General features: G+C 49.1%; 40 protein-coding genes and 1 pseudogene (1 of these 41 running past the window's edge). 7 read left to right on the top strand and 34 right to left on the bottom strand.

Translation table 11 applies throughout. The features are described from left to right. Nucleotides 1-61: 61 nt before the first annotated feature. A complete protein-coding gene (locus tag ACXAFR_RS24500; RefSeq protein ID WP_475182081.1) occupies nucleotides 62-523 on the bottom strand; it encodes a hypothetical protein in 462 nt (153 codons plus the stop codon). Between the two features lie 331 nt (nucleotides 524-854). Next, nucleotides 855-1,871, bottom strand: coding sequence for a transposase (locus ACXAFR_RS24505; protein ID WP_475182186.1), 1,017 nt, complete (start codon nucleotides 1,869-1,871; stop codon nucleotides 855-857). A 110-nt stretch (nucleotides 1,872-1,981) separates the two neighbouring features. On the opposite strand from ACXAFR_RS24505, the pseudogene ACXAFR_RS24510 reads away from it, so the two are divergent. Next, nucleotides 1,982-2,401 (top strand): annotated as a pseudogene (locus ACXAFR_RS24510) (IS30 family transposase); the annotation flags it as partial. Nucleotides 2,402-2,545: 144 nt separating this feature from the next. Here the strand turns inward: ACXAFR_RS24510 and ACXAFR_RS24515 are convergent. From ACXAFR_RS24515 to ACXAFR_RS24615, 21 genes are all read right to left on the bottom strand, one after another. Further along, entirely contained in the window at nucleotides 2,546-3,445 is a 900-nt protein-coding gene (locus ACXAFR_RS24515; protein WP_475182083.1) for an ankyrin repeat domain-containing protein, read from the bottom strand. A 4-nt stretch (nucleotides 3,446-3,449) separates the two neighbouring features. Then, nucleotides 3,450-6,803: an eCIS core domain-containing protein gene (locus tag ACXAFR_RS24520; RefSeq protein WP_475182086.1), complete on the bottom strand. Its 3,354-nt coding sequence runs from the start codon at nucleotides 6,801-6,803 to the stop codon at nucleotides 3,450-3,452. A gap of 364 nt (nucleotides 6,804-7,167) precedes the next feature. Further along, a complete protein-coding gene (locus ACXAFR_RS24525) occupies nucleotides 7,168-8,589 on the bottom strand; it encodes a vanadium-dependent haloperoxidase (protein WP_475182089.1) in 1,422 nt (473 codons plus the stop codon). A gap of 120 nt (nucleotides 8,590-8,709) precedes the next feature. Beyond that, the gene (locus ACXAFR_RS24530) at nucleotides 8,710-9,336 is read right to left on the bottom strand and encodes a hypothetical protein (protein WP_475182092.1); all 627 of its coding nucleotides are present in this window, start codon (nucleotides 9,334-9,336) and stop codon (nucleotides 8,710-8,712) included. A gap of 22 nt (nucleotides 9,337-9,358) precedes the next feature. Next, nucleotides 9,359-11,176 carry a contractile injection system tape measure protein gene (locus ACXAFR_RS24535; RefSeq protein WP_475182096.1) on the bottom strand — a complete coding sequence of 606 codons (1,818 nt, stop codon included), beginning with the start codon at nucleotides 11,174-11,176 and terminating at the stop codon, nucleotides 9,359-9,361. Continuing rightward, nucleotides 11,173-17,640, bottom strand: a complete 6,468-nt coding sequence (locus ACXAFR_RS24540; protein ID WP_475182099.1) for a hypothetical protein — start codon at nucleotides 17,638-17,640, stop codon at nucleotides 11,173-11,175. The genes ACXAFR_RS24535 and ACXAFR_RS24540 overlap by 4 nt, the downstream gene beginning before the upstream one ends. Next, nucleotides 17,640-22,130, bottom strand: a complete 4,491-nt coding sequence (locus ACXAFR_RS24545; RefSeq protein WP_475182101.1) for a hypothetical protein — start codon at nucleotides 22,128-22,130, stop codon at nucleotides 17,640-17,642. Before ACXAFR_RS24545 ends, ACXAFR_RS24540 begins: the two co-directional genes overlap by 1 nt. Before the next feature lie 28 nt (nucleotides 22,131-22,158). Further along, entirely contained in the window at nucleotides 22,159-22,581 is a 423-nt protein-coding gene (locus ACXAFR_RS24550; RefSeq protein ID WP_475182103.1) for a GPW/gp25 family protein, read from the bottom strand. Nucleotides 22,582-22,731: 150 nt separating this feature from the next. Next, the gene (locus tag ACXAFR_RS24555) at nucleotides 22,732-23,022 is read right to left on the bottom strand and encodes a PAAR domain-containing protein (RefSeq protein WP_475182106.1); all 291 of its coding nucleotides are present in this window, start codon (nucleotides 23,020-23,022) and stop codon (nucleotides 22,732-22,734) included. Nucleotides 23,023-23,039: 17 nt separating this feature from the next. Further along, nucleotides 23,040-24,812, bottom strand: a complete 1,773-nt coding sequence (vgrG, locus tag ACXAFR_RS24560) for a type VI secretion system tip protein VgrG (RefSeq protein WP_475182109.1) — start codon at nucleotides 24,810-24,812, stop codon at nucleotides 23,040-23,042. A gap of 12 nt (nucleotides 24,813-24,824) precedes the next feature. Further along, complete coding sequence (locus ACXAFR_RS24565) at nucleotides 24,825-25,520, bottom strand: CIS tube protein (protein ID WP_475182112.1); 696 nt, start codon at nucleotides 25,518-25,520, stop codon at nucleotides 24,825-24,827. A gap of 1 nt (nucleotide 25,521) precedes the next feature. Further along, nucleotides 25,522-25,689, bottom strand: coding sequence for a DUF5908 family protein (locus tag ACXAFR_RS24570; protein ID WP_475182115.1), 168 nt, complete (start codon nucleotides 25,687-25,689; stop codon nucleotides 25,522-25,524). Nucleotides 25,690-25,692: 3 nt separating this feature from the next. Next, nucleotides 25,693-26,184: a phage tail protein gene (locus ACXAFR_RS24575; protein WP_475182118.1), complete on the bottom strand. Its 492-nt coding sequence runs from the start codon at nucleotides 26,182-26,184 to the stop codon at nucleotides 25,693-25,695. A 12-nt stretch (nucleotides 26,185-26,196) separates the two neighbouring features. Then, nucleotides 26,197-26,664, bottom strand: coding sequence for a phage tail protein (locus ACXAFR_RS24580; RefSeq protein WP_475182120.1), 468 nt, complete (start codon nucleotides 26,662-26,664; stop codon nucleotides 26,197-26,199). A gap of 51 nt (nucleotides 26,665-26,715) precedes the next feature. Then, entirely contained in the window at nucleotides 26,716-27,759 is a 1,044-nt protein-coding gene (locus ACXAFR_RS24585; RefSeq protein WP_475182122.1) for a hypothetical protein, read from the bottom strand. 20 nt (nucleotides 27,760-27,779) lie between these two features. Beyond that, complete coding sequence (locus ACXAFR_RS24590; protein WP_475182124.1) at nucleotides 27,780-28,649, bottom strand: hypothetical protein; 870 nt, start codon at nucleotides 28,647-28,649, stop codon at nucleotides 27,780-27,782. 42 nt (nucleotides 28,650-28,691) lie between these two features. Beyond that, nucleotides 28,692-30,131: a phage tail sheath family protein gene (locus ACXAFR_RS24595; protein WP_475182127.1), complete on the bottom strand. Its 1,440-nt coding sequence runs from the start codon at nucleotides 30,129-30,131 to the stop codon at nucleotides 28,692-28,694. A gap of 45 nt (nucleotides 30,132-30,176) precedes the next feature. Then, entirely contained in the window at nucleotides 30,177-31,112 is a 936-nt protein-coding gene (locus ACXAFR_RS24600) for a hypothetical protein (protein ID WP_475182129.1), read from the bottom strand. A gap of 217 nt (nucleotides 31,113-31,329) precedes the next feature. Continuing rightward, complete coding sequence (locus ACXAFR_RS24605; RefSeq protein WP_475182133.1) at nucleotides 31,330-31,959, bottom strand: Pvc16 family protein; 630 nt, start codon at nucleotides 31,957-31,959, stop codon at nucleotides 31,330-31,332. Nucleotides 31,960-32,504: 545 nt separating this feature from the next. Further along, the gene (locus tag ACXAFR_RS24610; protein ID WP_475182135.1) at nucleotides 32,505-33,995 is read right to left on the bottom strand and encodes an aldehyde dehydrogenase; all 1,491 of its coding nucleotides are present in this window, start codon (nucleotides 33,993-33,995) and stop codon (nucleotides 32,505-32,507) included. Between the two features lie 135 nt (nucleotides 33,996-34,130). After that, entirely contained in the window at nucleotides 34,131-35,099 is a 969-nt protein-coding gene (locus ACXAFR_RS24615) for a LysR substrate-binding domain-containing protein (RefSeq protein WP_475182138.1), read from the bottom strand. Between the two features lie 183 nt (nucleotides 35,100-35,282). Here ACXAFR_RS24615 and ACXAFR_RS24620 point away from each other — a divergent pair, with 183 nt between their 5' ends. After that, nucleotides 35,283-36,197 (top strand): dimethylarginine dimethylaminohydrolase family protein, encoded by a 915-nt coding sequence (locus tag ACXAFR_RS24620; RefSeq protein ID WP_475182140.1) that lies wholly within the window; start codon nucleotides 35,283-35,285, stop codon nucleotides 36,195-36,197. Nucleotides 36,198-36,200: 3 nt separating this feature from the next. Then, nucleotides 36,201-37,433: a Zn-dependent hydrolase gene (locus tag ACXAFR_RS24625; RefSeq protein ID WP_475182141.1), complete on the top strand. Its 1,233-nt coding sequence runs from the start codon at nucleotides 36,201-36,203 to the stop codon at nucleotides 37,431-37,433. Here ACXAFR_RS24625 and ACXAFR_RS24630 read toward each other — a convergent pair. The 8 genes from ACXAFR_RS24630 to ACXAFR_RS24665 all read right to left on the bottom strand — a co-directional run bounded on the left by ACXAFR_RS24630 (nucleotide 37,422) and on the right by ACXAFR_RS24665 (nucleotide 49,021). Beyond that, nucleotides 37,422-38,573, bottom strand: coding sequence for an alpha-hydroxy acid oxidase (locus ACXAFR_RS24630; RefSeq protein WP_475182144.1), 1,152 nt, complete (start codon nucleotides 38,571-38,573; stop codon nucleotides 37,422-37,424). The genes ACXAFR_RS24625 and ACXAFR_RS24630 overlap by 12 nt on opposite strands. Before the next feature lie 87 nt (nucleotides 38,574-38,660). Continuing rightward, nucleotides 38,661-39,788 carry an aromatic ring-hydroxylating oxygenase subunit alpha gene (locus tag ACXAFR_RS24635; protein ID WP_475182146.1) on the bottom strand — a complete coding sequence of 376 codons (1,128 nt, stop codon included), beginning with the start codon at nucleotides 39,786-39,788 and terminating at the stop codon, nucleotides 38,661-38,663. A 166-nt stretch (nucleotides 39,789-39,954) separates the two neighbouring features. Next, complete coding sequence (locus ACXAFR_RS24640; RefSeq protein ID WP_475182149.1) at nucleotides 39,955-41,334, bottom strand: YjiH family protein; 1,380 nt, start codon at nucleotides 41,332-41,334, stop codon at nucleotides 39,955-39,957. 10 nt (nucleotides 41,335-41,344) lie between these two features. Further along, nucleotides 41,345-42,307, bottom strand: a complete 963-nt coding sequence (locus ACXAFR_RS24645; protein ID WP_475182151.1) for a 2-hydroxyacid dehydrogenase — start codon at nucleotides 42,305-42,307, stop codon at nucleotides 41,345-41,347. Next, on the bottom strand, nucleotides 42,304-43,968 hold the full coding sequence (locus ACXAFR_RS24650) for a 5-guanidino-2-oxopentanoate decarboxylase (RefSeq protein WP_475182153.1): 1,665 nt from the start codon (nucleotides 43,966-43,968) through the stop codon (nucleotides 42,304-42,306). Before ACXAFR_RS24650 ends, ACXAFR_RS24645 begins: the two co-directional genes overlap by 4 nt. Before the next feature lie 50 nt (nucleotides 43,969-44,018). Further along, the gene (locus ACXAFR_RS24655; RefSeq protein WP_475182154.1) at nucleotides 44,019-44,897 is read right to left on the bottom strand and encodes a sugar phosphate isomerase/epimerase family protein; all 879 of its coding nucleotides are present in this window, start codon (nucleotides 44,895-44,897) and stop codon (nucleotides 44,019-44,021) included. Between the two features lie 28 nt (nucleotides 44,898-44,925). Then, a complete protein-coding gene (locus tag ACXAFR_RS24660) occupies nucleotides 44,926-46,581 on the bottom strand; it encodes a sulfotransferase family protein (protein ID WP_475182157.1) in 1,656 nt (551 codons plus the stop codon). Between the two features lie 70 nt (nucleotides 46,582-46,651). Continuing rightward, nucleotides 46,652-49,021: a TonB-dependent receptor gene (locus ACXAFR_RS24665; RefSeq protein WP_475182159.1), complete on the bottom strand. Its 2,370-nt coding sequence runs from the start codon at nucleotides 49,019-49,021 to the stop codon at nucleotides 46,652-46,654. Between the two features lie 327 nt (nucleotides 49,022-49,348). On the opposite strand from ACXAFR_RS24665, the gene ACXAFR_RS24670 reads away from it, so the two are divergent. Continuing rightward, entirely contained in the window at nucleotides 49,349-50,293 is a 945-nt protein-coding gene (locus ACXAFR_RS24670) for a LysR substrate-binding domain-containing protein (RefSeq protein ID WP_475182164.1), read from the top strand. A gap of 122 nt (nucleotides 50,294-50,415) precedes the next feature. Here ACXAFR_RS24670 and gcvP read toward each other — a convergent pair whose 3' ends face one another. From gcvP to ACXAFR_RS24685, 3 genes are all read right to left on the bottom strand, one after another. Continuing rightward, nucleotides 50,416-53,238: an aminomethyl-transferring glycine dehydrogenase gene (gene gcvP / locus ACXAFR_RS24675; protein WP_475182165.1), complete on the bottom strand. Its 2,823-nt coding sequence runs from the start codon at nucleotides 53,236-53,238 to the stop codon at nucleotides 50,416-50,418. Between the two features lie 88 nt (nucleotides 53,239-53,326). After that, entirely contained in the window at nucleotides 53,327-54,448 is a 1,122-nt protein-coding gene (gcvT, locus tag ACXAFR_RS24680) for a glycine cleavage system aminomethyltransferase GcvT (RefSeq protein ID WP_475182167.1), read from the bottom strand. 153 nt (nucleotides 54,449-54,601) lie between these two features. Further along, nucleotides 54,602-55,171: an LON peptidase substrate-binding domain-containing protein gene (locus ACXAFR_RS24685; protein WP_475182169.1), complete on the bottom strand. Its 570-nt coding sequence runs from the start codon at nucleotides 55,169-55,171 to the stop codon at nucleotides 54,602-54,604. A 141-nt stretch (nucleotides 55,172-55,312) separates the two neighbouring features. On the opposite strand from ACXAFR_RS24685, the gene ACXAFR_RS24690 reads away from it, so the two are divergent. The 3 genes from ACXAFR_RS24690 to ACXAFR_RS24700 form a co-directional block, all read left to right on the top strand. After that, complete coding sequence (locus ACXAFR_RS24690; RefSeq protein WP_475182171.1) at nucleotides 55,313-55,630, top strand: PepSY domain-containing protein; 318 nt, start codon at nucleotides 55,313-55,315, stop codon at nucleotides 55,628-55,630. An 86-nt stretch (nucleotides 55,631-55,716) separates the two neighbouring features. Next, nucleotides 55,717-56,385, top strand: coding sequence for a response regulator transcription factor (locus ACXAFR_RS24695; RefSeq protein ID WP_475182173.1), 669 nt, complete (start codon nucleotides 55,717-55,719; stop codon nucleotides 56,383-56,385). Next, a protein-coding gene (locus tag ACXAFR_RS24700; protein WP_475182174.1) for an ATP-binding protein crosses the window boundary here: on the top strand, nucleotides 56,369-57,671 show its 5' portion. It continues 89 nt past the right edge of the window; 1,303 of the gene's 1,392 nt are visible here — the first part of the coding sequence; it begins with the start codon at nucleotides 56,369-56,371; its stop codon lies off the right edge, out of view. The genes ACXAFR_RS24695 and ACXAFR_RS24700 overlap by 17 nt, the downstream gene beginning before the upstream one ends.

A 57,671-nucleotide genomic window follows, 5' to 3' on the forward strand; every position in this document is an offset into this window, starting at 1 on the left:
AAACAATGTATTTTTGCATTTTCAAAGTATTCACTAGTTAATATGGTGAACATACTTACCGTTAATACGAATTATCCAGAGCTATCGATACGATGCTAGAAGAGCTATATAATGAAGCTTTTCCAGAATTATCATTCTGCGCCTTCGCCTGAACCTCTCCTTCCTCTTTGGCCTGCACTTCCTCTTCGTCTTGTTTTTCTTGTACTTCCGCCTCTTCTTCCGGAGATGTCATCTTCTGAATCTTTTCCTGGATAAGTTTATCCTTCTCCATTCGAGAATTAGTAGAATCTAGTTTTTTATCTTCAGAGGATGAAACTAGCGAAGCACGCTGGATGGATGAGTCAGCTTTTTGAGCCACTACTTTGGCAGCAACCTGATCCGCTTGTTTTTCGGAAGGGGCGTTGGCCTTATCGATGGTTAATTTAGCCTGAACCGCGGGTCCTGTAGGAGCGCGGCTATTAAAAAAACTGTCGCTCTTGGTTGCTAGATTTCGCGAAGAATGACTCTTTCTGCTTTTTTTCATGCTGGTGCGCATTGCGGAGCCGTCGGGAATAGGAAAATTTCACGATGCTCATCCTCCTGTCTATAGAGTTCCGTACAACGCAGGTAAATCGTTTATAAAACTGACAATCGAGCCACAGAGTTTAAGCCAAACCTAACAATTTTGCACAAATGAACTTCTACGAAATATCGTGACAATACAGTCTGCCTCAACCCCGTGTTTAAAGGAACTACAGTGCAATGTATTTGCATCAAAAAAACAAAAGAGGTGTTTTGACTGTACGCCAAAACTATACGAAGCGAAAGTGACTCATTCGCAGCATTCGTCGCTAGAAAAAAATATGACAGCTGAGTTATCCCGCTTTTTGATAAGCCTCGGCGGAAACCCGGACACCCTTACTCCATCGCCGTCGAAAATTACTGGCATAGCTGCGCATGGCATCGCCAGATCCGGCACATTCACTGTAATTCTTTCCAAATCCACGTACATGCTCCAGCCATCGATCTGGATCTATGCCTAAGCGGTGTATAAGACGACAGGAACGTGCGGAGATGGTACCCCGCTTATCTTCCCGAACACTACGACCGGTGGAATCCACTAAATCAAAATAGTCTTCTCGGGTAAATGGTAAGGCTCGATGAATGGAATGATGACTACTACCACCAAACGCCATTAACGGCGCCTCTGGCAAATCATCTAACTTCAATTGTGTTTTAATCATCTGCTGCTGATGGGATTTTTGCAACAGCTTGTTGTCGGTAGAATTTCGGCTGCGCTTGCGCTTAGCATAATCCTGCAAGCGCGATTGAATAGACGTAAAATCACTTTCCACCAGGTCTTCCACCATGGCGGCACGCACCAGATTCAGATCGACATACGCCATACAGGTTAACAACGCACCTTCATCCAATAGCGCCTGGGATTTAAACCGCCCTTCCCAGAAACGCCCTTTACAGCCATCCTCTTCATTCGCCATACGGGCAATGGTTTCGTTGACGCCACGCATAAACCAACTGATGGAACACAAACGCTCCCGCCACTCACCAATCACCAGTTCGGCTCGCTTAAGCTCTGCAGGGCTTAGCAACGCCCGCTCACTCCACCAGCGCTGCATCAGCAGATCACCTTTGTACAGCTGCATCCAGCGCTCAACCACCTCTTCATCCGACCACCCCTGAGCCCTCTCCTCGTCCACATGCAGCACCACATGATAATGGTTGCTCATTACGGCATAGGCACAGATATCAATCGCATATACATAGGAAAGAAAACGTAGCCGCGAGACCAGCCACTGCTTTCTGTGATCGAAATTATCACCCGTCTCCTTATCCACACCGCATAAATACGCACGTCGCACACAGCGCACCATGCAGTGATAGAAGGAAGTATCGGCGAGAGAGACTTGTTCGTTACGGGCTTTTGTCATGACATGGGAATTTACACGAACCGCGAAAGGAAGTCAAATATATGGGTGTCCTATTAATTATCCTGACCGAGCGCCGTACTCGTTTCACCCTCATTCAGAGGGTAGAGCGAAAAACGGCCTAGTGCGTCACGCAAGCTATCATCAACTTGCTTTCGCCATACAGTGACTCTGTTATCACAATGACGTCTGACAATGGCAAAGAATTCGCCGATCACCAAACAATAGCCAGCCAACTTGATGCTGACTTTTACTTTGCTCACCCCTACGCTTCCTGGGAGCGTGGGCTGAACGAAAATACCAACGGCCTGATACGGCAATACATACCGAAAGGCACCGATCTGAAAACAGTCACTCAACAGGAGATCAATCAGATCATGTACAAACTCAATAATCGACCAAGAAAATGTCTTGGTATGAAAACACCTAATCAGGTATTTTTAGGAATCAATCCATCGGTTGCACTAGTGAGTTGAATCCAAGTCTTATTTTGCTCAATCCAATTCAAAATATAAAGTAACAGGCAGGAAATCAAACATATTTACACCAGGTTTTCATTTCATTGAACAGCTATTATCCAATCGGACTTTTTCCCTCATTTAAAACCCTGAAATATTTTATTATGCGTCATTTTTTAATAATTTTTTCACCTCTTCTTTTTCGGCTAAATCTATCAGATTATTTCCAAATTTATCTTTTACCAGTGTATTGGCTCCATGCCCAATAAGCAGTTTAACCAAATTAACGTAGCCATTTAAAACAGCGATAAAAAGTGGTGTCCAACCATCGGTTTTGCTTTCTATATTTGGGTCAGCGCCTTTAGACAGTAGCACCTTCACAAGATCCTCTAAATTTCGACTTACAGCTGCATGAAGAGGCGTTTCCTGCTCTGCTGAATTGTAATTTACCACCGCTCCAGCTTCTATCAGCAGAAGCGCTATTTCAGGAGAGTACTGATGAATACTGAGTGCAAGTGGTGAAGTATGATTTGGAAAAGTTTGGTTAATATCAACACCCGCATCAATAAGCAGTTGAATTCGCTGCTTCATTGATAATTCGCTATATTCGGAAGTAACAGCAGATAGAGCGTGATGTAGACTATTTAAACCGGAATTGTCCGTTAAATTTACGTCTGCCCCCCCCTGGATAAGTTGGCTTGTAATATCAGGTGAAGTCGGAAGATGAATTGGAGCATAGCCTTTTTTATTCTCGCAGCCATTCACATCAGCACCATGTTCGAGAAGAAGTGTCACGATCTGCAACAATTGGCGATTTACTGCCATATGTAACGAAGAAAAAGCAGCCTTACTCCGCTTTGCATTGACATCAGCCCCACGTTCAATGAGAAGCCTGGCAATAGGAAAAATATCTTTTATATTTCCTGATACAAGTAATTCGTGCAATGGAACCGCACCATTTTTATCACGGATATTTGGGTCGCCACCAGAGTCCAGGTAGGTTTCAACCGCCTTAAATTCACCTTTTACTACGGAATCTAATATTGTTAATCTTTTGCTCATTAAATTAACCCACAGTCGTAATAATAAAGTACCGTCTCGGAGTATGTAGTAGCGAGGGAGTACTCTCTCTTACATTGCCGCTGTCATCACAGTACTTAACTTTTTGATTATACGTTTCATTACCTGCCAGGTTATTGTCTGCCGACAATGGCCAAAGGTTATTTAATACGTCGGGACCACTGAAACCTATATCGAGCACGTGATCTGCTTGAATTCCTGAAAAATTGTATTGATAGTTACGCAACAACGCTCTGAAACGCCCTTGCATTCTTCGGCGCACCGTTCGAGCGAGTTTACGTCTAACTATTTTTCCTGGTGAAGGCAGAAATGCTGGATTTACACCAATACTCACGTACCACACGACCCTACCATTACGCACACCTCGACGTGCAGTTGGGAATGATGACGGTCTCTGAGTAGGAGGTATTTCGATCCGACTATACCTTCCAGACATGGGCGCGCTAATATTTCCTGGAGGTGGCGTATGGCCTCGCCTGAGCCATCGATCCGGTCGCGGGTTCAGCAATATCACAATGGGATGCCCCTTCTTGTACCATCTAATAGGTATTGGATCACTGCGCGTTTTACCCGTTGGCACACCTTCACAATTATTTGTCTTACACGCGTCTGGATCAATTCCATCAAAGGGATCTTTTTGAATATCGGGGCTAGAGCCATTTGACGAAATACCCTGGAATCTTGTTTTTTTCCGCAGGTTACTTCCGTTTGCTTCGCTTGAGATGTTATTTCCGTTCTTGCCACTCTCAAACTTCGCCGCAATCGGTAGCTGCCCAGGCACCGGGGCTGGAGCAGGTCGAGGCCCAGGGAAAGGAATTACCGGCGCTGGGGCAGGTGCCGGGGCCGGAGCTGGTGCCGGAGCTGGTGCCGGGGCTGGTGCCGGAGCTGGTGCCGGAGCTGGTGCCGGAGCTGGTGCCGGGGCTGGTGCCGGAGCTGGTGCCGGGGCTGGTGCCGGGGCTGGTGCCGGGGCTGGTGCCGGAGCTGGTGCCGGGGCTGGTGCCGGAGCTGGTCTTCCCGGTGCGGGCGCTGGAGCTGGCCGAGGTACAGGCTGGGGTTGAGGGGCTGGCCGCCCCGGGGCGGGAGCAGGCACAGTTCGACCAGCCCCCTTGACCAGCTGGACAATCGCAGAAGCCAAACGCGCCAAAAGGGCCATGAGTAAAGCCATTGCGACAACAACACCCATTCCAATCACGTTTGCAGTCATTGTTTTGATGTCTCGTTGTCTCTCCCTACATTCTTGTCTTGCGGAGTAAAGCTGATCGGCCCTCAACTGCGCATCCAGCCCCCATGCAGCAAGAAAGGAAAGTGCTACCCCTTCTCCGAGCGCGGCAGCAGCGCCAACACCCGCTCCTGCGCCTACGACAATACCGGCAGGAATCGCCACACCAAAAAGTGTAGCGCCTCCAAGGCCGCCAATAATTGCCCCTGCGATTATCAAAATGATGGTGATATACCCCATCAACAATCCAACAACATTGTTCAGGGTTCGCCACAGAGCCGTTGGAAACTCAAATAAAAACGAGAAATTAGACCATATATCGTGGAGCGAGCCGATGGGGTCCGCAAAGAAATTCCTCGGCATGTAAAAGCTGTTAACTGTACCAGTCCACTCATTATTCCAGAGATTTATAAATTCCTGGCCAATAGCCCGGAGGGTAGCCGGTGGCCAAAACATGTTGACCACGGTATCCCTTAGCATTTTTAGAATATCCAGATTTTTCCAGGCTTGGCTAATGTAGTACCAAACTCCCTGCAAAACCTCGGTCAACGATGCTGTGTCCCTTTCTACTCCACCCCCGTAGCGCTGTATTCTTTCGCTTACCGAGCTCGAACCAGGATAATTCTCTCGTGATATTTTGTTTCCGAATTCTCTGGCCTTTGGTGGCGCCTCAGAGTTGATTTTGCTGGCTATCCGCACCAACAAAGGCTCGATAAAGCCAAGGGGGTCAGCAGCAATCTTCGCTACAAAGTCATAAATTTCTTTTATCTTTCTGATGGTTGCAATCACCGGAGAAATGGCATAACTCACCACCCTCATCACGAAAGAGCGTACAGAAGCCAAAATATCGCTGACAGTGCTGGTCAATTGCTGCAGCAGGTTTGTCCAGAATGTCGACACCCGGCTCCACAGAGATTTCAATCCATTAAATATCGATCTAGCTCGCTGTTTCATCCAATTAGGCAAAAGATTGAACGCCGTGCGATTAAATAATCCCTCGATAGACGTAATGGTTCTGCCTATGAATCCTGAAACGGTAGTCCATAAGCGGCTGCCGGCTTGCAAAACTCCGGTGATAACCGAATTAATTCCAGCCCAAAGACCACTGGCACCCGCCTTGATCAAGCTCCAGATCGCTCCCACACTCTCCGCATTCAAACTTGAAAATGCGGAAACCAATCGGGAAAAAGGTTCAGTAACAAAATTGACTAGGCTGCTAAATCCTTTATTTATGCTTTCAAAGCAAGTACGCCCGAAGGTTTTGATACTTTCCCACTTCTCGTTAAGCCAATTCTTGCCCGAATTGATCAAGCTTCCGATGCGATCAAAAACCCATTGGCCAGCAGCGCTAATTTGCTCGCCGACCCATTGGGCACCCGCAGAAACCTGGTTTCCTACCCAGCGAGCGCCACTTGCTACCTGCCCACCAACCCATCGCGCTCCATCTGCGACACCCGACGCCGCGCTTGATGCGGTATCGCTCACCCAACTCGCTGCACTGTTTACCCATGCTGGCAGACGTTGAATTTTGGTTTGAGTTGTTGGCACACTCCCAGCAGCGCCCTGCTGCACCGTATGTGTCAATTCATGTGCTAATAAGTGCTTTCCCGATTGCGAGCCCGTGTCATATTTTCCGGCATTAAAATAAATATCCGAACCATGGGTGAACGCCTGTGACCCCAAACCCCTATTCATTTGCACCGCATCACTGCCGGTATGCACCCGCACATTACTAAAATCAGCGCCTATGGTCTGTTCCATATTGCTCCTGGTATCAGCAGGCAAAGGACTGCCACTACCTTTTGAGCCCGTAAGCTGGTTTTCTAAGCTCGTAGTATTGCTTGTTGTATCGGGTTTTGCTTGAATCTTTTCTTCTTTAGCGCACTCCTCGCAGGCACGTTGTAAATTTGGTTCGCCCTCTGGAGCTGCAGCACTTTCAAAGATGGGCTTTTTCTGTAACAGCTCATCGGATTCAACTTTCTGTTCTTGCTCTTGTGAAATGTCTTCAGGCTTCTGCTGCAATGAAGGAAGTGCACTCACCTGAGGTGTTGAGATACATTGTTTCTTTTGAAGGGCTGGTGCACTGGGCTCACTCAGCCTTTGCACCACCCGGTCAGCCATCTGATCCGCTTCCTGCTCGTACCTATCCCCAGGCTGGCCAACTGTCAGCTTGGTTTGTACGATTGAATTACCAGTAAAAAAAGGCTTCTCTGCAGATTCACCGATATGGTTTTGATAGCCAGATGTCTTCTGAAAGAAAGGCTGAGCCTGACTTTTCGTCTGGAGTTGGGAGGCTGTCGCCGTCGTTTTAGCTTTGGCGACTTTCACAGAGAGATACTCTGTTGTTTTTACAGGTTAAACAAAGTCGCTTAATCAACGGCTGTTTTTTCCACTTGTTTTCCGAAAAAGCAAGGGAACACCGTAGATTTATACAGTTTGCGCCCCTTCTAACAGCGCTCGAATTACCATCCATTGGCCTCTCCCGCTAATTATCAGTACAACCTTTAAAAAAGCTGATCGCCCGGCACCAAACCTGGTCAGCAACTTTCTCCCCCAGCTTACACCCCTGTCGTTCGCTCTCCGGGAAATTTACCCCTGCAAATCGCCGCGAACTTCCTGCGCTCTCTGCTGTTGCAATAATAGAGTTCCAACTTAATTCTATCGCTTCAGCGGGAGTGCAATCGGACTCAATCTTTGAGCTTCTGGCTTCGAATTCGATACACGTCTGATAGTCATTTTGGTTGCAAAAACTTTGGATAATTTCTGCAAGCGCCTGGTAAAAAGCGCTATGGGCAGAAGGATATTCCGCATAGGCAGGCGTGCGCAGTAGATAGGGACGCCACCCCTCCCCCTGCATGGTTACCGTGCCGCGACAGGCACCACCCCAGGCGTTGAATTCCTCATCGTCTTTAAGGTGGTGAATTACCGATTCCGGGCGGGCATGATCGTAGAATACCTTGGCATCCCATACCGCAATGGAGGTATCCAGTAGCGCATTACTGAGTGCAAAATACAGCTTGATGACATTGGAGTTGCGAAAATTATTGCTGGCTGCCAATTGCCTACCGATACGGCAACACTGGACAGGAGCCACGGCCCAATAGTTGCTGTTTTGTCCCCCACAGGACTTAAACCAATCATCAAATCGATCTTCGTACATTCCCGCCCAATACTCAGCGGTCAGTTTTTGTTGGTCGGTGAGTTTTGCACTGATGTCGATAATTTTTTCAATATCGTCGTTTAATCCACAGGCATCGTTTCCTGCTGGCGGAGGCGGCCGAAACTGACCGACACAGGTCAGGGCAAAAGGCCGTACCAGCCACCAATCCGGATGGAGAAAGACTTGGGTTCTTTCACCATCGTAGGATTGTGCCTGCCAACGAGCGACATCTTTTGCCCGCTCAGGCTCCGCCGGATTGACCGGCTGGTAACTACCGGTATCGTTGTAGCCATCTCCACTGTAGGGGTCGCTTAAACGGTTGTTGATCACCAACTGAGCACTGAGCTGTCCGACGCCCTGTGGCTGAGTTAGGTCCAGAGAGTGATCACTTGCTCTGCATTCTTTAATCGATGCCAGAATTGCTTTTGGCAGAATGTCGAGTTTTTCGCTAAACGCTTCTGTCGCTAGAACGTCGCCGAATAAAGCTTCCAGGATCGCCCAGGCGGCGCGGCTAAACGCCAGCTCACGATTTTGGGTAGTGAGATCTTCCGGTCGCTGCTGGAGACGATCTCCGGTGGTGGTGCTGATACAGGGTCCATCAATATAGTTGGACCAGGCGTCGTACATGGCAGTGTGTACCATAGCCAGCGCGCGCGCGGCCAGTGTGGGTGGAAGCTGGGCCTGGTGGATGGCGGCGCACGTCAGCCGGTTCCAATGCCAGGCCAGGGGTGGATCATACTCCTCCATGATATCCTCCTCATGTTCCATAATTTAACGGCTTAGAATATTCTGTTAACTTAAAGCCAGCAGACTGCCCTTCTATCAGGGAATATCCGTTATTACTTAATTCCAGGCGCGACTCTCCATCTATTCCAGAACAACAAAATTGGTTTTATGTAACAGTAGAACCAGATAGAGCATCACCGGGTACCAGAAATTATTCAGGGGTCGCTCATTCCCTGCCAGTCGCTCGACCATAGCAGCTACCGGTTTAAATGGGTCTCTGGTATCACCCGAGTTATTACTTGCCGGACTGCAAGGATCGATGCCTTGGTAGTAAATATCTCTGAATTCTTCGAGAGATTTACCACATAATATTTGTAGTCTGCATTGCGGCCCAAAGGTCTGAAAAAAATGCCAACCCGGTGCGTGCAGCCAAGGTTTTTTGAGATCACAGTCGAGCAGAGGGCTTAAATCCGCTTTGCAGTTTGCAGCAGCTCGTGCAAAACCCTCCGGCAAACCCGCCTCTTGCAATGGCTGGAAGAGCTGAGGACCAAATCGCTCCCAGTAGTAGCGGTTGTGTCCCAGCATATCCAGGTACGCCATCCGGAAACCCTCCGCGGTTGAACCCTCTATACCGCTGGTTGCCAGGTAGGTGGCGGTGTCCTTAGTCAGAATTGTCAGTCCTGCTAATAAACTTTCCAGATCAACAGTACTGACCTGCTCGTACATTCGCTTTAAGGGGTTGTCTACCCGTACTAATGCATTTCTCATCGTTAATCCACCCCATTTGCCTCTACCAATCTATGTGCAGAAACTCATTCATCCACGGTAGCTTTACCATGCCAAGCCCCCAGCCATAGGGTAATTTGTTGAGCAGCAGATCCTGTGCTTTGCGTTCCACCAGGAGATGCCAGCCAGTTTCACGTTTTTCCAATTTTCCATCACGCAGCAAAAACATGTCTCGCAACCACTGGGCTGAGCATTGGCCCAAAGCGCCCCAGTGGCTGATCGCTGTCTCAATTAACGTTTCGGTTTCGGATCGCTCCGCTGCATTGACCTCTAAGCGGTGATCCAGCGGCCTATTAAGCGGCATGCCGCACAGGAACTTGGCGAGCACAAGCGAGTATTCGGGGGTACGTACCTCGCCAGTAGCCAGGTGATGCAGGAGATAAACCGCGCGCTGATGGCTGAGGTTATCGACAAACTCACCATCTTGGTAAAGGCCCAGATTCGTAAAAAATCTGAGTAAAAATGGATGAAACAGGATGATCCCTGCCGTCTTTACATAGAAACAGTCGCTGTCCTGCTGCGGTTCATTGTCAGGACTTGTATTAACACCTGTTGCGGGATCGGGCTTGCCCATTGTTTCCCAATAGCTCAGCGCCTCTGTTGCTGGTTCCGGTAAATTCGACTGCAACCTGTCAATGGCTTGCGTCAATTGCGGCCAATCAACGGTGTTAGACGCTGCTGACTCATCCAGGATGGGGCTGCTACCTAGCAGTGATTGCCAGGGACGCAGAACCGGCGAATGTATGGCCGCAGCCATCACATCAGTAAGATCGCCTTTTCCCTGCCAGTTGAGGATCTGCAGAAATAATGCTTCTACCACCAGTAGACGAATGCGGTCTGGCACAGGTCGCGTTGGCGCCGGCGTGCTGACAACCCCAGAGGCAGCGATCCGCCGCAGATCCGTGCTTTGCAGCAGCACGGCAACCATCTGCTGGCTCAAGCGGGTAGCGCCTACCGGGCGAGCAAAACCAGCAAAGAGTTTGCCCCAGAAAGTGTGACTAAGAAGAGCACTCGCTAAAGCCGCGGGATCTTCCGAATGGGTAGTCAAGCATTGCTCAATATGCGATTGCAGAGCGGTTTTAGTGCGAGCTGCCCCTTCCTCGGTCAATAAAGATGTGGCCAGCTCACATAGGACTTCGGCAATCGACTGCAGATGGGGCTGGCCGGTTCCGACAACTTGCACCCTTTCCACCAGAGACGTGTGGTGTTGAACTATCCGTTTGATCACCTGCTCTATAAGCTGCTTTAAATCGGAGTGTTTGGCCCCGCTTAGTCGCGCGAGAATCTGCATCAGCACTTCTGCGTCGTGCTGCAGCAGCAGGCGCTGAAGTGCCTGTGGCTGACGCGACAGTAAAAGGCGCAACCCTTTGACGGCGCTCTCTCGCTCTCCCAGCTCAGCCACAATCTGGCTCTGAAGCTCTGTAAAAGAATCCGGCAGCACTGCTGCAGCAGGCAGCGACCCGCGCTCCAAAAAATAGAGCCACAGCTCGAACTGGCCAGCAGCAAACGGTTGCACCTGTACGGAATTGACACTGCCCGCCAGGGCATCGGCGATGGCCACCTCCAACTGCACCACCAGGTTATCGACAAATTGGCGGGTTAACATCTGCTCCAGCGACCAGCGCCCCAAATCGATCTCAATATGATCAACCCGCAGTAACTGATCGGTCGGTACCAGACGATCAAACAACTGCTCAAATGCAGGAACCACTGACTGCCAATACTGCCTGCTGAGTGAATCCTGTACGCAATGTAAATCGGCTTGATCAATCGCGGCCCGGAGTTCAAATACCTGTCTGGCGATAAGGTGTCGGTTGCTCATAGCGACTCCCGACTGTCGGCTTCGCCATCCCGGACAGACTCGGGATTAACGGGCGACCGGGACGCGTCCTGCTCTTCGATTCGCCCCCAGAAGAGGTTATCCGGGGCTTGAATACAGTCGTCCAGTGCAAGCTCGCCCGGCTCAGAATCACAGCGGCATTGTTCACCCGTTGTTGTGGCATCGGTACATACAGGCTCATTGCGAAGCCCTGCAATCTGTTCAACCATATCGCACGCGCGCTCAGGGCCTGACTCGCCCGGACACAATACGTCAGGCTGTCGCAGAGAATCCAGCCAGGGTTTAAACGCCTGCTCAAATTCGGCCATCTGGCGCGGACCCAGCCAGACAATATTCAAACCAACCAACGCGGGGGCTTCCCGGTGCGACATCTGGCGGAAAACCTGCCTGGAGTTGCTGTTACGGAATCGCTCAGTCCAGCTCGGCAGTATCAGAGTTGCCCAGAATGAGTAGGGATCCAGACCTGGCACATAGGTTTGACGAGAGCCCGCTGCACTGGCTTGGTCCTGGTTTTCGCAGGGGTCGTTCAAATCGACAGGCTGCTGCCACTCCAACAGACACTCTTCCTCGGGACAGCTTGGCAGCTGACAATCGCCTTGATTTTTTGGCCGCAGCAGGAGGTGTTCGACCAGATGCATACCCTCATCCTGCATGCATGCCTGAGTGCGCTGCTCCGCGCGCCTGGCGCTGGCGCGATTCGGATGGCAGTGCGGATGCGACGCCAACTCCCGAGCAGGATCTATAACAGTGAAGGAATAAGTACCAATTGCCGCATCCTGCTCCTCATTGAAATTATTGGTATCAGATAACAACTCCAGTAAACGACAAAAGGCTCTCTCTGACTCAACGCGGGTTGCATAAGATTCGCAGCTCTCCAACATATACGTCCGGTTCTGATTTTCGCTGGACGAGGAGGATGCAGATCTATAGAACGGAGAACAGAAAGACCCGAAGGTCTCATCCCATAGTGCTGAGCTTTTAGGGTGGTAGAGCCTGAAAAAATAACGGTCTTCCCGTTCAAAAACTGGATAGCTCCTGGCACACTCAGCGAGCTCATCACGATCAACGGTATCTGTAACCTCCGCAGATTGGTCAGTGGCCTGTCGGTGAATACTGGCGATAAATTGATCGGCAAAGGGATCGAACAATTGCCAGTTCCCTTGCTCCGAATCAGAGCGCAGGTTGCGCTTATCGGTTGCCAACCAGATCCAACGGTAAGCGGCCTCAAGAGCATGCACGTCTGGCTCTTTATTAAATGTCTGCAGGCTCTGTAAAACATAGCCATTGCCCAGGGACACATGAATTACGTACTGAGTGCTCTGTGCTTCTACCGCTACGGTTTCGGCCTTTATAGTGAGTGGCGATACGCCAGCGGCCGTTTCGTCGGAAATTGGAGTACAAAGCCGATTTAACAATTCTGTAGACCACTCACCCAGGCTTTCGATATCCTCGTCGCGCTCCTGCGGTGAAAAGTATTCGCGCGTGGGTCTGGCCAGTCGGTAACCTGTCTCTACAACCATAAACCGGTAGCAATCGCCTTCGTGCTGAGATACAAACGCGGTTGCGGTCGTCGCGCTCTGTGCAAACTGACGCACACCGGTGACATTACATAACCCCCCTTCCGATTCATCACCCGTTTGGGGCGGGAAGTCTCCCCAGGCTTCGGCTTCTTCCTGATACTCGCTCGAACTTTCAGCGAGAATTTCCACCAGATGGTATCGAAAGACGCCTTCCTCACACACAACCCGGCAACTGTCGGTGTATTTCAGCAGGGTCAGGAACAGCTGGTAGGCCTCCTGGGCGAGTTGAAAACTGGCGAAATCCTCACTGCTGCGCCAAAGTCTGCGCTTACTGTTAGGATCGTTGCCTTGAAAATGTACACCGATAATGTCGGGGGTCAGCTTACCTTGCTGATCTTTTTTATAGCTATTGCGAAACGGATAATGCCTGGCAAGTTCGGTAGCGTTTTCGATGGTGATTGCCGTGGGCTTGACCGCCAGATGGGTTGCCGCCCGATCGCAGTCGTCACCTGAACTGTTCGAATAAACTTCACGATCGACGATAATTCGGTCTGCGCCATAGTTATCCGGATCGGTGGCCAGCTCGATCAATTTCAGCCAGTGTTTCTGACCGGCGTTTCTCGCCGCTTCCTCGGTCTCGTAACCCATGTGAGAAATCAGGGTCGGGCGGAGTTTGTCGTGCTCGTCTCGACTGCCAAGATACAACGCGAAATGGTGCAGCTTTTCCTTCGGATTTGGACAAATGACACGCAAGATATCGTGTCTCAGATCCCAGGCGGGATAATCACAGAGTGTTTCTCTGTCGCTCTCAGCCGCTTGCCGGTTGTTAAATTCCTCGCAGGACTTAGCGATCGGGTTATCGCGATCAAGTACCCGGTAAATCCAGTTAGGTGAACTACTTTCTGCGGTGGGATCGGACAATACATCCCGACGATAGGCTAGGAACTTTTCGATCTGATCACGCCTGTGTTCGTTATCGTCGATCAGAACTGCGTTAATCTCACTCTGAGTTTCAGGAAGGGTAACGCAAGCGACACCATCTAGTTCCTTTAATTCCATATTTGGCAACGCCGACACAAACTCAGAGTATCTGTCGCTGACCTCATCGTGAGAAAACTCCTGCTCGCTCTTTAGCACCAGCGGCTCATCTCCCTCCGTACCGTATAGCGGATAGACAAAGCGGAATTTATCCTCGGATTCGAGCGTCGCGATGGTATAGAGCAGGCGCACAGGCTCTGCCGCGGGATCGACCTCACGCAGTCGCAAAAGGCTCCGCTCAAAATCCTGCCTGGCAGCAGCTTCGTTATTGAAATTCTCGCCGGCTGCCGATTGCATCAACACACTTGCCTCCCGCGTCAGAGTCCAGCGGTAACGCCGGGGTTCTTCCCTGATCTCGAAAGGTGTCTCATATCCCTGCATTTTTTCCCGAATGATTTTGACCTGAGCTTTGCGCTCGTCCGCATCCGCAAAACGCCGCGTAACACCGAGAAAAGGCCCTCCCTTAACTCTCAAAAAAATACGAAAGTCGGGATTTTCTTCGCTGCCGGCCTCAAGATAATTATCTGCCTTGCGGGCTACCCCAAGGGCGTGAACAAGTGCCTGCAGTGCCTCCGGAATGGCGCGGTAAAGCAGTGTGCTCTTCATAATAGCCACTGGTGCTTCGGAGGATTCCTCTTCGACTGCGACTCGCCAACCGTAAGCCCTGTCCAGAATGTCAAACTCCGGGCGCGCTTCATTATCCGAGAAGGCTTGCTGGCAGGCTTCGATAAATTGCTCAGCGTTGGCTTTATCACAGCCATTCAATTCAGCGCTTGCCAGTGCGAAACCGTCCTCACTGTGCAGAGTTATTCGAGTGGCCGATTTGCCAGGTATCGCTGTCCTCTGATAGCGCTGTTCAAGTTTTCCATCGCTGCGGCAACGGCGCCACGCGTGCTCAGCCTCGGTTCGATGATTAAACGCATGCAGGCTTTCCAATTGCGGAAACTTCGGAGACGTTTTAAGAACCCACAAAACCGCATCTTGTTTCTGTGCGATCAACTCCCCGTAGTCACCATTTTGGACAAAGTCCGAGAATGCAGCTTCCCGGCTTGTAAATACCCCATCAGCCGAAACTGGGTTGGCTGTGTGGGAAAAATTACGATGCCACTTGTAGGTAATGATCGGATCGACGATGCACTGCATCTGCTCCTGATCGTAATACAGATGGATGGGTTGACCATCGATTTGTAGAGGCGTTTTTGAGTTAATCTCAACCAGCGCCATTGCATGGTTGCGCTTGATCTCTCCAATAAATTTGTTGAGGCCATTCCAAGCCGTTTTGTCGCTGACATAATCCTGTTTGGAGCTGATGTCGACGATATCCGCAACGTCTCTCAGGATCAGTGCGTAAACATAGCGAGAGGGCTCCAGGTTTGCTGCTGTTGCCACCCTGGAAAAAATCTGTCGTACACCCTGCGGGTCAAACTCACGGTAGCGTTTGCTAAGTTCAACGTAGTTTTGCGGATCGGCCAATTGCTCGATCATCCTGTTGCGGGCGTCGGCAAATTGTTCGCGGGTCGCAAAGCTGTCGATACTTGAAAACCAGCGCTGCCCCTGCGGATGGGTAAACTCGATGCGAAAGCGCTGCTCGACCTCGAACTTATTGAGGTAACGCCGCTGATAAGATGGCATCCCAGCGAGGAGTGACACCCGTTTTTCAAAACCGGAGACATTATCAGTGCCCCAGGATGACTGCAAATAGTTGTAGGCACGTCCGCGATCGCGGGTCAGTAAATCGATCTGGCTGAGATAGCGCGATTTATCTTCAACGGTCTGGGCATTTTGCTTCGCATTGGATAGCTCCGAGCCAAACCGTAACATCGCGTAATCAGTGAACTGAGTGGCAAATCTGGCTAATAGATGATTGAGAAAGGCGTCGCGGCGCTCAAGGTAGAGCTCAGGGGTTTCCACCAGGTGATTTAGATAGGCGCTGTAAGCGGTCGGGTCGTAGGCGAGATCAAACTGGTATGCCACCTTCCCAGCTGGGCCTCCATCGGGAAAGGCTCGGCGCACGTAGTAGTTTTCGAAGCCCGCAAGAAAGGCAGTAAAGTGTGCAGCTTCACGCGCTGCTTCCCGGCTTGGATAACGGCGGAAACTGATCAGCAGAGAATTGCAGACGCGATTGCCCCGTAAAATAAATAGATGGCCACTGGCGTCGCGCAACAATTCTGTTGAAAAGGCACTCTGTTGAAAATCCCGGGTCATTTGGCGGATTCGCAACTCCAGCTGTGCCTGTGATGGATCTGTGAGATGCGGCAGATCACCCGAGGCCGCTTCAGTACTGCCCGAGATTCGCAGTTCTGCTAACAGAGACAGCTTTAGCTCTGACAGCTTTTCAGACAGCATTTCGTTGTTGGCAACGGGCAGTGCTAGAATTTGCCCATCATCCAAGCCACCGACAGCTTCCTTCACCGACAGCTTATCCTGATCGGACATAGACTCAACGACTTGGCTAAAATAGCTTTGCCGATGTACCTCTGCCCTTTTTGATTCTTGCCGCAATGAAAAAAGTTGTGTGAAATTACCCAGCTGCGCCAGATAGTTGGCGAGTAATTGATCGTAAAACAGCAGATAGCCCTTCAGCTGCAAAGCCTGTACTTTTCTTTCCAGAGAAGCACTGCGTGGTAACCCGGCCGCCCCTACGCCATAGACCAAAGGAAGATCACTTTGGACAGAGAGATAGTCTGTCAATTCCGGTCGATAACGGCCCTGCGGTACTGGTAAATCCAGTTGATCAAGACCGCGACTCGGCTTACCACCGTGAATAAGACGACGGTGAATACGTCCCTTATCCAGGTTCAAGACACCTTGACTGGTTTGTAGTTGAATACAGGTTGCATCCAATGAAAACCTGGCAACATGGCCGGGGCGGATACATACTTCGCAGAGCATGCCGGCCTGATCTTGATCTGGTGTAACGGCACAATCCGGCAGGATAAATGAGAGTGCACGAACGGCGATTACTCCGTCTATCCGCAGGATCGACGCGCAGAGGTCGGATCCGTAAAGCTCATACCGATAAGGTAGTGCCAAGAGCTCTTCGGTATCGACAAAGCCCGCACTAGTCATGGGTTCCAGGCTGTGATTGAAAGGACGACCGGCGATAATTTCTTCTATCGACCTGCCTTTATCCAGTAGTTCTTTGAGGCTGTAATAGCGCAGTTCTGGCGAGATGTACTCCATCACCGCCCTTAGTATTGCCTCGTAGGTCACATTGGCCTCTACTCCCGCCTCGAGTTCCACTTCAGCACAGATCCCGAGCTCACAGGGCTCGAGCACAACGAGACTATTCATGTCCTCGCATAAATTGCGATGCGCGCACAGCCAGTTGGTAACTGCTGTCGTCAATTGTTTATTGTCGACATCCGCCTCGGGTTCGATCAAGACGCGATAACAGCCATTGAGAAACAGTTTATTTGATGATTCTCCTGAATCTGACAAGTGGCTACTGCTTAACTCAAAAACTTCAACGTTCTCAGGTTCCAGCCAGGCGTTGCGTACCCCCGGCAGATCCAGAAGTAACTTACGAAAATCTAACTCGGTAGTCGGATTGCAACTGAGTATTTCCAGCGGTGTAAAGAAATTATCGTGCCTCGGCCCTACAGAATCCTGAGATGAAGGAACCGGCTGATCCTGTGGAGTGGCAAGCAGATCAGTTAAAGGCAGTGTGGTGCGATAGCCAAGATCAATCAATGCGTAGCACAGGGCTTCAAGTAGCGTAATGCCTGGATCATGGGCGTTGTGGTCGGTCCAAATATTTCCCGATAATTCGCCGATATGCTTCAGGCCTTCGCGGCGCAACCATTGAAAATCGAAGTGTGGATGATCGCTAAACAGCGGATCTTCCTTCGCTATGGCGCGAGCCGAATTATTTCCCCCGGCAGCCATCAGCCTGCGCCACTCGATGTGCGTGGCTGATCTGGAACTACAAGATCATCATTGCCTGTGGTTAATTTCCGCAGTTCGCAACATTTCGGATCATGTAAGCTAGCCTGAATATTTGCCGGCGTGCAGGTGAGTATTGATCGAGCGGTTAAAGGTACAATCGTTTTTAGACCAGCGTGATCGAGAGATTGAACATCCGGTGGTGACCGGAAGTCATACAGTTGCATGCTCGTCACCTGGTCAATGTAGGCTAGCCCCTCGACATACCTGAGAACATCGGAGTAACTGACCTGCTGACCGAACGAGAGCTTGTCCGAATCGCCAAGATACCAGGGAGAGAGCAGCCGCCCCATATCAATTTTAAGCTGTTCAAGATAATAGTTCTTATCTACCCCAGGCTTGAGCTTAACGATGATATTCACGTGAATGGGCTCGTATCTCGGGTTCATTACCCGCACCCTGGCGAACATCGATAAGCGCGCTCGCAAAAACTCTTCGACCCTACCCAAAACGCTCCTCGGGGCTCTGGGCTGGAGCAGGTTTCCTGGGTCAAGTTTATTGAGATCGGGCACAACGGCGACGACTAAAAAACCCGGTGCCACTTCAAGATCACGCCGATACTGATTTGCGGAAAGACCTAAGGTATGACTGATACATTTACATTTAAACAGTTCGGGAAAGGCGTCCAGAACCAAATGTTCAATATCGAACGGATCCACACCGCGATCTTTATGACGCAGTAACTCACCCATACGCACAGGCGTTAGGCCCTCAGCTTCGGCGAGCCGACCACCGAAACTTTTGTATGGCTGGAGAACACTTTTTATAGCGAAATTAGGTTGTAGAGGCTTACCGACCTGCTCCGATGCCAGGGGACTGCCGACGCGGCTGAGATCGCTCCCCTCCTTTGGCGCATAAGTGGCCTGGGCCGCCTGTGCGTGCACACCCAGCAACTCGGCAACGCTCGCGACATTACGCTGTGCCGACACTTTCAGCCAAAACAGCGGCTTACCATCATCTGAAAGTGGCATAAGGCTGTTGTTACGATTGGAAAAATTGTCGGGTAAGGAGTTATCGACATTGGAAATATTTCCTGGCAAAGCAATCGTGACTACTCCTGAGCGAGTTAATTGCTCGGTTTCATCCTTTATCACTTCAAACCCAGGGCGCAGATCTTTCCAATTGTTATCCAGGAGGTAAGACCAGGATATATCAGCAGACTCTGATTCCGTATCCGCACTCGCCTCGGCAAACTGAAATAACAGATTGAGGTTGGCGTTTGGCCGCAGATTTTCGCAGCCAATAAACAGGCTGCCCTCGTCATTATGGGAAGGTAGCAACGTTGGAAAGTCTTCGAGATCTATGGCTACGCTTGGATCAAGATCGCACCAGCCGGTGGATTTAGAAGTCTCAGCAAATGGATATAGGTGTATCAATTCTACTTTTTCGGAGCGGGCTGAATAATCAATGCTTATTGTTTTTATCATCGGCGTGTACGGTTCCTTCGGTAACTTACCGGGGTCCTTAGGAATAGTACTGCGAAGCACAGAAATGCTATTAGTAGCATCACCGCTGTCACCATCACCAGGAAATCTAAATTCATACTCTATAGGCGATTCGTTTTCAATACTGGCTAATTCAACCATATACTGCCCCAGTACCATGGGGTATATTGCGTGTTGAAAACTTGCACCGCGTAAAGTCAAACTGAAAAAGGCATCACGTGAATCAATACTTTTGGGATTTAGTATTGAATCATCAAAGCGTTTGAACGTATGTTTGTATACGTTCGGCATGTCGGCTCTTGAAAAGCCATAGTGATGTGTGGAGCTTAGTGGGTCCGGATAGAGCTCGACTTCATCAAGAGGAAACCATTTTCCATCTTCGAGAATAGCGCGATCTATCTTAAACAAGTCATCCGAAATTTCGATATTAAGATTATTCTCGACTTCCAAATCTGCATATTTCTCATAAGAACTATAGTGTTCTTTAAAACCAACTACTGGCTTGTCTTTCCACTCTATATTTAGCGAGAACTCCTGCCAATTTTTACATAGCAGCTCCTTACACCCCACATAGAACTCTGAGTAGAGCTTTGGTCTGACACCGAATGGATAGATCAGACTATTGACGTCCTGTAGGCTCTCCTCGTTTTGAACAACCAGGTTCTTTACGCCATCGACGTAAACGCAGATATCAGTGTTTATTACATGTAAATGGCGCAAAAAGTGATATACACCAACAGGCATCTTCTCTTGCTGAATACGGTCCAAGCAACAAAGATCCTGCGACATACCATTATCACAGGACATCTCCAATCCAGTCTGAAGCTCAACTTTTACCATAGGAAATAGACAGTTGCTGACAAAGTTCTCAGTCAGCCTGTCTTCTTTATAAAACGCTATAGAAGGCTCTCCGGATTGTAGAAATGTTTCGAGACGTAAAGTTACGCTTGCCTCTTCGCCGTCCGGGTATTGAACCAAATATACCTTTACTTTCTCAGGAGAGAACCAACTTTTCTCACCACTAAAACTTATTTTTAGGTAATTTGATATATCGAGTAATCTTACTCCCTCTATCTTTTCCAGTTGATCTGCTACTTCTAGCAGCATATTCTCGGGGACTTGAAAATCGTCAGACGATTTATGCACCGCCTCAGAAAAATCAAACGTATCATTTTCCTCTATTATGAACTCTTGACCTTCATGGGTCTTCAGCCACTGAGAAAGAATTGAGAGCGTCGGGTCGAAAGCCTTAATAATATGCGTTTCTCCATCATCTTCCGTGATCACTCTCTCTTTTAAAAGACGTTGATCCCTCTCGGAATAATTAGAAAGGTAGTCTTCCCAACTCTGCTCTTGAACTTTCGATTGAATATTATTTCCTTTCTTCTTGCTACCAATTTGATCTTGCTGATCAAAGTTGAGTATTCTCGGAAACTCCAACTCCGATGCCTTTTTGAAATCACGCTTCAACAGGAGTAATGATTCATCAGAGAATGTCTTATCTTCCAGAAAATGACGCGCTGCTTCTGTAATTTTTAATATACTTCCTTCCGAAAATTCACCAAACGCCTGCTTAAAACAGTAGTCATACCAATCGTCGAATTCTTTGACTTTACAATCAATTCGGATCGATATCGCTCGATCTCCTTCGTTAAGCCAGAGCACTTGGGAAGCGAGAACAAAACCGCTACGACCGAACGGGTGCTGTGCCGGTTGACTCTCACCCGTTGGTATAAATTTACTCAGCTTTGCCCCAAGAGTTGGCCAGTTTTTGGAAGCTGTTTCCGTAAATGCTTCACCTTTACCGTCTGCTGAATCTGCCACCGGAGCAATATAAAGTTCGTGTATATGGCCCTTTGTCTCAACCTCTTCGCTAACGTCGGGTAGCCTTAACGATCGATCGAGGTATAACGTCTTGAGTGAAACCACAAGGGCCTTATCGACGATAATCTGATCGTCCAGACTAAATAGTATGTCGATGCTATTACTGTCTTTCGTGGCTTTGAATAATGTTCCTTGCTCAATCAAGTGTGTTGGCAAGTGTTTCGCGGTTTCAAAGATTAGATGGACTCGGTCCGGCATCAAATTTCGATGCCGCAGTTTTAGTACATGAATATAAAAGTAGTCGAGATGTTTCTGGGTCAGAGAGTTGAGATCACCCTGAAATTGCTTGAACAATCGTAAGAATGCAAATAGCAACCCCACGTGTGGCTCGTGACGTTTCTCAAAGAACGAAATGCTGTCTTCTAGGAAATGAGGCAATTTATCTGCAATTACTTGCTCGGCTTTCAGAAAACGTTTTGCATCCTCGTAGATCTCCTTTCCTAACCATCTGATAGCGCCATCTCTCCCCCCCGGAACATCGATGAAAGATACATCCGTCTGTAACGTTTCTTCAAAGGGAATTTCCCAGGGGGTTTCAATAAAGTTGGTAAAATCTAATTTATTGAATTGAAAGTAGGAAGCCGACCCATTACTGAGTTCTATAAAACGCCGCAGAGGTGGTAATAAGGTTGTCTTTATATGATGATCCAACAAAGCAGTCAGAGAATCGAAGCTATACTCTTGCACGCGTTGCTGAAAACGCTCAATAGGTTCAAAGAGATCAAAATAAACAAAATCTAGTAATAGGTATAAACTCGCTTCGCTAGGATCTCGATCTAATTCATCGCTAACCCTCTTCAGGTCAGTTTCGAGCTTGTTAAAATCTATCCTTGTGAAACGATTTAGGACAAATGGAAGGCTATCCTCAAAAAACGCGAGCCAATTGCTCAGCTCGACATATTGCTGACTTTTATCATCAATTTGTGCTGCGTAAAAGACCAACTGTCGTGCATATTGATGAATAAAATCCAGGATGTCTCCGATTGAGCGGCCATCGAGGGGCGCAGATTCGGGCCCAGACCGTATTATCACGTCTGAACGTTTGCGCTGACTTGTACCAAAGCGTTGTAGCAGCGGATGTTGAATTCTCGTCGGTTCCGTCATTACGGTATCTTAAATCCATTTAAGGTATTTAAATCGCCTGATCTGCTTCACGTAGATAATAGTCGTAAACATAGTTAAATCTGGAATTAGTTCCATCGATAATATAATCGATAGCAATCAGTAGTTTTCCTGCAAAAAACTGACTATCGTCGGACTCAGTGACCGATATTTTCTCCACAATTATTCTTGGCTCGTAAAACAATATAGAGCGCTTAATCATGTCGGTCAGAAAACCAATAAATGTGTTACTAAGAGGTTCGAACTGGTGATCGCGTAAATTACACCCGTAAAGTGGCTGCATAACTCGTTCACCAATACTGGTAGACAAAAGTATCCCTAAACTTTGTTCAATATCTTCACGATCACTCACCATCTCTACGCTGCGACTCAGCTTGTCAAATGCAGGAGGGAATGACCAACCAGTACCCAAAAATGAATCTTCGTTCGCCATTTTAAAATCCAATCAAATCTTTGAGCCAAAATTCTGGTACGCAGCAAATATTTAGAGACACGTAATAACGAATTCAAATCTCCAAAAAACTCGATTCACTAAACATTCAACAAGTTGGCATTAGAAGGGTAAGTACTAAATATGCCTTCTCTAACCACCTATAAGCACCGTTGGCACACCCTGAACTATGACGCCCCCATGCGCAGTCTGATCAAGCATGCGAGCCGCTGGTTTACCACCGATCAACACAGTCGTAGATCCCTTGACTATCGCATCAGGAGGGCCAACGCAGACACACATATCACCAACCACGGCCGCCGGTAAGCCGGCGATCAATACTGTTGGTACTGCTGGCCCAAGCACTGGACCACCGACATGGGGAACTGTGCCTGTAACCAACGGACAAACGTGATAATCAGTGACTCTGGCGGCTGGAGGCATTGAACTATCTAGCCTTTTTAATTGATCTTCACCAAGGTGCCTTTAACTTCAGCTATCCCTGAGGCCTCGAATTTCGATATTGCACCCTTTATCTCCATCGCTGCCTGCGCCTCTTGCTTAACTGAGGCAGCTTTGATCGACAGTTCTGCCGTAGCAGAGATCTCAAGATTGGCACCGGCGCTAATTTTAATATTGCCGGGACTGTCCATCGTGATTCCAGCAGGCTCCATAACTATCTGGTTGTTGTTCTGATCTTTCAAAGTGACAGAGGTCGTATTTTCGTCCAGGACAATGTGATTGCCAGCCGGGGTATCAATGGTAATGGTTTTCGTATCGTCATTAAAAAGCACCCGCATATTACTGCGGGTAAAAATGCCTTTTTCGTGATTGACATCTTCAGCGGTCAAGGGTGCCGGTTTAGCGATGCTGTGAAGCATACCTAGCACAATACAGTCACGAGGATCGTCATTTATAAATCCGACAACTACCTCATCATCAATTTCAGGACGAAAAAAGGTGCCGCGCTCTTGCCCTGCGTCCAGGCTGGCGACTCTAGCCCATATGCCGCGGGCTGAATTATCAACGATTGGTAGCCGAACCAAAATTCTGTCCTCACCTTCCGGATCGTCCTGCAGTTTGACTACTTTGCCAATCTGTAATCCCTGTACAGAAGGTAACAAACCGGCTGCTGGCACATCGACAATATCGGGAGAGCGCGAAAACCAATGTAGAGGTAAACCAAATTGCACGTGGGTGTCCCAGTCACCATTATCGATATCGTGACGCACAGCGCTGACGAAAGCCTTACCGTTAAAACGATCGCCGACCCCCTGCAATTCGATCATCTGACCGGGTTTAATACTAGAGAGCCCAAAAAACCGTGCTCTCCCGCAAATCTTTGCCAGTCGGCTTTTTAACATCGCGGCGTCTGTCCACGCCTGGAGTTCGGCCTCCAGGAGTTGACCACTGTGACGCAGTTCGTATTTTTGCAGGCCAATAGCGTCCGCCAATGTGTTGCCAGACAAGTTGCCGGGTTCACTGACTGGAGTTGAGTCGCTACTACGGGTGAACATATCCTGATTACTGTAATCCCAGCCCTGCGCTTCGACTGAATGCCACTGGGTCCTGGCATCCATTTCGGCATCAAACTCTAACAGAGTGGTACCATAGGCAACGCTGAGCGCAGCAGCAGCTTTGGTATCTGGCTTCTTCACCAAGACTTTGCCATCGTCTACGAGTACCAGACGGCCGTTTGCTTCAGCACGGGAAAGAAGAAAATCCCAATCAGTACAGTGATGCTGCACTAATTCGGCGTGTTGGAGATCCGTTGGCTCTATATCACTTGACAAACCTTGGTACTCGCTGACCAGGGCCTCCATGACATCACTATCTTTGCTGTCCTCAAAATATCGGTTATGTCTACCCACACTCATACGAACGCACTTATCTCGGCATTCGATGATCAGGTCACCCTCGCCGGAGGATCGGAGCTTAATTCTGTGCTTGATTACGATGCCATCGAACAAAGTGGCATTATTGCTATCACGGCCAACCTTAATCTGAATTGCATTTCCCGGTACAAAAGTCTCTGAACTGCTAGCAGCAAAGTCACCATCCGCTGCTTCGCCATCACGTAAGATTAAAGTCGCAGTCGGAATACGATTCACTTCCCAGCTTACAGAAATAGCGATAACCTGATAACTGTTATTGAGCACATTCCCTTCTACCACCACATCAAAGGTGACCATATTATGGGTGGCATCGTTAGGTAGGGTGGCAATCCGGTTCATATACTCAACTGTTCATTCTGATTTAGTAATGGGTGGGAAACGTAACCCCGCGCCGGGTTTAAGAGTTCGAATGCTCGTAAGATCATTTACTCTTGCCACCTGAAGCAGATGCTTCGTATCGTTGTAGATACTGTGCGTCATCACATCCAATCGGTCACCAGCTCTGACTTCCTTAAGATGAGTTAAGTCCGGAGAACTATTACGCGATTTTGCAGCTCTCTCTTTAGGTGCACGGTACCCCCGAAACGTAGCGCTGATTTTGATTCGCAGAGGTTCTCCAGTAGGTTCAAACAATTGGTAATTTATCTGCAATTCAGAAAGCATGCACGAAAACACCAAAGATTCACCCCAATGTACCTTAAGTTTGTTGGGACAATGGGTTTTGCCGTTGACCTCATAGACCATCTCTAAGAAGTGATCGAGCTGCAATTGGGCTGTACGCTTTTCAGGAACAGAATAGCGATAGTTTTCTATTGAACCAGTTCCATCTATAATAAAATCCAGCTTTAAATCCTCTGGCGGAGTAGATATATAGCGAGGATCCGTACCCTCTTCCCCGTGACTAGTCCGATTGTCCGTGTCTATTTTTAGATGTGAGGAATAGCTCTCAGGATTAACGGGCAAATAGTAGGGATTGCCAATTTGATTACGATATTCCTTATCTTTGTAGGCTACGATCATAACTTTCTCTAAGGCACCACCACTCATTCTACCGTCCCGCCCTTTCTTCTAAAATCTCCAGTACCTTTTCTACAATCAGATTCACGTCAGCTTGCTTTTTCTCTGTAGCGTCGCCTACTTTATTTTGATTTACTCTTTGCTCGGATTCAGCAGAAACCGCAGCTCGAATTACTAATTCTCTTATTTCAAGCGGCATGATTCAGGGATTCTTATACGTAAATCGATTGTAATGTAACTCAAGCGTCTCAATCAGCACTTCACTGCGCTCGGCATTCAACTCTCCAATTTTCCAATTTTTAGGCCAGACATGCTCAAGGTCCCATTTCACCAGCACCTCATGATTATCGCCTAACAGTTCTACACTCACGATCCTGAGTGGCTTCACTTTTAAATCTACGAAAGTTGAAAGACACCATTTAGTAATTCCAGACTGGTTGGGATGAAGCAGTCCACGTTTGAGTACGAGGGAAGAAGAATATTTAGATCGACCTGGCATTGCATGCGTAAAGCGATTTTCACCGCCCTCTTTCCACTCTTCAGTTTCCATTTGCACATCCAACCCCGATACAGATTGAAACCGAACATCGTCTTTATATACCACGCCTTTCTCATCGATATCTTTCAGATCGTGAAAAGTTACCATAAAATGAAATCCGACCATCTGGTTGTCGGTTTTTCTTATGACAGGCACAGCAATGCCCTCTTATTTGGCTTCTAATATAGTTAAGCCCTCATGAGCCAGCTCCATCGTTTCGATCGCAATTTCATTCGCGTCCGCTTTGAGATCGGTCGATTGGATTTTTTTTGCCCATGCGTTTTCGAGCTGCCAGGTGATGATCGGCAAATGCTCTTCATTCAGTAACTTGATTGTCACAGGACGACGATATTTGCTACCACTCTTATTACCTTCCTGAAAGTAATAGGATTCTTTCCATAGCGTATAGAATTGAAAATCGCCCTCAAAAGTGCCCCGCTTGAGTGTAATATCACTGTATTTAGTTAAACCCGGCTGTTTTAACTTGTTATATTTTTTGCTGGACCCCTCGCGGTATTCAATGACCTCGGTCTCAAAATCCAAACCACTAACTTCTGTAAAACCAATCCTGAATCCGTCACCCCACTCAACCTGAAAGTGAAACTTGGGTATAGGGTAATCTCCTTGTGCTGGCATTTGACGGGCTCTCCATTATTCAAGTCAAGTTAGGAACTCATTGCGTAATGATCAAGCTGTTTTAGCAGCCTCTACAGCCTGTATCGCATCGTTGAGGCCGTTGTAGTAAGCCAGTGCTTCCTCAGACAATTTTTTACGCTTTTCCGCCTCTACTTTCGTAGCTGCTGTGGTGGTTATAGCCTTTTCATATAGGTCAGAAATTTTCTCATAATAATCACTGTTTTTACTATTTGTTATGTCTTCCATCTTAAGAATGGGAAAATAGGTTTTCTCGGGAAACATAACGTCACTGCTACAAGGCAGCTCCCCGGAATTGCTATCCTGGTTATTTGATATGGCGTTACCCTTCGATTGCTGGTTACCACATTTTCGTTCGCGCTTGGTATACATCTTTTGGCCAGAAATGCGATCTTTAAGGTCTTCCAGCTGCCACTTGATTCCAAGATTCTCGTCCGCTTCGGGAAAATCGACTGCCGCTGCCACCTGATTAGACTGGTAGACGATGAGTAGTAGGTTATTTAAAAGCTCAACTTCCAACCCCTGTACCACTTTAACTTTTTCTTCAAATGGAAGAATACATTCCAATGCCTTGTTCTTTCGTTCTGCGTCTAACTTTTCACTACATTCAATTCTCTGCCTAAGAGCTTGGATCTGGCCCAGGTCATCCTCACACGATGTACTGACAAACAGCATGGTCGATACACGCTCAAATATAGACTTAACCAGGCATAAGACAGCTTGGGTCGTTATTATTGTTTTATCCGTCTTGATGCGAGCGATAACATTTAAAAACTCTTCAATTCCATTGTAGGTTGTTACAGCTTTACTATGGGCTTCCTCAGCATCCTCTTTCCATTTTTTAAGTTTAGATTCCCAGGATAGAGCACTAGCATACAGATCGTTTGCTGACTGAAGTGACGCCAGAGCTTTCTCGCTGTGCTGGCGAGCGTCGATACGCTTTTTCTTCCAACTATCAATACAGTTTTTTTCAGTTGAGTTGCAATTGTCCTGCTCAACATCTTCGCAACAGCTCTTACGCTCATTCTCCGAAAGAAATGGAGAATAGTTCTCTTTATCTAATGGATTGCTACTCATAGTTATATACCTTCGCTGTACTAATCCTTATCATTAGCGCTATAGCAACCCGAAGCCGGGTCATCGCTGGCTTGAGCGGGTTCAGCCATCTCCTTGCATATGACTTCCACACAACCGATTGGCGGGCAAGTATTCTCTCCGCAGACAAAATCTTTAGTGCTCGAAGCTGCGTTGAAACTACCAGTCGAATGAAAATAGCCAAATTCTTGCTCATTAAGCAGCATATGTACGCTATTTAACTGTGTCTGCTGGGCAGTTAGATTTTCCATAGCGGTGTTCACTAATTGGTCAGTCAGGGCTTTAAGATCATCGACGTTTTGGCTCAAAGACTGACCATGGGACGTTAACGTTTCAACACTTGAGAAGGTATGGATACCAGCAGAATTCAACAGGGCTGCTGCAGACGTCTTACCGTCATCGTTGAGGAATTTTGCAGCGTCACTAACACTTTTAAGTTCGCTCTCTTTCGGTATGTCAGAGTCTTTTAGATCCAGATGACTGATCAAACAATTGCGCATCGTGCAGGCTGCATTATTGACCTCGTGTAGCTTTGCCTGCAGATCAACAAGTGATTTACACGCGTTGGATATGCCACTTGCCAGTTCCTTATCCTTTTCGACAATCGTGCCGATCTTGCTGAAAATTTTTGTCGCACTGTCCTGCATATCATAGAGTTCAAAATTATTCATATCGCGGAAATACAAATAAGTTTGCTCTGTGATCGCTAATGTACATAGTACATATCCACGCAAGGCTTCTGCTGACTCTCTCTGGATTTCTGCTAGATATCGTTGTTCCTGGTTTTCAGTAATTTCCGTATCAAGAGACTCTATAAAAAGGCAAACTGGAGTTCTGGATTCGTTGCTGCTGCAGTTTTGTTTTTTAGCCATTGTTTCAATTTCCCTTTTATAGCCATTAACAACCAGAGAGCTTTATGATTCGGACAGCATCTTGTGGCTAAACTGGAGAATAATAAACTCTGCAGGTCGGACCACGGCCATCCCAATTTCGACGATCATCCTGCCTTCCCAGATATCCAATTCAGTCATCGTTTCATTCAATCCAACTCGAACATAGTAAGCTTCTTCTGTAGTGGTTCCCATCAAAGCGCCTGCTTTCCACTGTAAGGTTAGATAATTTTCAATCATGGATCGAACCCGCGTCCAAGTATTGCGATCGTTTGGCTCAAACACGAATTGAGCACTGGCATTTTTGGCAGACTCTTCCACCATGTTGAAGAAACGTCGAACCGGGACGTAGCGCCATTCATTGTCATTACCAGCCAGGGTTCTAGCGCCCCAGACTAAAATCCCCCTTCCCGTAAAAAAGCGAACGACATTGACGGATTTTCCAGATTGATCATCAACATTGAGACGCCCCTGCTCTGCATCAGTAAGGAGTATTGCAGGCTTGATCACTGAATTCAGACTGGCATTGGCTGGTGCTTTCCATACCCCCCTGGCCGCATCTACTCTGGCATAAACTCCAACAATTGCTGGGGACGGCGGCATTACACAAGGGATTGCGCGCAATGCACTGCGGGCGCGAAAATAGAGGCTATTGTTTTCGGATTTCAGCTCCTCGAGAGTGATAACAGATCCTGCGTTATCGACGTTGACATTTCCGTCGCCAGAGCCTTCGCCGCCATAGAAGAGATCCAGAGTAGTTTCTAGATTAGGAAAGTAGGCGGCTGCATATTTAAGTGAGTCAATCTCTGAACCTATTTGATCTCGCAATGCCTCAATATTCGTAAACCACTCTTCCTCAGCAAGCTGCGGATCCTGATAAACATCCATGACTGTAAAGCGATCCTGTAGGTTGACACACATAGCAATCGCTTGTTTATACAAATCATAGTAATCGACTTGCTGATCAAGATTGGTCGCGTCGGGAAACACATACAAGGTTATTTCGTTTTCCCTCTCGGTCGCATTGAGACCAGTCAGGAGTTCTGGAGTCTGTAAACCCGCGTCGGAGTAAATCCCCGTGGACACGATATAGCAGGGCCCGCCACCGTTATCGAAATATAGTTGGAGGGCATAATACATCTGAAATTTGGATCGGCCTGCGTCGCCCACCTTAGCCGTTACATCAAAACTCCCGTCAAAGTTTTTCTTAATCGTTACGAGAAGATTTTCCTCTACGGCTGCAAAGCCAAAGTATCTCTCATACTCTAGCATAGAGCTAATGCGCGTTGGCTGATTAATCAATGATTCAGCGCGACTGTTTTCTGCTTTTTCAGTATATCCAATAAAGGCTGGAATAGCCGTCTCTACCTGAGCGATTGAAGGAGGTAATTTTGGAATCTCCTCAATATAAACGCCTGGAGTTTTGAGACGGGGGATCAGACTGGTAGTGGCCATAATTTCCATTCATCCTTGGCATTATTGAGATTGCTATATATTCTTTCTAGTTTTTTACCTAGTAAAATCAGCGAAAATCGGGTTCAGGTCGTTGAATTCTATGTCGCTGATCAGCTTCCCGTTTTCTATCTTCATCGTACCTGGCTGAGCGTTTGGTAATTGAATTTCACTTTCTATCCTTGAAAGCGGTGCCCTATCTCTAGTGATAGAATATGGAATTTTGGTTACGAAGCGTCTACCGATAACATCTGAAACTAGTCCTGCAGTACTTATCATTTTTTCACGCTCCTCAGCAGAAAATCCATTACGCTTTGTAAAACGCCAGTAGGTCTTACGGCTCGCAAATCTAATTTCGTAGACCGGATGTTTAATACGCTCTTCTATTTCATCAAATCGAGTTGATAGGAATCCCTGACCATCAATAGAATAAATAGAGTTATCTTCCCCTTTAAGAGATATTTTTATTACACCAAATAGATTACGCTCACTTCTTTGACTCAAGCCGGACTGCCAATCCCTATACCACTCTTCCTTCCTCTCCAGTTGTCGATCTCCCTGGTGGACCAAGCCAGTTCCTTCTGTGAACAACCAAGATGATCTGTCACCATTGTTATCCTTAATTGCTTGTCTGATACCACCACCGATCCGAGCGAGATCTCCCATACGATAATTGCCTCCCGGAACTACTGGTTCAACGGGTTGGGAAAGTGAAGCGTCATCATGAGTACCTTGATTAGAAAAATAGTAAAGTTTATCGGCCTTGGATAAACTCAAATTTGTAAACGAATTAAATATTGGATTTTCTATTTTAATCCCGATTATAATTTCAGAGATATTAGCTAGATCGATGACCGGTTTAAAACGAATATTATTTGATACTTCAATCTCTTTTACTTCGACACCGATAAAAAATCCTGTAGCAGTTGTTACCAGCTTCAAATGCTGCTTATTATATTTTTTAGATTCGTTAGAACTGAGTATGAACGACAAATCTGATCGAATGTCATATCGAAATTCGCCTAATATATCTAGCAGCCGCTTTCGTTGTTGGTCTACATTCAAAGAAAAGTACGACCGTAATTCGTTGCTACCCGGTGTAGTTGACTGCAAATAATAATCATGCAGGAATCTCACCTCAAACATCTTTTTGTATACGATATTTGACATCACTTTATACAATCAGTTAGAGGTGGAGCGTTACAGTATGCTACTGTTCCACCTTGATATCATAATTTACTGACTCAATGAGAGGAGCCTCATTTGAAATCATTCCTTGTATTTTTGCCATACGAAACAAATACATAACAAACGGATATTGTTTACCACCAAGAGATCCCCACAAATGATTAATCTGTTCAAAAGTGAGCGTATACAACTCGGGAACGAGCCGGATCTCATTAAGCATCCGCTCATTCAAATTTCTACCATTCGGATTAAACGTTGGTGAACTTTGTAAGGTAAACACTTTTTTCAACTGAAAGAATTCGACAATCGCAGCAATTCGGGACAGAGCTTTTTGATAAGATTGGTCGGCTGAATCCTGACCTGGATCAGATAACGTCGCGGAAAACAAAAAATAAAGATTTAAAAAAACAGGGGGAGAAGCCATCGTAATACCGCCGGTTAAGGCGTTTCTCGACCAGCCTTTTCCATTTTTAAGAGAGCTTTCTTCCTCAAGATTCACGAGAGTCATAACGACTTTATCAGACAAGGGACTGCCAGCTTCTTGCTGAGCGACGTTCCCCAAGATAACCTCGTCGTCTCTACCAATAATATTAACTTGCTGCAAGTAGCTTCGCATTTCATCTCTGATGAATACCGCCGATTCGTTTAGCATAAAAATCCTTTTAGGCAGATATAACTGTTAATATCTGGGACTTATGAACTCGCGACTAACTACTATTCGTATAGGCCAACAACTAGGATAAACGAATATTTTTTCGTTGATTCAAATATTCCTTCCTTACAAATGTTTTTATTTACCAACCTTATCATTTATGGAGTGATATTAAATATTCTTGCGTGACAAATTTAAAACCTTGCTAGATTTTTTTATATTTTACAATTAGCTGTTAAGAATAATAATTCATACTGAGTTTATGCTAATTACTACTATTTTTCTTCCCCCATTTGGGGGATATTTGGCAGGTATATATTCTTTTTTATTTTTATTCGCTCGATTAAGCCTACTATCACTCGATTTTTGTAATAGATTTTTACCATTCAATACAACTTAATGCGTTACTCTACGATATAGAATAAAAATCCATATACCCGAAAAAAGATATTTCGATAGCTGGATTATAATTATCCTTCATCTAATCAATATTTGGGCTATCGCAATAATCCCGGAACCCGTTTATCGTTTTTTTAAGCAGTTTATTATTTTAACTGAATCCAGGTAGTTTTCAGTTCGGTATATTTTTCCAATGCATGGAGAGATTTATCGCGCCCGGTTCCCGACTGTTTGTAGCCGCCGAACGGTACGGTTATATCACCGACATCATAGCAATTCACCCAGACGCTACCCGATCTCATTCGCGAAGAGACTCGATGGGCGCGATTCAGATTGGCGGTCCACACTCCAGCGCTTAAGCCATATTCACTAGCATTAGCCAAGGCAATGGCTTCTTCTTCTGAATGAAACCGTTGACAACTGAGTACGGGGCCAAAGATTTCTTCGCTTACGATTCGCATGTCCAGCGTAACGCCATCGAAAATGGTCGGCGCGTAATAACAGCCACCAGCGACTGGCTGCTCGGCCTTACCGCCGAGCAACAGTGAGGCTCCCTGCTCCAGACCAGACTGTACAAATCCGTCCACAACCTGGAGGTGTTTTGCATCCACCAAGGCACCAATCTGCGTCTCGGGATTGAGTGGGTGCCCAATAGATAGATGTTGACTGGCTGAGACCAATAAAGCCATAAACTCATCGGCAATACCTTCTTCAATCAACAGACGTGACGCTGCAGAACACACTTCACCCTGATTAAAAAAGATCGCCAAGGCTGCCGCTTCCGCGGTTGCCTGCAAATCATCACAGTCCGCAAATACCAAGTTAGCGCTTTTTCCACCGCACTCGACAAAGGTACGCTTCATATTGCTGAGAGCGCCAACAGACATAAGATGTTTGCCAATGGCGGTGGAACCGGTAAATGCCAAGCCATCCACACCCGGATGCCGAGCCAAAGGTTCGCCTGCCTGTGTTCCGAAGCCTGGCAGAACATTTAATACACCGGGTGGTAAACCGGCTTCCAATGCCAACTCACCGATACGCAGTGCAGTCAGCGGTGAGCGTTCGGAGGGTTTCAGAATGACCGAGTTACCCGTGGCTAACGCTGGCCCCAATTTCCAGCAAGCCATCGCTAACGGGAAGTTCCAGGGTACAATTGCTGCGACGACACCGAGGGGCTCACGGGTGATGGTCGCCAACACATCGTTCGCTGTCGGTGCCACCTCACCGTAGAGCTTATCGATCACTTCTGCATTCCAGGCAATTGAACTTATGGCATCAGGTAGGTCAATCGCTACAGCGTCACCAATGGGTTTACCCATATCCAGAGTTTCCAACAATGCTAACTCTTCAGCATGGCGAGACATGAGTTCAGCGAACTTTTGCAAACAACGTTTGCGATTGGCTGGAGATTCCCGTGACCAATCGCCCCGTTCAAAAACGGTTCGAGCCGAAGCCACGGCGATGTCTACATCAGCGGCGTCACAAGACGGAATGTTTGCTAAAACTCGACCGTCAATGGGGCTGATGCAGGCAAAGGTCTCGCTCGCCTGAGCATCAGTTTTTTTACCGTCAATAATCGCTTGCCGGGGAATAGAAACATCGGCGGCGCGCTGCTGCCACTCACTAAAACTGATCATGATTCACCTAAAATGCGGATAAAACGAATACTGAAAGATCGACGCTGGCCAAACCCACTACGCTAAATGCCGTGCGCCGAAGACTCAAGTCAAAATAGACGACCCTGGTGGTGCCTTTTCGCTACCATAGTCGTTTTAAGCGCCGTCTGATTGGCTAAGGGACTGCACCAGACCTTGGGCATTCTCATCCAAAGACACACCATTGCTACCCATCCAGTCAAACAGTGATCCGATAAACAAACGCGCACGGGTGGTGAGCAAGTCGACGGGATCAGCCACCAGATAAATTGACTGGCCGACGGTATAGGCATTTTCCATCACTGGCATTAAACGGCCGCTCTTAAAATCCTCCCGCACCTCGAAGGGTTCGGCCAAGGCCATTCCCATCCCTAAGCGTGCAGCTTCTATCGCCTGGTAAGCGTGATCAAAATAGGTATTTTGCTGTGCTGGCTGATAATCCAAACCTTGGCTGGTAAACCAGGATTGCCACTGTCCCAAACGATCATGTAACAAGGGATACTGACGTAAGTGTTCCGCTTTTTTTAACGACTGCGACAACAATAGTTGTGGGCTGCATACCGGCAAATAACGCTCTTCATACAAATAAGTTACCTGCCGAGTGAGCTCCAGGGGTTCCCCTAAAGCCAAGGCGATATCAAATTCCCGAGGTAATTGCTGTTGCCTGGGTTCAACCGTCAGTACACGGGTATTCACTTCCGGATAGCGGCGGTGAAAATCCGCCAGGATATGTAACAACCAGCTCATAGCAATGGTCGGCGTTGTCGCGATGATTAATTCGCCACTGATATTTTCCGGATCCAGATAAACGATACCTCGGTTGAGAGTATCGAAAGCCTCCTGCACACTCTGAAGAAAACGACTGCCCGCTGCCGTCAAGGCCAAGCGATTGCCCGAACGATAAAACAGATCAACACCGAGCCGCTCTTCCAATTGTTTCACCTGACGACTGAGGGCTGGATGGGAAACATGCATCTCCGCAGCGGCTCGACGAATATGACAGTGACGCCCCACCACTTCGAAGGCCCGCAGGGACGTCAGGGGGATGTGACGTAAATTTATCGAGGGCTGACGCTTGGAAGTCACAACGGATTCACTCTGGTGCCTTGAGGTTACTCAATCGGTAAAAAATTATTGCTTGCAGCTACAAATATACACCATAGACTGGATAAACTTCAGCGACTATTCCAGCCTCTTTGGCATCAGCGTTAAACGCTTTAGTCATACATCCGTATGTAAACCTCGGTGATCATCTTGGAGCAATACCCCATGAGCGAATTCAGTTTTCAAACCCGGCAAATCGGCGGCGGTACGCCAACCTTAACTAACTGGGGACTGGATTCGGAAACCGGTGTCCTGAAAGACGTTTTATTGGCTCCAGCAACCCATTTTGAATGGCTGGCCAGCAACTCTACCTCGCGGCGATCACTGCGCAAAGGTTTTCAGTTCGATCAGGCAACGGCTATCGCACAGCATAGAGACATGCAAGCCTGCTATGAAGCGGCCGGCGTAACCGTTCATACACTGCAAGCCAATCCAGTACTGCCCTATCAAATTTTCACCCGGGACTCGTCCGTTATGACGCCGTGGGGCGCAATTGTTACCCAGCTTTCCAACCATTGGCGTCGAGGTGAATACTCTGAGATTATCCAGTTTTATCATCGCTCCCAGATTCCCATCTACGATATGGTCACCACGGGTACCTTCGAGGGTGGGGATTTCCATGTCATTAAACCCGGCGTAGTGCTCTGTGGGTATTCCGGAGATCGCACCAATCAAGCGGGCATTGATCAAGTCGGTGCCTGGTTCGAAGCAGAGGGTTGGGAATTCAAACGCTATGCCTTCGATCCTTTTTACCTGCATATGGATGTGGTTTTTTCCATGCTCACCGATGGCCTCGCAGCCGTTTGTGTTGATGCCGTAGATCCGGAATTTCTGTCTTGGCTTAAACAGCAAGGTATCGAGATCGTCAAAATTCCTTTTCCGGAAGCCATGAATAACATGGGCTGCAATGTGGTATCCCTCGGCGCAGATCGAGTACTACTCCCAGCCGAGGCGGACTTTTTGGCAGACAGCTGTCGTGCGAATGGCTTAGAGGTGATTTCTGTGGACGTATCGATGATCTCCCGCGGCGGTGGTAGCCTGCACTGCATGTGTCAGCCGTTACGCCGGGAGAGTTACTAAACCATGACCACAGAACTTCGAATAAATGGCAAACGCCTTTGGCAGTCCTTGATGACTATGGCTGAAATTGGAGCTACCGCCAAGGGTGGCTGTAATCGCCAAGCTCTCACCGACCTGGATCGTCAGGGCCGTGATTTGTTTTGTTCCTGGGTAGAAACCTTGGGCTGCGAGATCCGTATCGACGCCATGGGCAATCTCTTTGCCCGACGGGCGGGATTGGATAATAGCCTGCCTGCCGTTGTAACTGGCTCTCATCTGGATACCCAGCCCACCGGCGGTAAGTTTGACGGGGTTTATGGTGTTCTCGCTGGCGTTGAAGTTTTACGAACTTTAGAGGAAAACCAAATCGCCACCCAGGCTCCTATCGAAGTCTGTGTCTGGACCAATGAAGAAGGTGCCCGCTTCTCACCGGCGATGGTTGGCTCCGGAGTCTGGTGCGGAGAATTTTCCTTGGACTATGGGCTCTCACGAACCGATAAAGAGGGCAAAAGTCTCAGTGACGAGTTAGATAAGATCGGCTATCGGGGTAGCGAGCCTTGCACCCCCTACCCCATTAAAGGCTTTATTGAATTACACATTGAGCAAGGGCCGATTCTCGAACAACAGCAGAAAACCATCGGCATTGTACAAGGTGTACAAGGCATGAATTGGTACGATCTAAACTTGATCGGTTCACCAGTGCACGCCGGTCCGACACCCATGGATCAACGCCGTGATCCGTTTATGGCACTACACGGTATTCTCGCTGAGCTCTATCAATTAGCCGAAGAATATGCGCCTTGGTCGCGGGTTACCTTTGGCGATATCTCTGCTACACCAGGTTCTCGTAACACCGTTCCCCAATCCTTGAAATTGACCGTTGATCTTCGCCATCCGCTACAAGCTGAACTTGATGTGATGGAAGCCAGGTTTAGATCCCTGGTACAGAATCATTGTGATAAACACCAGATTGAGTTCTCTATCGATACCGAATGGCTTTCACCCGCAGTCGCCTTTGATGATGCTTGTATCAGCGCGGTAACAACGGCGACAGAATGCTTGGGCTATGACGCCATAGAGATGTTTTCCGGCGCCGGCCACGACTCGGTTTATGTCTCACGGGTAGCACCCACGTCGATGATCTTTATCCCCTGTAAAGACGGTATTTCCCACAACGAGGTCGAGTATGCATCACCTGGAGACATCACCGCCGGCGCCAATGTATTACTACAAACTCTACTGAATTTAGCGAACTAGCCGTTCACTCAGTTCGACAGGATGTTGGCAGCCCAATTGCGCCATCACCTGTTCGAATTGCCGGGCCAACATCTCCACCGTGTGGCCAGCCCCGGCAGCACCAAGGGCGCCAAGGCCGTACATAAAAGTGCGACCAAGAAACACCGCCTCGGCACCGTAAGCCAAAGCCGCAGCAATATCCTCGCCATTCTGAACACCGCTATCCAGTAACAGAGTGAGTTTGTCTTTGAAGGTTGGCGCCAGACGCTGTAACGCTTCGATAGAAGACAAGCCTCGATTTAACTGACGTGCGCCGTGGTTGGAAATTACCACACCGTCAGCGCCAATCTCTATAGCCGTCCGTAGATCAGACTCCGTCATAATCCCCTTAACCACTAGCGCCCCAGGCCACAAATCCCGGATTTCTGAAAGACCATCACGGTCAACAGGTCCCATGGTGGAACGGTTAACAAAATTCACAAAGTCTTCCGGTTTGATCTCGCCGTTGGGGGCATAGTACAGAAGGGTTTTCATCCGCGGTATTCCCGCTAGAGCGCTACCTGCCACCCAACTTGGGCAGGTCAGCATCTGGCTAATCGACAGAGGGCTTAATTTCGGCGGCATGGATAAACCCCGGCGGATATCTCTGGGGCGATAACCATAGGTGGGCACATCAACCGTTACCACCAACACGGGAAAACCGGCTTGGCTGACCCGACGAATCAAATCACGCCGAACAGACGTCTCTGTAGGGTTGTACAACTGAAACCAGGCATGACCTTCAGCAATGGCTCCGATCTCTTCCACTGAAGCAGATGATACCGTCGATAGCACATAGGGTATTTGATAATCCCTAGCAGCTTTCGCGAGAATCTCCGGCCCCCTCGGCCACATCAATCCTTGTAAACCAATCGGGGCAACACCAAAAGGAAACCGATACTCACGCCCGAACAACTTCACTCTGGTTGAGCTGCCCGCTAGCTCCTCCCGCGAACGACAGGAACGGGATTCAAACAACACCTGTTGTAATTGCTCACGATTACGCGCTAAACCTTGATCGGAAAAGCAGCCACCATCCAGGTAATCAAAGGCAAAAGCAGGAATACGTTTGCGCGCCCTGTGACGCAAACTTTCTGTATCGGGAAACCGGTGATCAAACACGTAACATCTACACTCTTAAAACCACTGAGTGGTATTCTCTATTTTTTGTCTGCTGAAGGCTAGCTTCGGACCTGCTCTCAAAAAATCTTACGCTTGCATCTTACGCAGCCACGCCTGATGAAATCCGAGACTGATTTTATCCCAGGCATCAACCAAGTGAGACTCCGCCGCCTCCGGTGCGGAACGGGTCACCTGCAATTTATCCAGCAGTTCAATATCCTGACGATTCACTTCATTCAATGCCGCGCTGAGCGCTGAGCGCTGTTGTGTATATTCCTCAGCCATAGCATCAGGATTGGCGGCAAAAATAGTCAGGGTCTCGCGGCTAAAATTATGAGCTTCCGGCCGTACAATAATCAATTGCACCCAAACCGGATCCACAAAAATAAGTGTATTAGGGAAGATACAAAACCACTGCTGAGTACCGGCATTTTCTGCCGTTAAATGAGAAAAGTGCGGTAGCGGTTTATCGGTTTTCGCGGGTTTATCGGTAGCGCCATTTTTTAACCGCAAGCCGACAATATCCGGGGATAAAAACAAATCATCCTGGCCCAACGCAGAAGTAATAGTCACCGCCTGGGAATGGACGAAAGGCACATGATAACCATCCAAAAAATTATCTACCGCCAGTTTCCAGTTGCTCACCGATTCGTATTCGGTCGTACTGATCATTTGCATGGAGGCAGGATCATAGCCCGATAATAATTCATCTAAGGGCCGGATGAAGTCAGCAAACGGCTGCGCATCGCCGGAGATATTCACGAAAATCGTATCCCACCAGATCTCGAAACGTACCGGCAACAATCCTTTATCGCTGCGTTCTTCTTTCGACATGGGACTGTTGTCACCATGGACTACCGGTGCTCCTCGCAGCTCGCCATTCAATTGATAGGTCCAGCGGTGGTAGGGACACACAAGCAATTTTCGATTACAGGCTTCATCCACCAAGGGCGCTGCCTTATGACGGCAGATATTATGGAAAACACCAATTTCCATATTTTTATCACGCACAATCAATAACGAGGCATCACCGATACGCACGGGCAGCATATCGCCGACATTCGGTAATTGCTGCGCACAAGCCACACTCACCCACCCAGGGCGTAAAACTTTTTCAGTCTCTTGCCCGAACACATCGGTATCTTTAAAAACGGCGGGCGGCAAGCCCCGCAACGAAGTCTCCTCTTCATCGATGAGATTGACATCAATTAGCATGGCGATAGTTCCAATTTCAAAATCTAAGAAACCTCTGATTAATTACCTACGTTGCCTTTGCTGCGTTAAAGATGATCTCAAAATGCTCATTTACAACACGTAAACCCGAGGGTCGGTCCCACTGCTTTTCGATCATTTTCTCCTTGCACTGGCTGCCTCGCCAACATTAATCAGAGATTCCATCAAATAATAAATGCGCGATGAGGGTCAACACAGGTAACGCAATCACCGTGCGCAGAAAGAAAATAATAATCAGCTGGGGAACCGACAGTGGGATCTTCGAACGCATAATCAGCAACGCAGACTCTGCAAAGAATATGAGTTGCGTAACGGATAACCCTGCCAAAATAAAGCGTGTTACCGGCGACTCCATGGTTCCGGCAATAATGGCAGGTACAAACTGATCCAGCAGACCAATGATCAAACCTGGGGCAGCGGCGCTACTCTCCGGAATCTGTAGCAAATTCATGAGCGGTACAAAGGGCAGCGACAGCCACTGGAGAATCGCCGTATGGTAGTAGATAGTCAGGGCAATAAATTCCACCGTCATAGCCGCCGGCATCATCATGATAAAAATATCAATCATGGTCATAAAGCCTCGCTGCAAGGATTGCAGCGGAGAAGGCGAATGGGCGGCCACCTGCTGGGCTCGGTGTAATGCCCATTTAAAGGTACTGTAACCCTGATCCACTTCTTCCTTAAGTTGCGCACCTTCCTTGGGATAATAATCATCGGCGATACGATTAAGCGGCGGCAGTTTGGGGATAATAATCGCGCAAATACAACACACCAGAGCCATGGTGCCGTAGAAAGGAAAAAAGTAATCTCCAATACCTGCCACCTGGGTAATAATCCAGGCAAAGGGTAAAGAAACTACGGAAAAACTGGTGGCAATGGCTGCGGATTCGCGCGCGCTATAAAATCCGCGCTCATACTGAAAGCTGGTCATCAGCACGGCAATACTCGACGACCCCACCCAGGAGGCCAATACATCCACCGTGGCCCGCCCAGGCAGGTTGAAGATTTTTTGAAAAGGCTTGCGCAATAGAACACCAACAAAATCCAGCAAGCCATAATCACTTAAAAAGGGCAAAAACAGACATCCCAAGGCGATTAAGATAAAGATTGAACCGGCCACATCAATATAGGCAGTGACACCGGTATCTTTGCCGACAATCCAATCAGGCCCGATGCCCAAGGCCAGCATAGTGGCGATCACGCCGCCAATGGTGGACAGCACCACCCAGCTCCAGTGAGAAGCCACAAATATTTTGTGGTGCGGTAACTTCCTCACGAGGGCTCGGGGTGAAAGAAAATACACCAGGGCGATAACCGCACCGATGACGAAGATCGGTAAGGTATAGTGAGGAAAATGTTGTTTAACCTGCTCGGTAATCTGGCTGGATAGAACACCCAACATCACCGTCCAGCTGCCGTTATAGGGCACAGGCGTCAGAAACATCGCGATCCCGAATAGAGAACAGAGGATCCCTTTGACGGTTGCGCCTGTGGCGATCTCCTCGGTTTTCACGGTCGATGCTTCCACGAAATACCCCTCAGTTGACGCCGGTGATGGCCGGCTTGTCCTCAGCGATGGCCAGGATATTATCGATCACCAGCTGGGTCATGGCTTGATAAGCGCGATCTTCGAAATTACAAAAGTGGGAAGTAAGCGCGTAATTGTCCCCCCTAATCGCTGCAGCGGCCTTATCAGAATAAACGTCCAATCCTATTCCGTGTAAACGGCCAGTGTTAAAGCGTTCAATCAACGCCATCTCGTCAATAAGCTCAGCCCGAGCGGTATTGATGACCGTGGCGGAGTCTTTCAATAGCGAGATCATCTCTTCGCTCACCACGCCCCGAGAGGAATCGCTGAGCGGCATATTGATGCAAACGAAGTCACTCTCTCGCATCAAGGTCGCCAGATCCACCTGGCGAGCGCCTAGTTGGCTCTCCAATTCAGGTTTTGCATAACTGTCGAAATACAAAATTTGATGATTGAAACCCAGATAGAGGGTTTCCGCTACACGAGAGCCAATACGACCCATACCTACGATGCCGGTGATTTTGTTGCGAACTTCCACCGCTGTTGGCCGTAAAAACGAAGGATCGGGATCTTGGGAAAGTTGACTGCGCTCCATATGCAGGGCTGGAATTCGCCGCGCAACCGCCAGCAATAGCGCCACGGTTGCCTCGGCAGTAGCGGCAAAAGCTTCTTCCGTCGGGGTATTGGTCACAGTGATTTTGCGGGCGCTGGCTGCCTCAATATCGATATTGGAGTAGCCAATCCCCACATTGGCAATCAATTTTAAGTCCGGCGCTGCAGACTCCAACAATTCAGCATCGATAACATCTTCCGTATGGGTGATCATGACATCGACCTGCCCCATCTGGTCGGCAATCATATCCCTTGGACAGGGTGTGTCTTCTTCACGGCAAATACATTCGATATCCGCCTGTTGCAATTGGGAGATCAAATCGTCGGTGTTAAAAAGCGGGCGCGTTAAAAAAACCTTCATGCGGGATAGGTCTCAAAGACAGCAGCCGTAAACGGAAAATCCGTGACGAACTGATCCGCCACCACATCAATTAAATAGGGACTCTGGTGCTCTTTGGCCATCAATAGGGCTGCCTTAAACGCTTCTAGACTTGCAACTCGTTGCGCAGAGCAACCACACGCCTGGGCCAAGGCCACATAATCCGGGGTATGGATATTCACCCCAACTTGGGGTACATCGGCGGCGTCCATAAAGCGCCGAATCTCCCCATGGCCGGAGTTGTTCCAGACTAAGAAGATCACCGGAATCTCTGCTCCCACCGCCGTGGAGATTTCATTCGAGGTAAATTGACCACCGCCATCACCGGTAAGGCAGATAACTGGAACCTCAGGCCGAGCTAATTTTGCGCCCTGGGCGGCCGGAAAGGCGTAACCCAAGGTTCCAAACCCAGTGGCCGAGTGGAAATAATGATTTGGTTGCTGTGTTTGTAGAAATGCCTGGGCGTAATAACTTAATTGGTTGGAGTCGCCCACCATTATGGCGCTCGGAAGAGCCTGTTCTATAACATCAAAAATCTCACGGTAGCCAGCGGGCAGAACGTTTGCAGTCACTTGATTTAATTGCGCAGCACGCTCAGCCCCGTTGGATACTTCCGTCTTTGAAGAGGAGCCATCCGGCAGTATCCTGTCTAATAAATCTAGTAAATCCCGCACACATTCACCGACGTCAGCTTGGATAGCCACCTCCGGCTTAACGTTACGCATCAATTGCTGGGCATCTATGTCCACCCGCACCAACTTCCCTTTGATTTCAAGATCACCGTAGCCAAAGAAATCATAATCGGTTTCAGATAACTCGGTACCCAGTGCTATCACCAGATCAGCCTTCTCTGCTAGCTCCTGACGAATCCAGGGACAACTGGGAGACGCGCCAACTGCCAATGGATGACTAGGCGCAACCACACCTTTGGCATTGTTGGTATTGATCACCGGGCTATCAATGCGTTCGGCCAATTCGGTAATGGCCTCCCCTGCCCGACAGGCACCGCCGCCTATTACTAGCAATGGTCGGGTGGCTGTCTTTATGAGCGACGCCAGCTCTTCCAAACAATCATGATGAGGCCCCGGCGGCTTGATTCGGGGCCAAGGGATTAAGTCGAGATGGCTGGCGTCGGATTTAAGAACATCGATGGGGATTTCAATATGAACCGGGCCAGGACGCTGGCCGTCGAACACCGCGAATGCTCGCGCCAGTACTTTCGGTAGATTGTTAATATCGAGCAGTGTATGACTGAACACGGACACTTCCGACATCAGGGCCTGCTGGTTGGCCAACTCGTGCAAGCGCCCTTCCCCCATGGCCAGATGGGTACGAGAATTTACCGAAGAAATCACCAACATGGGCACAGAATCCATCAGGGCCTGGCCCATAGCTGTGGCAATATTGGTCATACCGGGACCGGTGATAATAAAACAGACTCCGGGCTTGCCCCCCGCACGGGCGTAACCGTCTGCCATAAAGCCAGCACCCTGTTCATGGCGAGGCGTTACATGGTGAATCTCTGAGGATCGAAAACCACGATAAAGCTCAATGGTATGAACCCCCGGGATACCGAAAACCGTATCGACACCGTAATTTTCTAACAACTTGATGACCGCTTCACCACCCAGCAAAGACGACATACCTTCCTCTCTCAAACGTATTTCTCAAATTACTAATGGTAAATTTTTGGTTAACTGACTAAATCTGCCGACGCCACCGCTCGTGAAGCTTCTTTCCAGAGTTTTTCTGCGGTCGATTTCAATATTTTGGCTTCCTCCCAACGATCACTGAGTTCGTAACCATCGGCGCCGGTAATGGCATAGGGCGGCGGCCCCAGTTCGCAGACAAACACGCAACGAACATCGCTGTCATCGACATGGCGAGTCAACCAATGCTGAAAGCCCTCTTTCCACCAGCTTTGAAAAAGTTCAAACCAGGGATAATGCTGAGGAAAGCCAAAGGAAACTTGTGCCTGCTCTCGGGTACCAACGCGACCGTGAAAAGCCTCTGAGCGTTTCAGTACCCGTGTCACCAGCGCTTCTGCTTCACTGGACAGGGGTAGATACCATTCCTGATTTAATAAGGCGTGGGAGAGATCTGCAACCATGTGTAGGTCGGGAACTGTGTCCATCAACTGCAAGGTAAACAGCAAGTCATTGGTCATGCAGTTACGATGAACTTCCACCAACGTCGGAATACCAGCCTCCTGCCCTATGGATAACCACTCGCGAGTAGTTTTCGCCACCCTCTTCACATCCCATGCAGGAATCTGCCCGATAATACTAATAAAGCGCGCCTGGATGGGTAGTGCCTGAATACTATTTACCAGATCTTGAAAGCCTTCCGGTGATGAGACAAAAACATTAAATACCTGATCCAAGCCATACTCTTCCAGCAGCGGCTGCGCTGCCTGCACCATCTCTACGGAGTGATGAGGCATATCAAAACTAACGCCGGTAAATCCAGCATCGGCAATCGCCTGGATTTTTTCGGCCAGGGTGCGCTGCAAACCGTCAGGCCTGCGCTGCTCCATCCCCCAAAGCGACTGAAAAACATCCAAAGATTGCATTGAAATCCTTACTCCAAGCTGGTTTGAATCACACCAGTCCCGCCGCCGCAAAAACGTCGTAAACTGGCTTCATTTGTTCTTCTACACGTCGCCATTTACCCACCGATGACCGATAAACTGGCTCACGTATTTGACTTGCACTCGCCGTCAAACTAGCGCTTGGATTTTCAAAAAACTGATGGCAGGCTGGCTCCGCTGACAATTCGCAAAAATCGATCAGCCGATCAATTTCAGCTTCGGTATCGCTCACCAGTTTCTCATAGGAAAGACAGTAAAACCGGTGCGGGAACTGTTCCAGCCAGGACTCCATCAGCCAATAATGGGCAACCATATAATCCGCCAATTCCTCTAAATTGTAGGAATACCCATAGCCATGCTTAAACAACATTTTGAAAATACTAAACGCGGCATCCATCGGATCCCGCTTCACGTAAACCAATTTTGCACTCGGCAAAGCCCTGGCGAGCCAACCTGCATACACACTGTTGAGCGGCAGTTTATCGATCCACCACTGTGACTGGTCGATATCAGCGTCAGGCGTCTCTCCGACGGCCAACATCTGCCGACTCAATTCGTGGTAACGCTGCCCTAAAGATGCCAGTTGACTGTCGTCTATGACCGATAGTTGGTCGGTGGACAGCGCCATGGGATCCCGGGTCGCATCCAGGCCCGCACTTTCCAGTAAAGCCTGGGGCCAACTGGTGAGCTCGCCACCACTGACGATCTTGGAATGGCTCGCCAAAATTCGTTCAACCAACGTAGTGCCAGTGCGTGGCAAGCCAACAATAAACAACGGTTGGGGTCCAACAACCCTCTTCTTATCGAGTTCGCAAGCCAGTGGCACAGTTTCCGCACTAAAGCGCGTTGGCAACCACGCCATCAATTGCAGATCCCGCTGCAAATCGTAATTTATGTGCTGGCGTTTAATGGTCGCCGCCTGCTGATATTCCGCAAAGGCTTTCACATACTGCCCTTGGTCCTCATATACTTTCGCCGCGGTGTAACCCAGATAAAATAGGGCTTCAGCACTATTGTCATTACGTTCACGAGCCTGGTTCAATAGATCCCATACATCAGCGTCATTTTGAAATCGACGCAATTGCACCAGGTTGTAAACACTTTCAAAATCTCCAGGTTCTTCATTCAGCACCTGTCGATAGAGCCGCTCGCTTTCATCGAACGACCCCAAAAATCGTAACAATGCGGCCAGATTAAATGTTGCAGGCAAAAACCCAGGATCTCTGGACAGGATGGCTTCGTAACCTTTTTTCGCGCTGCTCACCTGCCCCAGCTGAAACCTTAAGGTCGCCAACTGACAGAGAGAAGCCAGGTCAAACTGAGCTTTGTCAGCTGCGCCATACTGCTCGGCATAGTCCAACGCGCGCTGGGCCTGGATAAACTCGCGCGCCGCCCAGTAGGCCTCGGCCAATTGCAGAAATCTGACTGCAGTCGGTTGCGCTTGCACCGCTCGTAAGGCCGAAGATACTGCCAGGGACAGGTGTCCCAACTTGAGACTAACCAGAGACAAGTGTGACCAGACGACCGGGTCGCTCGGATAGGCTTTGACTAATCCAACACACATTGACGCCGCAGGATCCCAAGCTTCACGCTCAATCAGCTCCCGCAAAGATTGCAGTTCGCCTACGCCAGCCCGATCGCTTACGCTATCAATTTTGCCCGTCATAAAAACTCGTTACGTCAACGCACATAAACGATTCAAGGTTTCGTTTTTTTTGACTAAACCACGACAATGATCAGAATTGATAGCTGACTCCCAGACCGATGGTGCGCGGTCTCACACGGTATTCCTGATCACCGAGATTGATACTGTATTGCAGCCCCGGTTTAGTACCCGTGTACTTGCCGTTGCCGTCACTGGAGGTAATCGAATCCTCGTTAGTCAGATTTTCTGCGAAGGCGGAAAATTGCCACTGATCCATGGTTAGCGCCAGCGAGGCATCGGCCAAGGTAGAGCTGTCAATTTCGTCATAACCACTGGCGGCCAAATAGGAAGGATCGTCAAAGCCCGTCACGAAGGAATCCTTGTAAGACACACCAAGACGCCCGGATAACTCCATACCGTTGCCCAACATGCGAGCATAATTTAGTGACGCGACCCAGGTCTGTTCAGGAACACCAGGCAAAGGATCGCCTTTGCTGCCGCCCAACTCAAAAGTTTCTGCACCGCCACTGGTGTTTGGAATCTGGAAGTCTTCGGACAATTCCGCATTGGTATAGCCGTAGCCAAGGTTCACCGATACTGCGTCGGTAATCTCATAACGCAGCTCGATTTCAACACCTTTACTATCCGCGGCTTCGGCGTTGTACATTACCGGGAAACCGCCATTCGGCGTTTGCATAATCAGCAGAGGATCTTCCCAGTCGATATAAAACAGTGAGACGTTATAGCTAGCGCGACCCTCCAAGGCGTAACCTTTGATGCCCACCTCATAGTTGGTCGACTTGTCCGGATCAAAGAACAAATAGTCTGGATGTTCTGCGAAGACGCCGCCTTCAATCGCGTCCGTGGAGAAATCATCCACTGGAACACCATTGGCACCGCCGTGGCGAAAGCCCTCGGCAACGGTGAAATAGATCTTGGTTTCGGCGCTGAGATCGTAAGAGGTGTTAAATTTAAACAGAGTATCGTCAAAATCCGCATCGCCGGAAGCTCCACTAAAACCCTCAGGCCCCTCGCCACAAAAGATACCACAGGGCGGCAAGGTAATAGTTTGTGCGGAATAGAAGCTCTGATCGAAGTAGCGAGCGCCCAGGGTCACCTGCCAGGGCTCGCTGAAGTGAAAAGTGACTTCACCGAAAATCGCCCGATCTTCAAACTCTGTGGTCTGCAGATTGCTATAACCCAGATCCCGCTCCTGAGGATTGACCATCCCGTAAAGCTCATCAACGCCGGCAATAAAATCGTAGGCTTCCGCATCATAATCGACGTCGTTGTAGTAGGCGCCGACCAGCCAATCCATAAAACCTTCACCGGTGGACGCCAACCGGAATTCCTGAGTGGTGGATTTGGTTTCGTAGGTTTTTTTACCGGTGACGACTTCGCGAGGCACGCCAGCATAGAACTCCCAGAATCCAGAGTAACCATAGTTGTAGCTTTGATCGTGGACACTATCGGCTTGGTTGCGAGTGACAGAGGTCGCCGAGGTCAATTCCGCAAAACCAAAATCGTGGGCAATCACCAGAGAGCCAACCGACGTCTCCCGCTCAAATTCCTCCAACACTTTGGTGCCGGATTCGTAGCCATCCAGCCCTGCTGCCGTGGCACTGGAGCCACCAATCTCATCCTTTTGGTAATTGACCATAAACGTAATGTCGGTGGCGTCACTGGGCGCAAAACGCAATGAGCCCCGCACCATAGTCACTTCTTCGTCGTTGAGGTCCTCAACACTGCGTGTTTCCCCGGTGGGCTGGCCGTCATCATCCAGCACTTCAATGTAGTCGGAATCGATATAACCCGCGTTGTACAAACGCGCTACAGTGCCTCTAAATGCCAAGGTATCGCTGATGGGAATATTGATGGTGGCTTCAATATCGTCGTTGAGATCGTCGGATTCGTCAGTGGCAGAAGCTTTCACCTTGATATTGCCAGAGATCTCATCGAACTCGGGCGCGTTGGGAATATATTTGATGGTGCCCCCCAGAGAACCGGAACCATAGAGAGTTGCCTGAGGGCCACGCAGAACCTCGACGCGATTCATATCCCGCAATTCAAGATTGGCAAACAAGGGCGTTTCGCCCAGGTATACCGAAACAACCGGATCAGTGACGTTAGAAAAATCTTCCTGACCAGATCCGGTAACGTTTAGACCACGCATGATAATACCGGTAGATATGCCGTTTTTACTGCGCCCCACGTCCGATAAATTCAGTCCGGGTATGTACCTGGCCAGTTTGGAAAACTCGTTGATATCTGCCTCGGAAAGCTGTTCACCACCATAGGCTGAAATGTTGTAGGGCACATCTTGTACGCTGGTCGCCCGCCGAGTCGCCGTTACCGTGATCTCTTCAATGCTATTACCGGACGAGCTGTCCGATTGACTTAGCGCTGGTGTCGCCAAGGTCATCGAAAGAACTGCGAGGTATAACTCCTTACGCGCAAACATAGTCCCACCATCTTCAACAAGCTGAATAGAGAAATACGCTCTACTCGCGGAGCTCCGCAAGTCGTGCGATTTCAACTTTAGGGCCAGTGACAGAGATCGCGAAACAACTAAATAGACACCCCCCATTCCCGAATGGAATGCCACAAGAGCGCCCACGCCGTTGCACCATTAAGGGTAGTGAGTCTTAGTCTCGGTAAAGTTGCGATATGTCGCCTTTTTCGAAAGGGAATAACAATTGCTAAATCTGATAAAAGCAGGAAATACCTGCGTTTTGCCTATTTTTATGCCCCAGATTTGGGCGCAATTATGACAATGCCAGGATGCGCGATGCGACGTAATTTACCCAAGATCACCACCTTGCAATGCTTTGATGCGGTCTCCCAACACCTCAATATGACCAGAGCAGGTAAAACCCTGCACATGACACAAAGCGCAGTGAGTAAACAGATCAAGAGTCTGGAAGAACACATGGGCCGTCGGCTCTTCGAACGCTTTGATGGGGAGCTAACCTTGACTCCAGTGGGAGAGCAGTTCGCCCAGGAGGTGCGGGAAATTCTCGCCCGACTCGATCACGTCACGGAGCAGTTTTCAGTCAACCCGGTTCACAGTCACCGTTACAAACTCAAAGTGGTCACCGAACCCACCATGGCACTGCGTTGGCTGGCGCCACGCATCAATGAGTTCAACGCTCTCTATCCGGATATTCAAGTGGACCTGTGTACGGATTTTGTTGCCGCCAGTCGCAGCATGCGCCGTTATGACTTCGCCATACTTTTTGGCGATGGCCACTGGGAAGATTGCCGCTCGGATTTTTTACGACACGAACACCTGGTCGCCGTGGCGTCACCGCGCCTGATGCGCAATCGCCACTGCAGTAACGATATGCACAGTGTGCTGGAACTGCCGTTTTTGCACCACGACAATCCCATTTCTACCACCACTATGTGGTTGTGTGCCCTGGGTAAAACCGACGCGGAGATCGCCCAGTTCAAAGGCAGTCACTATGAAACTTTGATGCTGCTCTACGAGGTGGTTAAAAGCGGAACCGGTTCCAGTATACTGCCCCGCTATCTGGTACAAAAAGATATTGAAGACGGCACACTGGTCAAGGTCTGCCAGCGGGAGTTGTTACTGGATAAGAATTACTATCTGGTTTATCAGCAAGACAGACACAATGAATACGCCATTAAAAATTTTCGGCGCTGGGCACAAACCCACGGGGAACGACTCTCCGAGGTCCAGAGAAAAGACGTCGAAATAAGCGCAATCTAAACGACTTGCGCACGTCTCACCCCTTCTCTCCTGCGTTTCAGATACCCTTACAGGTTACTGAGAGGCCATTTTCCAGCTATTACAAGCCTTCGCTGGATAGACACTTAAGCTTTTGCGAATTTTTACTCGTACGCCGATAAAGGAGGACACGAGCAAGTCAGATTTCTATCACCATAGACATTATCTACTCGGCCCACCGGAGGCCAATATTTGGCATTCTTGAGGCTTTCTACAGGATAGACCGCCTGAGATCGAGAATACGCGAAAGGCCACTCGTCTGCCGTTGCCAATTCGGCCGTGTGCGGAGCATTTACCAGCGGGCTGTCGGCTAACTCGACCAGGCCGCGACGTACCTGATCAATTTCCTCGGCAATGGCCAACATGGCATCGCAGAAGCGATCCAGCTCAAACAGGCTTTCACTCTCAGTCGGTTCGATCATCAGAGTTCCTGCGACGGGAAACGACATCGTCGGCGCGTGAAATCCGAAATCAATCAATCGTTTGGCCACATCTTCCACATCCACCCCCGTCGCATCTTTAATCGGACGCAGGTCAACGATGCACTCGTGTGCGACCAGTCCATTTGCTCCGGTGTAGAGGATTGGAAAGACACCAGAAAGACGTCGCGCAATGTAATTGGCATTTAAAATTGCAACTTCTGAAGCGTTCTGTAAGCCAATAGAGCCCATCATGCGCAGATACATCCAGGTTATCGGCAGGATGCTGGCACTCCCCAAGGCGGCAGCGGAGACGGCTCCAGACGTATTTTCCATTGACAGGTGGCCCGGCAGAAATTCTGCCAGATGTGCTTTTACGGCGACTGGCCCAACACCGGGTCCACCGCCACCGTGTGGAATACAAAATGTTTTATGTAGATTTAGGTGGCTGACATCGCCTCCAAACTCACCGGGCTTGCACAATCCAACCATGGCGTTGAGGTTCGCACCATCAATATAGACCTGCCCCCCGTGAGCATGGACAATCTCACACACCTGACGAACGCTCTCTTCAAACACGCCGTGCGTTGAAGGATAGGTAATCATAATGGCAGCGAGGGAATCACTGTGCTGTTCCGCTTTACGACGCAGATCTTCAATATCAATATTGCCGCTTCTATCGCACGCCGTAACCACGACCTTCATACCGCACATTTGTGCAGAGGCCGGGTTGGTACCGTGGGCAGAACTGGGAATCAAACAAATATTACGGTGGCCCTGCCCCTGAGAACGGTGGTAATTTCGAATCGCCAGCAAGCCGGCATACTCTCCTTGAGAGCCCGCATTGGGTTGGAAAGAAATATCATCATACCCGGTTATGTCACACAGCCAGGTCCGCAATTCCTGATCCAATTGTGCATAGCCGCTCGCCTGCTCTGCCGGGACAAGAGGGTGCAGATTGGCGAACTCAGGCCAGGTAACGGGAATCATCTCCGCCGTTGCGTTCAATTTCATGGTGCAGGATCCAAGAGGGATCATCGAGCGATCCAGCGCCAAGTCCTTATCCGACAGTTGCCGCAAATAGCGCAGCATTTCGGTTTCAGAATGATGGGTATTGAACACCGGGTTGGTCAAAAAAGCGCTCTGGCGCTTCAAGTCCAGTGGCAGTAAGCTGTCTAGATTTCTCTCGCTGGGTAAAGGTGCATCAAAACACGCCGCAATATTTTCCAAATCCGGTTCTGTGACACTTTCATCCAAACTGATGCCAATATGCTCAGAATTAACACGTCTAAAATTCAAGCCTTTGGCAGCCGCTTTTTGAAGAATGCCATCCGTTTCTGAGCCTGTTGCCAAGGTCAGGGTATCAAAAGCAGAGTCGTTCACTCGAGCGATGCCAACCGCAGTCAGGGCTTGAGCAAGGCGACAGGTGAGCAGGTGTATCCGCTGGGCTATTTTTTTGAGTCCATCTGGACCGTGATACACGGCATACATACTTGCCATGACAGCCAGCAGAACCTGCGCAGTACAAATGTTCGATGTCGCCTTCTCCCGGCGAATATGCTGCTCGCGGGTTTGTAGCGCCAACCGTAAAGCGGGATTTCCCTGAGCATCTTTTGACATCCCGACGAGTCGCCCAGGCAGTGAGCGTTTGTGAGCATCACGGGTCGCCATATAACCGGCGTGAGGTCCGCCAAACCCCATGGGAACACCGAACCGCTGCGCACTACCAACCACGACATCAGCGCCCAATTCACCCGGTGCAACCAGTAAGGTCAATGCCATTAGATCGGCTGCAACTGCAACCAACGCCTTTTTGCTTTTGGCGGCATCAATAGCAGGTTTAAGATCAGCAATGCCTCCGTCAACACCCGGGTACTGCAATAAGGCGCCGAAACAATCGCTGTCGTCGATGTGCGCAATAGGTGCTACGTGAAGCTCTATGCCGAGAGGCTCCGCTCGCGTCTGCAACACCGACAGCGTTTGAGGTAAACATTGTTCGTCCACAAAAAAGACGTTTGATTTAGACTTGCTCACCCGCTGACACAAAGTCATCGCCTCAGCTGCCGCCGTGGCTTCGTCCAACATTGAGGCGTTTGCGAGCTCCATTCCCGTAAGCTCACAAATCATGGTTTGGAAGTTCAGAAGTGCTTCCAAGCGCCCTTGTGAAATTTCCGGCTGATAAGGTGTATAAGCCGTGTACCAAGCTGGATTTTCAAGAATGTTTCGCAGAATTACCGGCGGCGTGATGGTGCCATAGTAACCTTGACCAATATAGCTATGACGCACTTGGTTCTTTGTCGCGATTTCACGCAGCTGGGTGAGCGCGTGAGTTTCGGAACACGCTGCACCTGTCGCTAAGGGTTCGGCGTTACGGATATTCTCAGGGACGACGGCCCTTAAAAAGTTATCCAGAGATTGAAAGCCAAGTGTCTCCAACATCTGTTGTTGTTCCGCCGCAGATGGGCCAATGTGACGTGTTTGAAAATCACTATCGGCAGAATATTCCATAACAAACCCTGTTCGTTCAGTATTGATGTGCAATTTGGATAATAACGCTGCAAAACTGCAGACATCGTAGGCAGGAAGCTAGCGACCACTAGCCCCTGAAATATCGGTGAGGTACAAAAAGCGCAGGCGCGACCGTTAACGGCCGCAGTTTTCCCCGCAAGGACGCAAATACACGGCTACCGGGCACGGCCAGCGGCGTGTCAACGTAGCCCATGGCAATCGGTGCCGCCAAACTCGGGGCAAAACCACCACTGGTCACAATGCCAATGCACTCTTCAGCGTCGTTAAACAGTTCCACCCCCTCGCGAATTGGCGCTTTTCCATCCACAAGAAAACCGACCCGCTTTTGTGCTGCGCCAGTATCGCGACGGGCAAAAATAGCATCGGCGCCAATAAAACCTCCCGCCTTGTCCGCTCCTGGACGTCGGCTTTTGTGAACCGCCCACCAGAGCCCGGCATCAATCGGCGAGCGAGATTCATCCATGTCGTGGCCGTAGAGACACAAACCCGCTTCGAGCCTCAGGCTGTCTCTGGCACCGAGGCCAATCCACTCAACATCGGCATGCTGTAACAGCATCTGGGCAAGTTTCAGAGCAGCCGTCGCAGGAATGGAGATTTCAAAACCATCTTCCCCGGTATAGCCTGTACGCGTGACAAAACAGGTGACACCGTCTATTTCAAAGCTTCCACCCTGCATAAACAGTAACTCACACGCTTTGGGCGCGAACGGCAACAGTACACTGGCAGACAGTGGCCCCTGCAGTGCCAACAGGGCCCTGTCGTCGAGCGGCGTAAATTCTGTCGAAGCCGACAAATGCGATCGCACATGTGCCTCGTCTTTTTCCTTACACGCAGCGTTGTAGACCAAGACGAAGGTATCCGCATTCTGGCGAGTTACGATGAGGTCATCGATGACGCCGCCCTCTTCATTGGCAAAGAAGGCGTAGGTACACTGGCCTGGCAAGAGTCCTGCGGCGTCGATTGGCAGCAGACGCTCAAGATCAGCGATGGCTTCCGCGCCACTCACCAGCGCTTGCCCCATATGAGACACGTCGAAAAGCCCGGCTCTGGCACGGGTATGAATGTGTTCTGCTTTGATTCCTAAGGGATAAGATACAGGCATGTTATAGCCAGCAAATGGAACCAGTTTGGCACCAGCTTCTACGTGCAGCTCGTAGAGAGGTGTTGATAACAACGCATCGGATGTCATAGCAGTTAACCGATTAATTCCTGAATGAAAGACTCACCAGCTCCGCCGGTACGCGGGGCGAGGATTATACTCGTGTCGACCGTAAGATCCAGCCGGTACCTAGGGAGGACGATAAACAGGCCCTAGGTATTGTGACGACTCAGCGACCGTATACTAAAGCTTGTGAAGCAGCACTTGCAGCTCATCCAGACGTGCTTCTGGATCGCCCAGAGCTAACAATGCGATTTTCTCTGGATTGCTCAAAGGCAGCAGGCGACTGAGTTGCCAGCCGAGCAGACTGGCGTGCTCCGCCGGTAGGAAATCCAGCTCCGTGATGGCGGGATGCTGCATCAACTGCTGAAAGAGATCGACGAGATTTTGATAACGGGCATCCACCTCTATTTCAGGCTCAGCTGCCAACCAAGTTACGTCTCCGACCAGTAAATTGTCTGGCCCGACTCGACTTTGCTGAAGGGTGAACTTACGATTGCCGAGCACACTGAGAGCCAGCATACCGTTACCCTTATCACGGCAGTCTAGGATCTTGGCTTCCACACCGACTTGAAATACCTGGGGAACTTCACCCACTTCCCGCCCCTCTCGAATCTGGACAATACCGAACCCCACATCATTGCGCTGGCAGCGCGCCACCAAATCGAGATAGCGCTGTTCGAATATCTGCAAATTGAGCATTTGCTGAGGAAAGAGCGTCGTCGATAGAGGAAAGAGGTCAAGTTCAGCCATCAAGCGGATTTCAGTGGTTAAGCGAGCGTTCAGTTTACCCTCGATAGGATATCGTTAAAACTCAAACATTTAGTTCTTTTATCCCCAAGGAAGCGCCACCATCAAAAACTCGCCAGTTTCATTCAGATTCGCATCCCATTTGTGCTTTACTACAACTGGCGACGACTTGAGTTGTTGTCGAAAGACGGCGATATTGCCTCTGCCAATTCCAATATGAGCCTTCCGGAGCCCAATATTATGTTTCGCCACTTGCTGATCGGTCTGCTGCTGGTAATGAGCCTAGGCGCGCCGTCCATCGCCTCCGCTCAAGAAGCCGCCAGAGACGCTCGCCACGCGGCGGAATTAGCCCGACAGAGGCACCCAGGCAAGGTTCTGAGTGTCAAACGTGTCGATGGGCACTACCAGGTGAAGATCCTTCACGAGGGCAAAGTCAATTACGTCACCATCAAGGCGCAGTAAACCGATGAGCCTGGATAAGCCCAGCAGAGGCGCCACCCAGGAACTAGGAAACAATGTAAACGCTGCGAAATGGCAGAGGAATACCTATGAATCTTCTGATTGTCGAAGATGAAAAACAACTGCAAAGCCAGATTCGTCAATGCCTGGAAGCACAGGAGTACCGCGTCGACAGCGCCAGCGACGGGCGCGAAGGTCTGTATTTTGCTGAAGAGTTTATGTACGACTTGGCGATCATTGATCTTGGCTTACCGGAAATTGACGGCATAGAGTTAATCCGACAGATTCGCTCCAAAGACAAGCATTTTCCAATTTTGATTCTGACCGCTCGCGGCGACTGGCAGGATAAAGTGGAAGGACTGGAGGCCGGAGCCGATGACTATCTCACCAAGCCCTTTCATCTCGAGGAATTGCAAGCTCGAGTCCGTGCACTGCTGAGACGTTCAGCGGGTCAGTCGACCAATGTGTGGACCTTTGGCCCGCTGACACTCGATTATGACAAGAAGGAAGTCTCTCTCGACGGGCAGCGTCTCGAACTCACCAGCTATGAGTTCAATATGCTAGAGTATTTGGCCAGACATAAGGGCAAAGTCATCTCTAAATCCGAGCTGACAGAATATCTATACGCGCAAGACTTCGAACGGGACAGCAACACCATCGAAGTCTTTATTGGTCGCCTGCGGAAAAAACTGGAGCGCGACACCAAATTTATCCATACCGTACGCGGCCAGGGTTACCGCTTTGAGTATCAGGCCTGAGGTCTCCGTCAAATCCACCTCCTTACAAGGGCGGTTTATTCTCGCCAGCCTGCTGTGTTTACCTCTGTTTATCGGGGCCAGTGGGTTGCTGTTGGAACAGGCATTTAAAGAGAATCTTCTGGCCGCCGAAGAACAGCAGCTTCAATCGCAACTCTATATTCTTTTGGGAGCCGCCGAAGTGGATCAAGGCAACTTGTGGCTTCCCGAGCAATTGCCCGAACCCCGCTATTCAATGATGGATTCCGGGCTCTATGGGCAAATCATCGCCGTCGATCCCGATAAAACCAGCGCCTCGGACTGGCAGCGCCGCTGGCGTTCGGCCTCCGCGCGCCTATTGAGCCAGCCGCTCCCGGAAGATGGCATCCCTTTTGTTACCAATGGCCGCCATTTTGATCAAGTTGAGCGGTGGTTTCGATTTACCTATGACTTAATCTGGGAGGATCCCCAGGGAGAATCCATCCCCCTTAGGTTTCAGATTTTTCATGAGACGGACACCTACCGTGCTCAGTTACTTCGTTATCGCAAACAGCTCTGGTACGGCCTGATCTTATTAGCGCTAGGATTAATCAGTGTTCAGGCATTGATCATGCGCTGGGGACTGCGTCCGCTCAAACAATTAGTTCGGGATGTGCGCGCCCTCCCCGATTTATCATTTCGACAGCTGGAGGGGCAGTATCCGGCGGAAATTCGACCACTGACCGATAGCCTCAACCAAGTTCTCGCCAACGAGCAAGCTCAGAGAGAGCGTTATAAAAATACGCTCAGTGATCTTGCCCACAGTCTGAAGACTCCGCTCGCGATTGTGCAGGGGGAACTTCAAACCCAACAGCCGAATCACGAGATTTTGAAAAGTCAGAGTGAACGAATGACGGCGATCATTCGCCATCAATTACAGCGAGCTGTTGTGCAAACGAATCAGAAAATGCACCAGGCGCTGCCACTGCGACCGATCGCTGAGCGCCTCTGTCGGGCCATGGAAAAAGTGTACGCCGACAAAGCCATTCAATTCCGCGTGACAATACCGACGAACTGCAGTTATCCAATGGAAAGCCAGGATTTTTTTGAATTACTGGGCAACTTAATCGAGAACGCCTGCAAATACGGCAAATCTCAGGTTCACATTGACGCAAAAACCTCAGGAGATAATCTCACCGTCACCGTTGCCGATGACGGTGAGGGTATTCCTAATGATCAGTCCCTTACGCTATTGGATCGAGGCGCCAGAGGCGACACCAGCCAACCCGGACAGGGCATTGGACTGGCAATCACCACCGATATCATCAGCG

This window comes from Pseudomaricurvus sp. ABR4_320 (assembly GCF_056159445.1).

What these genes read in the sequence shown, in the direction of transcription:
- ACXAFR_RS24500 (WP_475182081.1), bottom strand. Translation starts at nt 523, where the DNA reads ATGAAAAAAAGCAGAAAGAGTCATTCTTCGCGAAATCTAGCAACCAAG.
- ACXAFR_RS24505 (WP_475182186.1), bottom strand. Translation starts at nt 1,871, where the DNA reads ATGGTGCGCTGTGTGCGACGTGCGTATTTATGCGGTGTGGATAAGGAG.
- ACXAFR_RS24515 (WP_475182083.1), bottom strand. Translation starts at nt 3,445, where the DNA reads ATGAGCAAAAGATTAACAATATTAGATTCCGTAGTAAAAGGTGAATTT.
- ACXAFR_RS24520 (WP_475182086.1), bottom strand. Translation starts at nt 6,803, where the DNA reads ATGGCTGACCGGGTGGTGCAAAGGCTGAGTGAGCCCAGTGCACCAGCC.
- ACXAFR_RS24525 (WP_475182089.1), bottom strand. Translation starts at nt 8,589, where the DNA reads ATGGAGGAGTATGATCCACCCCTGGCCTGGCATTGGAACCGGCTGACG.
- ACXAFR_RS24530 (WP_475182092.1), bottom strand. Translation starts at nt 9,336, where the DNA reads ATGAGAAATGCATTAGTACGGGTAGACAACCCCTTAAAGCGAATGTAC.
- ACXAFR_RS24535 (WP_475182096.1), bottom strand. Translation starts at nt 11,176, where the DNA reads ATGAGCAACCGACACCTTATCGCCAGACAGGTATTTGAACTCCGGGCC.
- ACXAFR_RS24540 (WP_475182099.1), bottom strand. Translation starts at nt 17,640, where the DNA reads ATGGCTGCCGGGGGAAATAATTCGGCTCGCGCCATAGCGAAGGAAGAT.
- ACXAFR_RS24545 (WP_475182101.1), bottom strand. Translation starts at nt 22,130, where the DNA reads ATGACGGAACCGACGAGAATTCAACATCCGCTGCTACAACGCTTTGGT.
- ACXAFR_RS24550 (WP_475182103.1), bottom strand. Translation starts at nt 22,581, where the DNA reads ATGGCGAACGAAGATTCATTTTTGGGTACTGGTTGGTCATTCCCTCCT.
- ACXAFR_RS24555 (WP_475182106.1), bottom strand. Translation starts at nt 23,022, where the DNA reads ATGCCTCCAGCCGCCAGAGTCACTGATTATCACGTTTGTCCGTTGGTT.
- vgrG (WP_475182109.1), bottom strand. Translation starts at nt 24,812, where the DNA reads ATGAACCGGATTGCCACCCTACCTAACGATGCCACCCATAATATGGTC.
- ACXAFR_RS24565 (WP_475182112.1), bottom strand. Translation starts at nt 25,520, where the DNA reads ATGAGTGGTGGTGCCTTAGAGAAAGTTATGATCGTAGCCTACAAAGAT.
- ACXAFR_RS24570 (WP_475182115.1), bottom strand. Translation starts at nt 25,689, where the DNA reads ATGCCGCTTGAAATAAGAGAATTAGTAATTCGAGCTGCGGTTTCTGCT.
- ACXAFR_RS24580 (WP_475182120.1), bottom strand. Translation starts at nt 26,664, where the DNA reads ATGCCAGCACAAGGAGATTACCCTATACCCAAGTTTCACTTTCAGGTT.
- ACXAFR_RS24585 (WP_475182122.1), bottom strand. Translation starts at nt 27,759, where the DNA reads ATGAGTAGCAATCCATTAGATAAAGAGAACTATTCTCCATTTCTTTCG.
- ACXAFR_RS24590 (WP_475182124.1), bottom strand. Translation starts at nt 28,649, where the DNA reads ATGGCTAAAAAACAAAACTGCAGCAGCAACGAATCCAGAACTCCAGTT.
- ACXAFR_RS24595 (WP_475182127.1), bottom strand. Translation starts at nt 30,131, where the DNA reads ATGGAAATTATGGCCACTACCAGTCTGATCCCCCGTCTCAAAACTCCA.
- ACXAFR_RS24605 (WP_475182133.1), bottom strand. Translation starts at nt 31,959, where the DNA reads ATGCTAAACGAATCGGCGGTATTCATCAGAGATGAAATGCGAAGCTAC.
- ACXAFR_RS24610 (WP_475182135.1), bottom strand. Translation starts at nt 33,995, where the DNA reads ATGATCAGTTTTAGTGAGTGGCAGCAGCGCGCCGCCGATGTTTCTATT.
- ACXAFR_RS24620 (WP_475182140.1), top strand. Translation starts at nt 35,283, where the DNA reads ATGAGCGAATTCAGTTTTCAAACCCGGCAAATCGGCGGCGGTACGCCA.
- ACXAFR_RS24625 (WP_475182141.1), top strand. Translation starts at nt 36,201, where the DNA reads ATGACCACAGAACTTCGAATAAATGGCAAACGCCTTTGGCAGTCCTTG.
- ACXAFR_RS24635 (WP_475182146.1), bottom strand. Translation starts at nt 39,788, where the DNA reads ATGCTAATTGATGTCAATCTCATCGATGAAGAGGAGACTTCGTTGCGG.
- ACXAFR_RS24645 (WP_475182151.1), bottom strand. Translation starts at nt 42,307, where the DNA reads ATGAAGGTTTTTTTAACGCGCCCGCTTTTTAACACCGACGATTTGATC.
- ACXAFR_RS24650 (WP_475182153.1), bottom strand. Translation starts at nt 43,968, where the DNA reads ATGTCGTCTTTGCTGGGTGGTGAAGCGGTCATCAAGTTGTTAGAAAAT.
- ACXAFR_RS24655 (WP_475182154.1), bottom strand. Translation starts at nt 44,897, where the DNA reads ATGCAATCTTTGGATGTTTTTCAGTCGCTTTGGGGGATGGAGCAGCGC.
- ACXAFR_RS24660 (WP_475182157.1), bottom strand. Translation starts at nt 46,581, where the DNA reads ATGACGGGCAAAATTGATAGCGTAAGCGATCGGGCTGGCGTAGGCGAA.
- ACXAFR_RS24665 (WP_475182159.1), bottom strand. Translation starts at nt 49,021, where the DNA reads ATGTTTGCGCGTAAGGAGTTATACCTCGCAGTTCTTTCGATGACCTTG.
- ACXAFR_RS24670 (WP_475182164.1), top strand. Translation starts at nt 49,349, where the DNA reads ATGCGACGTAATTTACCCAAGATCACCACCTTGCAATGCTTTGATGCG.
- gcvP (WP_475182165.1), bottom strand. Translation starts at nt 53,238, where the DNA reads ATGGAATATTCTGCCGATAGTGATTTTCAAACACGTCACATTGGCCCA.
- gcvT (WP_475182167.1), bottom strand. Translation starts at nt 54,448, where the DNA reads ATGACATCCGATGCGTTGTTATCAACACCTCTCTACGAGCTGCACGTA.
- ACXAFR_RS24685 (WP_475182169.1), bottom strand. Translation starts at nt 55,171, where the DNA reads ATGGCTGAACTTGACCTCTTTCCTCTATCGACGACGCTCTTTCCTCAG.
- ACXAFR_RS24695 (WP_475182173.1), top strand. Translation starts at nt 55,717, where the DNA reads ATGAATCTTCTGATTGTCGAAGATGAAAAACAACTGCAAAGCCAGATT.